This window comes from Methanosarcina sp. MTP4, assembly GCF_000970045.1.
In the GTDB taxonomy this organism is placed as follows: domain Archaea; phylum Halobacteriota; class Methanosarcinia; order Methanosarcinales; family Methanosarcinaceae; genus MTP4.
This window is the reverse complement of record NZ_CP009505.1, coordinates 2710556-2767640: the sequence shown is the minus strand read 5'-3', so window position 1 is coordinate 2767640 and position 57085 is coordinate 2710556. Positions and strand designations below refer to the sequence as shown.

Annotated in this window: 57 protein-coding genes, 1 tRNA gene and 1 pseudogene (1 of these 59 only partly in view); 33 read left to right on the top strand and 26 right to left on the bottom strand. The window is 45.2% G+C overall.

The window, feature by feature from the left end:
- Window positions 1-43 precede the first annotated feature (43 nt).
- A complete protein-coding gene (locus tag MSMTP_RS11475) occupies window positions 44-373 on the bottom strand; it encodes a multidrug efflux SMR transporter (protein WP_048179460.1) in 330 nt (109 codons plus the stop codon).
- 220 nt (window positions 374-593) lie between these two features.
- Here MSMTP_RS11475 and MSMTP_RS11470 point away from each other — a divergent pair, with 220 nt between their 5' ends.
- Window positions 594-1250 carry a cysteine hydrolase gene (locus MSMTP_RS11470; protein ID WP_048179458.1) on the top strand — a complete coding sequence of 219 codons (657 nt, stop codon included), beginning with the start codon at window positions 594-596 and terminating at the stop codon, window positions 1248-1250.
- An 85-nt stretch (window positions 1251-1335) separates the two neighbouring features.
- On the opposite strand, the gene MSMTP_RS11465 is transcribed toward MSMTP_RS11470, so the two are convergent.
- Together MSMTP_RS11465 and MSMTP_RS11460 are read right to left on the bottom strand one after the other, a co-directional pair.
- Window positions 1336-1890 carry a tetrahydromethanopterin S-methyltransferase subunit A gene (locus MSMTP_RS11465; protein WP_048179456.1) on the bottom strand — a complete coding sequence of 185 codons (555 nt, stop codon included), beginning with the start codon at window positions 1888-1890 and terminating at the stop codon, window positions 1336-1338.
- Between the two features lie 393 nt (window positions 1891-2283).
- The gene (locus MSMTP_RS11460) at window positions 2284-3174 is read right to left on the bottom strand and encodes a glycine betaine ABC transporter substrate-binding protein (RefSeq protein ID WP_048179452.1); all 891 of its coding nucleotides are present in this window, start codon (window positions 3172-3174) and stop codon (window positions 2284-2286) included.
- A gap of 1185 nt (window positions 3175-4359) precedes the next feature.
- Here MSMTP_RS11460 and eif1A (MSMTP_RS11455) point away from each other — a divergent pair.
- The 3 genes from eif1A (MSMTP_RS11455) (at window position 4360) to MSMTP_RS11445 (ending at window position 6286) form a co-directional block, all read left to right on the top strand.
- Window positions 4360-4686: a translation initiation factor eIF-1A gene (eif1A, locus tag MSMTP_RS11455; protein WP_048179450.1), complete on the top strand. Its 327-nt coding sequence runs from the start codon at window positions 4360-4362 to the stop codon at window positions 4684-4686.
- Window positions 4687-5463: 777 nt separating this feature from the next.
- Window positions 5464-5796 carry a translation initiation factor eIF-1A gene (gene eif1A, locus MSMTP_RS11450; protein ID WP_048179447.1) on the top strand — a complete coding sequence of 111 codons (333 nt, stop codon included), beginning with the start codon at window positions 5464-5466 and terminating at the stop codon, window positions 5794-5796.
- Between the two features lie 289 nt (window positions 5797-6085).
- Window positions 6086-6286 carry a CxxC-x17-CxxC domain-containing protein gene (locus MSMTP_RS11445; RefSeq protein WP_048179445.1) on the top strand — a complete coding sequence of 67 codons (201 nt, stop codon included), beginning with the start codon at window positions 6086-6088 and terminating at the stop codon, window positions 6284-6286.
- A 41-nt stretch (window positions 6287-6327) separates the two neighbouring features.
- Here MSMTP_RS11445 and MSMTP_RS11440 read toward each other — a convergent pair whose 3' ends face one another.
- Window positions 6328-6534: a hypothetical protein gene (locus MSMTP_RS11440; protein WP_156153807.1), complete on the bottom strand. Its 207-nt coding sequence runs from the start codon at window positions 6532-6534 to the stop codon at window positions 6328-6330.
- A 251-nt stretch (window positions 6535-6785) separates the two neighbouring features.
- Here MSMTP_RS11440 and eif1A (MSMTP_RS11435) point away from each other — a divergent pair, with 251 nt between their 5' ends.
- From eif1A (MSMTP_RS11435) to MSMTP_RS11415, 5 genes are all read left to right on the top strand, one after another.
- Window positions 6786-7118 carry a translation initiation factor eIF-1A gene (gene eif1A / locus MSMTP_RS11435; protein WP_048179443.1) on the top strand — a complete coding sequence of 111 codons (333 nt, stop codon included), beginning with the start codon at window positions 6786-6788 and terminating at the stop codon, window positions 7116-7118.
- Between the two features lie 240 nt (window positions 7119-7358).
- The gene (locus MSMTP_RS11430) at window positions 7359-8525 is read left to right on the top strand and encodes an AI-2E family transporter (protein ID WP_082090599.1); all 1167 of its coding nucleotides are present in this window, start codon (window positions 7359-7361) and stop codon (window positions 8523-8525) included.
- A gap of 440 nt (window positions 8526-8965) precedes the next feature.
- Complete coding sequence (locus MSMTP_RS11425; RefSeq protein ID WP_048179440.1) at window positions 8966-9130, top strand: CxxC-x17-CxxC domain-containing protein; 165 nt, start codon at window positions 8966-8968, stop codon at window positions 9128-9130.
- Window positions 9131-9439: 309 nt separating this feature from the next.
- Window positions 9440-9655 carry a type II toxin-antitoxin system HicB family antitoxin gene (locus tag MSMTP_RS11420; RefSeq protein WP_048179437.1) on the top strand — a complete coding sequence of 72 codons (216 nt, stop codon included), beginning with the start codon at window positions 9440-9442 and terminating at the stop codon, window positions 9653-9655.
- Window positions 9656-9898 carry a type II toxin-antitoxin system HicA family toxin gene (locus MSMTP_RS11415; protein WP_048179436.1) on the top strand — a complete coding sequence of 81 codons (243 nt, stop codon included), beginning with the start codon at window positions 9656-9658 and terminating at the stop codon, window positions 9896-9898.
- A gap of 382 nt (window positions 9899-10280) precedes the next feature.
- Here MSMTP_RS11415 and MSMTP_RS11410 read toward each other — a convergent pair whose 3' ends face one another.
- The 11 genes from MSMTP_RS11410 to MSMTP_RS11360 all read right to left on the bottom strand — a co-directional run bounded on the left by MSMTP_RS11410 (window position 10281) and on the right by MSMTP_RS11360 (window position 25039).
- Window positions 10281-10814, bottom strand: a complete 534-nt coding sequence (locus tag MSMTP_RS11410) for a hypothetical protein (protein ID WP_048179432.1) — start codon at window positions 10812-10814, stop codon at window positions 10281-10283.
- Window positions 10815-10915: 101 nt separating this feature from the next.
- Window positions 10916-11284 carry a hypothetical protein gene (locus MSMTP_RS11405; protein WP_052718387.1) on the bottom strand — a complete coding sequence of 123 codons (369 nt, stop codon included), beginning with the start codon at window positions 11282-11284 and terminating at the stop codon, window positions 10916-10918.
- Between the two features lie 346 nt (window positions 11285-11630).
- On the bottom strand, window positions 11631-14270 hold the full coding sequence (locus MSMTP_RS11400; protein ID WP_082090598.1) for a VWA domain-containing protein: 2640 nt from the start codon (window positions 14268-14270) through the stop codon (window positions 11631-11633).
- Window positions 14267-16177, bottom strand: a complete 1911-nt coding sequence (locus tag MSMTP_RS11395; RefSeq protein WP_048179430.1) for a BatA domain-containing protein — start codon at window positions 16175-16177, stop codon at window positions 14267-14269. The genes MSMTP_RS11400 and MSMTP_RS11395 overlap by 4 nt, the downstream gene beginning before the upstream one ends.
- A gap of 19 nt (window positions 16178-16196) precedes the next feature.
- Window positions 16197-17078 (bottom strand): DUF58 domain-containing protein, encoded by an 882-nt coding sequence (locus tag MSMTP_RS11390; protein WP_048179427.1) that lies wholly within the window; start codon window positions 17076-17078, stop codon window positions 16197-16199.
- Window positions 17079-17297: 219 nt separating this feature from the next.
- A complete protein-coding gene (locus MSMTP_RS11385; protein WP_048179425.1) occupies window positions 17298-18308 on the bottom strand; it encodes a MoxR family ATPase in 1011 nt (336 codons plus the stop codon).
- 15 nt (window positions 18309-18323) lie between these two features.
- On the bottom strand, window positions 18324-19190 hold the full coding sequence (locus tag MSMTP_RS11380; RefSeq protein ID WP_048179424.1) for a hypothetical protein: 867 nt from the start codon (window positions 19188-19190) through the stop codon (window positions 18324-18326).
- A gap of 798 nt (window positions 19191-19988) precedes the next feature.
- Window positions 19989-20630, bottom strand: a complete 642-nt coding sequence (locus tag MSMTP_RS11375; RefSeq protein WP_231583000.1) for an ABC transporter ATP-binding protein — start codon at window positions 20628-20630, stop codon at window positions 19989-19991.
- A gap of 216 nt (window positions 20631-20846) precedes the next feature.
- Window positions 20847-22052, bottom strand: a complete 1206-nt coding sequence (locus MSMTP_RS11370) for an ABC transporter permease (protein WP_048183455.1) — start codon at window positions 22050-22052, stop codon at window positions 20847-20849.
- A 101-nt stretch (window positions 22053-22153) separates the two neighbouring features.
- The gene (locus MSMTP_RS11365; protein WP_231582765.1) at window positions 22154-23368 is read right to left on the bottom strand and encodes a COG1361 S-layer family protein; all 1215 of its coding nucleotides are present in this window, start codon (window positions 23366-23368) and stop codon (window positions 22154-22156) included.
- A 294-nt stretch (window positions 23369-23662) separates the two neighbouring features.
- The gene (locus MSMTP_RS11360) at window positions 23663-25039 is read right to left on the bottom strand and encodes a sodium:alanine symporter family protein (RefSeq protein WP_156153805.1); all 1377 of its coding nucleotides are present in this window, start codon (window positions 25037-25039) and stop codon (window positions 23663-23665) included.
- 686 nt (window positions 25040-25725) lie between these two features.
- Between MSMTP_RS11360 and MSMTP_RS11355 the strand changes: the two genes are divergently transcribed.
- A complete protein-coding gene (locus MSMTP_RS11355; protein WP_048179418.1) occupies window positions 25726-26013 on the top strand; it encodes a hypothetical protein in 288 nt (95 codons plus the stop codon).
- On the opposite strand, the gene MSMTP_RS11350 is transcribed toward MSMTP_RS11355, so the two are convergent.
- On the bottom strand, window positions 26010-26405 hold the full coding sequence (locus tag MSMTP_RS11350; protein WP_048179416.1) for a hypothetical protein: 396 nt from the start codon (window positions 26403-26405) through the stop codon (window positions 26010-26012). The genes MSMTP_RS11355 and MSMTP_RS11350 overlap by 4 nt on opposite strands.
- Before the next feature lie 289 nt (window positions 26406-26694).
- Window positions 26695-28167, bottom strand: coding sequence for a sodium:alanine symporter family protein (locus tag MSMTP_RS11345; protein ID WP_082090597.1), 1473 nt, complete (start codon window positions 28165-28167; stop codon window positions 26695-26697).
- Window positions 28168-28775: 608 nt separating this feature from the next.
- On the opposite strand from MSMTP_RS11345, the gene MSMTP_RS20395 reads away from it, so the two are divergent.
- Window positions 28776-28919 (top strand): helix-turn-helix domain-containing protein, encoded by a 144-nt coding sequence (locus MSMTP_RS20395; protein ID WP_369799641.1) that lies wholly within the window; start codon window positions 28776-28778, stop codon window positions 28917-28919.
- A 5-nt stretch (window positions 28920-28924) separates the two neighbouring features.
- Complete coding sequence (locus MSMTP_RS11340) at window positions 28925-29143, top strand: winged helix-turn-helix domain-containing protein (RefSeq protein WP_197076076.1); 219 nt, start codon at window positions 28925-28927, stop codon at window positions 29141-29143.
- A gap of 169 nt (window positions 29144-29312) precedes the next feature.
- On the opposite strand, the gene MSMTP_RS11335 is transcribed toward MSMTP_RS11340, so the two are convergent.
- The 3 genes from MSMTP_RS11335 to MSMTP_RS11325 form a co-directional block, all read right to left on the bottom strand.
- Window positions 29313-30200 carry a UbiA family prenyltransferase gene (locus tag MSMTP_RS11335; RefSeq protein ID WP_048179414.1) on the bottom strand — a complete coding sequence of 296 codons (888 nt, stop codon included), beginning with the start codon at window positions 30198-30200 and terminating at the stop codon, window positions 29313-29315.
- A 55-nt stretch (window positions 30201-30255) separates the two neighbouring features.
- The gene (locus MSMTP_RS11330) at window positions 30256-30516 is read right to left on the bottom strand and encodes a hypothetical protein (protein WP_156153804.1); all 261 of its coding nucleotides are present in this window, start codon (window positions 30514-30516) and stop codon (window positions 30256-30258) included.
- Window positions 30517-30881: 365 nt separating this feature from the next.
- Entirely contained in the window at window positions 30882-31799 is a 918-nt protein-coding gene (locus tag MSMTP_RS11325; RefSeq protein WP_048179409.1) for a DMT family transporter, read from the bottom strand.
- 181 nt (window positions 31800-31980) lie between these two features.
- Here MSMTP_RS11325 and MSMTP_RS11320 point away from each other — a divergent pair, with 181 nt between their 5' ends.
- On the top strand, window positions 31981-32370 hold the full coding sequence (locus MSMTP_RS11320; RefSeq protein WP_048179406.1) for an ACT domain-containing protein: 390 nt from the start codon (window positions 31981-31983) through the stop codon (window positions 32368-32370).
- A gap of 158 nt (window positions 32371-32528) precedes the next feature.
- Window positions 32529-32741, top strand: coding sequence for a hypothetical protein (locus tag MSMTP_RS11315; RefSeq protein WP_048179403.1), 213 nt, complete (start codon window positions 32529-32531; stop codon window positions 32739-32741).
- 66 nt (window positions 32742-32807) lie between these two features.
- Here MSMTP_RS11315 and MSMTP_RS11310 read toward each other — a convergent pair whose 3' ends face one another.
- Window positions 32808-33935 (bottom strand): calcium/sodium antiporter, encoded by a 1128-nt coding sequence (locus MSMTP_RS11310; protein ID WP_048179401.1) that lies wholly within the window; start codon window positions 33933-33935, stop codon window positions 32808-32810.
- A gap of 287 nt (window positions 33936-34222) precedes the next feature.
- On the bottom strand, window positions 34223-34642 hold the full coding sequence (gene nikR, locus MSMTP_RS11305) for a nickel-responsive transcriptional regulator NikR (protein ID WP_048179398.1): 420 nt from the start codon (window positions 34640-34642) through the stop codon (window positions 34223-34225).
- Between the two features lie 596 nt (window positions 34643-35238).
- Between nikR and MSMTP_RS19315 the strand changes: the two genes are divergently transcribed.
- The 3 genes from MSMTP_RS19315 to MSMTP_RS11295 all read left to right on the top strand — a co-directional run bounded on the left by MSMTP_RS19315 (window position 35239) and on the right by MSMTP_RS11295 (window position 36890).
- A complete protein-coding gene (locus MSMTP_RS19315) occupies window positions 35239-35415 on the top strand; it encodes a hypothetical protein (RefSeq protein ID WP_156153803.1) in 177 nt (58 codons plus the stop codon).
- A 443-nt stretch (window positions 35416-35858) separates the two neighbouring features.
- Window positions 35859-36644: a peptidylprolyl isomerase gene (locus MSMTP_RS11300; protein ID WP_048179395.1), complete on the top strand. Its 786-nt coding sequence runs from the start codon at window positions 35859-35861 to the stop codon at window positions 36642-36644.
- Between the two features lie 161 nt (window positions 36645-36805).
- Window positions 36806-36890: transfer RNA gene (locus tag MSMTP_RS11295), tRNA-Ser, on the top strand.
- A gap of 397 nt (window positions 36891-37287) precedes the next feature.
- Here MSMTP_RS11295 and MSMTP_RS11290 read toward each other — a convergent pair.
- Together MSMTP_RS11290 and MSMTP_RS11285 are read right to left on the bottom strand one after the other, a co-directional pair.
- Complete coding sequence (locus MSMTP_RS11290; RefSeq protein ID WP_048179392.1) at window positions 37288-37686, bottom strand: DUF1699 family protein; 399 nt, start codon at window positions 37684-37686, stop codon at window positions 37288-37290.
- A gap of 502 nt (window positions 37687-38188) precedes the next feature.
- The gene (locus tag MSMTP_RS11285) at window positions 38189-38368 is read right to left on the bottom strand and encodes a hypothetical protein (protein WP_156153802.1); all 180 of its coding nucleotides are present in this window, start codon (window positions 38366-38368) and stop codon (window positions 38189-38191) included.
- 692 nt (window positions 38369-39060) lie between these two features.
- Between MSMTP_RS11285 and MSMTP_RS11280 the strand changes: the two genes are divergently transcribed.
- Together MSMTP_RS11280 and mch are read left to right on the top strand one after the other, a co-directional pair.
- Window positions 39061-40257 carry a peptidase U32 family protein gene (locus MSMTP_RS11280; protein WP_048183441.1) on the top strand — a complete coding sequence of 399 codons (1197 nt, stop codon included), beginning with the start codon at window positions 39061-39063 and terminating at the stop codon, window positions 40255-40257.
- Window positions 40258-40458: 201 nt separating this feature from the next.
- Window positions 40459-41424 (top strand): methenyltetrahydromethanopterin cyclohydrolase, encoded by a 966-nt coding sequence (gene mch, locus MSMTP_RS11275; protein ID WP_048179387.1) that lies wholly within the window; start codon window positions 40459-40461, stop codon window positions 41422-41424.
- Here the strand turns inward: mch and MSMTP_RS19310 are convergent.
- Complete coding sequence (locus MSMTP_RS19310) at window positions 41411-41560, bottom strand: hypothetical protein (protein WP_156153801.1); 150 nt, start codon at window positions 41558-41560, stop codon at window positions 41411-41413. The two genes, mch and MSMTP_RS19310, sit on opposite strands and share 14 nt — an antisense overlap.
- A 258-nt stretch (window positions 41561-41818) precedes the next feature.
- Here MSMTP_RS19310 and MSMTP_RS11270 point away from each other — a divergent pair, with 258 nt between their 5' ends.
- The 4 genes from MSMTP_RS11270 to MSMTP_RS11255 all read left to right on the top strand — a co-directional run bounded on the left by MSMTP_RS11270 (window position 41819) and on the right by MSMTP_RS11255 (window position 44788).
- Window positions 41819-42286: a DUF2124 domain-containing protein gene (locus tag MSMTP_RS11270; protein WP_048179384.1), complete on the top strand. Its 468-nt coding sequence runs from the start codon at window positions 41819-41821 to the stop codon at window positions 42284-42286.
- A 171-nt stretch (window positions 42287-42457) separates the two neighbouring features.
- Window positions 42458-42820 carry a carboxymuconolactone decarboxylase family protein gene (locus tag MSMTP_RS11265; RefSeq protein ID WP_048179381.1) on the top strand — a complete coding sequence of 121 codons (363 nt, stop codon included), beginning with the start codon at window positions 42458-42460 and terminating at the stop codon, window positions 42818-42820.
- A gap of 645 nt (window positions 42821-43465) precedes the next feature.
- Entirely contained in the window at window positions 43466-43981 is a 516-nt protein-coding gene (locus tag MSMTP_RS11260) for a DUF6141 family protein (protein WP_369799640.1), read from the top strand.
- A gap of 303 nt (window positions 43982-44284) precedes the next feature.
- Complete coding sequence (locus MSMTP_RS11255; protein WP_231582764.1) at window positions 44285-44788, top strand: hypothetical protein; 504 nt, start codon at window positions 44285-44287, stop codon at window positions 44786-44788.
- 466 nt (window positions 44789-45254) lie between these two features.
- On the opposite strand, the gene MSMTP_RS11250 is transcribed toward MSMTP_RS11255, so the two are convergent.
- A complete protein-coding gene (locus MSMTP_RS11250) occupies window positions 45255-46289 on the bottom strand; it encodes a class I SAM-dependent methyltransferase family protein (RefSeq protein ID WP_048179376.1) in 1035 nt (344 codons plus the stop codon).
- Window positions 46290-46576: 287 nt separating this feature from the next.
- Here MSMTP_RS11250 and MSMTP_RS11245 point away from each other — a divergent pair, with 287 nt between their 5' ends.
- The 10 genes and pseudogenes from MSMTP_RS11245 to MSMTP_RS19985 form a co-directional block, all read left to right on the top strand.
- On the top strand, window positions 46577-46921 hold the full coding sequence (locus MSMTP_RS11245) for a hypothetical protein (protein ID WP_231582763.1): 345 nt from the start codon (window positions 46577-46579) through the stop codon (window positions 46919-46921).
- A gap of 238 nt (window positions 46922-47159) precedes the next feature.
- Window positions 47160-47300: pseudogene (locus MSMTP_RS20435) on the top strand (hypothetical protein); the annotation flags it as partial.
- 239 nt (window positions 47301-47539) lie between these two features.
- A complete protein-coding gene (locus MSMTP_RS11240) occupies window positions 47540-47839 on the top strand; it encodes a hypothetical protein (protein ID WP_048179369.1) in 300 nt (99 codons plus the stop codon).
- Complete coding sequence (locus MSMTP_RS18055) at window positions 47826-51959, top strand: PQQ-binding-like beta-propeller repeat protein (protein ID WP_052718385.1); 4134 nt, start codon at window positions 47826-47828, stop codon at window positions 51957-51959. Before MSMTP_RS11240 ends, MSMTP_RS18055 begins: the two co-directional genes overlap by 14 nt.
- Window positions 51960-52292: 333 nt before the next feature.
- The gene (locus MSMTP_RS18050) at window positions 52293-52622 is read left to right on the top strand and encodes a CU044_2847 family protein (protein WP_052718384.1); all 330 of its coding nucleotides are present in this window, start codon (window positions 52293-52295) and stop codon (window positions 52620-52622) included.
- A 141-nt stretch (window positions 52623-52763) separates the two neighbouring features.
- A complete protein-coding gene (locus MSMTP_RS11225) occupies window positions 52764-54302 on the top strand; it encodes an SIR2 family protein (protein WP_048179366.1) in 1539 nt (512 codons plus the stop codon).
- A gap of 285 nt (window positions 54303-54587) precedes the next feature.
- Window positions 54588-55214, top strand: coding sequence for an endonuclease/exonuclease/phosphatase family protein (locus MSMTP_RS19995; RefSeq protein WP_231582762.1), 627 nt, complete (start codon window positions 54588-54590; stop codon window positions 55212-55214).
- A 49-nt stretch (window positions 55215-55263) separates the two neighbouring features.
- The gene (locus tag MSMTP_RS19990) at window positions 55264-55584 is read left to right on the top strand and encodes a hypothetical protein (RefSeq protein ID WP_231582761.1); all 321 of its coding nucleotides are present in this window, start codon (window positions 55264-55266) and stop codon (window positions 55582-55584) included.
- Window positions 55585-56263: 679 nt separating this feature from the next.
- Entirely contained in the window at window positions 56264-56872 is a 609-nt protein-coding gene (locus MSMTP_RS11210) for a hypothetical protein (protein ID WP_048179361.1), read from the top strand.
- A protein-coding gene (locus tag MSMTP_RS19985) for a PKD domain-containing protein (protein WP_052718383.1) crosses the window boundary here: on the top strand, window positions 56865-57085 show its 5' end (the start). Its footprint extends 2341 nt past the window's final position; only the first 221 of its 2562 coding nucleotides appear in the window; the start codon lies at window positions 56865-56867; its stop codon lies beyond the right edge, outside the window. Before MSMTP_RS11210 ends, MSMTP_RS19985 begins: the two co-directional genes overlap by 8 nt.

Below are 57085 nucleotides of genomic sequence, written 5' to 3'. Positions count from 1 at the left end.
GGACTCGATACTTTTTTACTGATTCCTGTTTACCGGTTCTTTTTCAACTTAACCTGTCGCTCAGGTTCAGCCCCACCACTCCGATTACCACAAGGAACAGAGATGCCATTTTCATTGCGTTTACCGGTTCTTTGAACCCGTAAATCCCTATTATCGTAATCAGTGCCGTTCCGAGTCCTGCCCAGATGGCGTAGGCGATGCTCACATCTAACTTTTTAAGGGCGAATGTGAAGAAAGTGAAACTGATGGCATAAAATACGAAAATAAGGATTGAAGGGAGCATTTTGGAGAAGCCTTCGGAAAGCTTCATACAGGTGGTCCCGAACACCTCGAATACTATTGCCAATAGAAGCAGGGTGTAATAGTAATTCATACCTCACATCTCTCTTTTTATATATTTTCCTTTACCTTCTTATATTCTGTTTCTTATTTTTATATGTCTCCTTCTTCTTCTTCTTCCTCTTCTTCTTCCTCTTCTTCTTCCTCTTCTTCTTTTGCACTATTATATTCTTTGATATATATCGTGATTTATATAAATCCTTTTTATCTATTACCTTCCTAATAACAAGGTGCCTTAAATCAACAAAAAGGGAGTGGGTAACATAGCTATTGAACTTGATCTTAAACGGACAGCTTTGCTCATAATCGACCCCCAGAACGACTTCTTATCCGAAGGCGGTGTTGTCTGGGACCTGGTCGGGGAAGGCGTGAAGGAAAACCATGTTGTAGAGCATCTGGTGCAGTTGAAGCAGACTGCAAAAGAAATCGGGATTCCGGTTGTTTATTCCCCGCACTACTATTCGGACGAGGAGTTCAGTTCCTGGTCGCACCTGAACCCGATCGACCGGCTTATGTTTGACCGGAAGATGTTCCGTAAGGGGACCTGGGGAGCTGAGTTTCACCCGCAGCTCCAGCCCGACGAAAATACCATCGTGCTCTCGCCCCACAAGGCGCTCAGCAACTTCTGGTCCGGGGACGTCCAGATCCAGCTCCGGCAGAGGAATATCCAGACAATCATCCTTGCCGGAATGTCCGCAAACCTCTGTGTGGAGTCCCATCTCAGGGACGCGATCGAACACGGCTTTGATGTGCTCGTGGTAAAGGACGCGACAACCGGCCCCGGGAAAGAAGCAACGCAGGCAGCTTATGTCAACTATGGGCTGATCGCAAACGAGGTCGTAACAACGGAGAAAATCATCCACAGGTTGGAACAGGCAGCAGAAAAACAGGCAGCAAAACCTATGGCATGAAGGGGTGGCCTGGGAAAACAGGAAATGCCTTTTGTGAATATTTCTACATTTCTAAAAAGCTGCAAATTTACTTTTTAATCTTTTTTTATTGTTGCCCTTTTTTTATCCTGGACATTACGTTTTGCTTTACCTCTTTTTCATACTTCTTCCAGCTGTGTTCATCAATTTCGGGCATGGAAAGCTCCGGGGCTTCGCCTCTTTCTTCTCCGCTGCAGGAATCGATTGCTTGCTGGATGACTGCAGGGTCGGTAGTTTCCACAAGGTCAATAACTTCTATTTCCCGGAGGAAGCGGGAGATAGAGGTCGCCGGGATTTCATTAAGGTAAGGGATCACTCCCTCTGACCCGACAATCTTTCGTGACCCTCCGAAAGCCGAAACCCCGTTTTCGGCAAGTGCCAGCAGGGATTGCCCGGCAAAATGGTCACTCTCCTTCCCGCAGACAAGCAGGCAGCTGATCCTGTGGTTCGAAAGCACATTGACTATCACCTTCTCAATCCCGAAGTTTTCCGTAAAACAGGTCCCACAGATGGCATAGTTTTTAAGGTTGAGGCTGCGGTAGTCCGAGGCAAGGGTTACGACTGCTACAGGAGAATTCGGGTCTCCTACTACATAATCACCGGGAGTTACGGGCCATTCCATGAAAAAGCTCCTTTTCTGAGTAATTGCTCACTTCTTAATTGTTTGTAGTACTCTCTTTAATTGTTTGTAGTACTCTCTTTAATTGTTTGTAGTACTCTCTTTAATTGTTTGTAGTACTCTTTTTGACGATGTGTAATTCTCTTTTAATGATTTGTTATACTTAATATATTAATTTCTGTTGAAATAGTTCTGTTGATAATGAAAAACTGAAAGTAAAGGGGAATTTTTAGGAAAAAATAAAGGCAACAACAATAATGAAACCAACAAAAGTAAAAAAACAACAGTAATAAAACCAACAAAAGCAAAAAAGAAACAACAGTAAAATCAACAAAAGTAAAAAAGAAAAAACAGTATAAATGTAAAAATTAGGAAAAAAAAAGAGGGGGTGGAAACTTAGTCGTTTCCGAGCCACATGTCGACCTGATCTCGATTGTTCTCGATCCACTTTGCGGCTGCATCTTCTTCCGTCATCCCCTGTTCCATGTCGTACATCACAGCTTCCATGTCTACAGGGGTCCATTCGAACCTTTCAAGGATTGCGTAGGCTTCGGGAGCATCCTCGTCTAAGCCGGGCCGGGCGATGGTCACGATATCTCCTTTATCTCCGTAAACGCCCTTTGGGTCATCAAGGTACTTGAGGTCCCAGCGCTGGAATTTCCAGTGGGGAGACCAGCCTGTTACAACAACCCATTCCTCGGAATCGATGGTGTCCATGAGAGTGGTGATCATGCTCACTTCACTGCCGGTCATTAATTCATAATCCAGGCCGTATTCTGCAATGGCTTCGTCACTGCTGATCATGATCCCGGCTCCTGGTTCGATGCCGATGATTTTTCCGTCGAACTTTTCCTTCTCGGAGTTCAACTCATCGATGGAGTCGATAGTCACGTATGCTGGCACTACGAGCCCGCACCTGGTGCCGCCTTCAAGGTTCTTTTTTACGTAGATAACGTCGTTTTCGTATTTGTCCATGTACTGTTTATGGGTGTCAGGCAGCCAGGCGTCTGTTAACAAGTCCGAAGACCCGGAGGCAACACTCTGCCAGGCAACTCCTACATCTGCCAACTTTAATTCTGTGTCATAGCCTGCTTCTTCAAGTACAAGCTTCATGACGTTTGAGCTGGATATGGATGTTCCGTAGGGGGTTGTTACAAGCACCACGGTTCCTTTTGAAGCAGCTGCGTTTTCGGGGGAATCCGTTGAATCAACACAGCCTGCGGCCAGCAGGGCAACTGCGAGAAGCAGGGCTGCAAGGGAAAAAGTAGATAATTTGTTTTTGATCACTCTATTGCACCTCCTTTGTAAAATAATGTCTCTGCATATCGAAATGTTCTTTTGGAACTTTCTCCGCACATCAAAAGCCAGCAAACAGGATGCGAAAACAGCCGAAAGCTGATAAAACACAGGGGATGAAAATCATTTTTCAGCCGGAGTTCACTGCCATGCACCGATTTCCCGCTCCGGGAACAGTCCCGACCACGGTTTATCAGATACTTCAAAACCGATATAAGATGCAGCGGAGGCGAATATTATATCCTATCGCACTTCGCTGCCTTTCCAGCATGGCATGGTCAGAAATATGAGATGGGTAACGGATTTCCTTTAAAGTTTTGAATGGAAATACATGATGAAAATCCTGGTAATATATGGGGGGTCAACTTCGAAAGGAATTTCCTTTCACGATTGTGTAAATCTGTTCTGTAAATTTCTCACCTGTAAGTGGCTCTTTTCGTCAGTTTGTTAACTTTTGACGATTACAAATTCGGGGAGTTTACTATAAATAGGTTACAGGTCCATAACCTTTATTTGTCAACAGGTAATATTTTTTAATATTTATTTAGCATTTTGTATTAACTTATGTTATTATTTTTTATTTTATTGACCTTGCTGCGTATTTTTTCCTTTTTTGCCGCCTATTTCCGGGTTAATCGCCGGCCGTCCATTCGTCTGTTCCTTTGTCTGTCCACCCTCACGGGTGCCTTTCTATCCACCCATCTGTCCATCTTATACATTCTCATTTTTGCCAGAGGCTTTGGAAGGTTCCGATTTAATGGAGAGTTTCTCAGAAAATCGGGTTTAAGCAGTTGGGTAATTGCCAGAGACCAGACCTGTTAACTGGTCCTCCTATTTCAAAATTCCGGATACTTTTATATATCATAAGCATAATATTTGATTAAAAAACAAGGGCGTATAATTGTTATTAAAAACTGCTTTTTGTTTTTATAATAAATATATTAGCTCTTCCTCCTGGTACTCTTCAGCCGCTTTTGCACAGTAGCATCTTGCTTTTTGCTTTGCTTTCGTGCGTGGAATCCGGGGTAAAAAACGATCTAACGCCTGTATAATGTAAAAAATGATAATTCGAAAGGTTCCGGAAAAGCGACAGGATGCCGATTCAGGGAAACCAGCCCGGAGGAAATTATAAGAACCAAGAGATGAGGAATTAACCTGGCTAATTACAGAAGCAATATGAGAAAGAGAAGGACAGGAAGCGCTAAACCAGTAGGAGACACTCCGGAAGTAACAAGGGTTCGCACCCCCCGCAAGGATAAAAACGAAGTCCTGGCAACGGTCGCAAGTTTACTGGGCTCGAAAAGAGTTGCTTTGCAGTGCATGGATGGAGTTGTCCGCATGGGCAGGATCCCCGGTTCCAGGAACAAAAAGATGTGGATTCGGGAAGGGGATATTGTTATTGCAACTCCCTGGGATATCCAGGACTCTAAAGCCGACGTAATCTGGAAATACACGAAACCCCAGGTCGACTGGCTCCAGAGAAAAGGGTACCTTAAAGACTAAATGAAGAACAGGATAAGATAAAGACAATTTATCCTGCAGCTCCTTTACTCCCTTTTTAATGTGCATTTTAAAATAAATTTTGATTTTTTTTCAGGCTATTTCTGTTCTGCCTTAAACCCATACCTTCAGGGCCACGGTTTTGTCAGTTTCATCGAGTCACTTTTCCCTGACTGTTTCAGGATACCTTTATATACATTGCTGGGGCTTGTATCAACAGCGAAAGTTAATAGACGTATAATCTGTTATTAAAAACTTCATTTTTGTTTGAGTGATAATTATTCATCTCTTGCTTTTTGGCGAAGTTTATTATTCGCTGACGTGAGATGAAGAAATGAGTTTTTCTGACAGGGTAATCGTTTCGGGACGACAATAGAGGTCCTCCGGAAATGCACAGTGTAACCTGTTCCGGCTATGGGTTGGATCGGGGTTCTGTTCAGGCCGAAAAAAAAATTTGCATTTCGCAGGGGCTTTTTTGTCAGGGCATGGAAAATTCCGGGAATATTCGGATTTAATTGTTGCAGGTATAACCGGATTACATCAATCCTTAATCAGTTTTGAAGTACTTTTGCTCACCTCTCTGCAAGGCAATCTTTAAGCAAAAAACTAATAATCGATTACAATCAGCTTATATTAAGCTACAACCTTATAGACATTTGCTTATATCATTTATAATAAAATAAAGAGCTTCTCCACCAATATTGTCGGAATATAACCGGTCCGAATTGAGATGAGAGGGGCAAACCACGAGGAGTTAATCTGGCTAATTATAGAAGCATAATGAGAAAGAGAAGGACAGGATCAAACACATCAACCAATTCTCCCGGCACTCCGGAAGTAACAAGGGTACGCACCCCCCGGAGAGAGAGAAACGAAGTTCTGGCAACGGTCACAACTCTGCTGGGCTCGAAAAGGGTCAGCCTGCAGTGCATGGACGGGGTTGTCCGTATGGGCAGGATTCCCGGTTCCAAGAAAAAGAGAATGTGGATTCGGGAAGGAGACGTTGTTATTGCAACTCCCTGGGATGTCCAGGACTCCAAAGCTGACGTAACCTGGAAATACACAAGACCCCAGGTCGAATGGCTCCAGAGAAAAGGTTACCTTAAAGACTGAAAAGAGTCTATTTCAGGTAAAACCGATCTTTCAGGTAAAACCGATAATTGTTTTACCTTTTCCATTACTCTTTTACATGATTAATTTGATTTTTAGACTAATTGTTTACTAAGCGGCATCTTTTGTGGGTTATATTTATATATCATAAACGTCCTGTATGAGTAATTAAAAATAAAGAGACGTATAATCATCTGTTGTTAAAAACCAATTTCGTTTTTAATCAAAGAGTTCTATACAATCTTATTTTTAAACACTATTGACTACCCGCTTGAGCGGAGGTGACAAGAAAATGGCTTTTAATGACAGAGGAAACAGTTTCAGAGGCAACAATTCCCGTGGAGGTTTCGGAGGCCCCAGGGAAATGCACAAGGCAATCTGTTCTGACTGTGGTGTTGAAACCGAAGTACCTTTCAAACCTGACCCGGAAAGACCCGTCTACTGCAGAGATTGTCTTCCCAACCACAGGAAACCCAGAGAAAACAGATACTAAGTGTTTGTTGTAACTTTGTTTACATTAACACTTATCCATTTTCATTTTTTTGTTTGTCTTTTTGTTTTTACCTTAAGCTGGCTTATACTTTTTTCTTCAGATTTCCGGATAGGGTTCTTGAAATATTTTTTATTCGTTTGTTTTGTTTGTTTGTTTGTTTGTTTGTTTGTTTGTTTGTTTGTTTGTTTGTTTGTTTGTTTGTTTGTTTGTTTGTTTGTTTGTTTGTTTGTTTGTTTGTTTGTTTGCAAGATTTTTTATCGTCCCCCGATTTTCATAAATACATTTATATAATTTGACTGCCATATAATATGTAGGAGCTAAATAGGTCTGTAATCTGTTATTCAAAACTCATTTTTGTCCTTGTTTTTGTTTTTTTGTTTAATGAGTTCTGTATAATCTTATTTTCAGAATATTTGCTATCCGCTTAGGTGGAGTCTTCCTAAATTGAATTTGAAAAATCACACAACGAGGTGTTAATCTGGCAAATTACAGAAGTAATATGAGAAAAAGAAGGTTAGGTTCAAGCAAAGTAGTAAAATCAGGAGATAGTCCGGAAGTAACAAGGGTACGTACTCCCCGAAGAGACAAAAACGAAATCCTTGCAACGGTTGCTAGTTTACTCGGCTCGAAAAGAGTCAGCCTGCAGTGTATGGATGGGATTGTCCGCATGGGCAGGATTCCCGGGTCCAGGAAAAAGAGAATGTGGATCAAGGAAGGAGATGTTGTCATAGCCAACCCCTGGGAAGTCCAGAACTCTAAAGCCGACGTAACCTGGAAATACACAAGACCCCAGGCAGAGTGGCTCGAAAGAAAAGGATACCTCAAGTGCTGATTTAAATGCATGGGTATCTTAAGTGCTAATTAAAGGCATCTGGAAAATGGTGCCTGAAGTGAAAGTGTTTAACAAGGTGTCCAGCAAAAGTGTCTAACAAAGGTATCTGAATAAAGATGCCTGAAATTCATATTTACTTTTCTGCAGGAACCTGTCTATGCTGTTTATGCTGTCTATGTTGATGTGGGCCGGGTTCTATAGACGATAACTTATTTATATATTTTATGTTATTCCTTCTTTATGAAAAATTATGACCCGGTTAAAGTTGGCTATGCCGTCATAATTATCCTGGTTTCATTGTATGCTTTATACATTACGTCCGCTTTTTTCTATGTGCTTATCCTCAGTTGCCTTTTTGCGTACATCATCCATCCTGCTTACGTTTTTTCCCTTAAGTTCGTGAAGAACAGGCAAATTTCCGCTTTAATTCCCCTTGTCATGATCTTTCTTTTTGCCACTTTCTTTACCGTCAGCACAGTAGGGGTTTTGCTGAACGAGGTCTCAAAAATTCTGGAAATTCCCAATACATTAAACGGGTTTGCAAACATAAACCTCCGGCAGATCATAGGGCTTTTCGAGCCTTTTATTTCTACTCCTCCCGGGGAATTAACAGAAAACATAGGCTCGTCCCTGAACACCCTGGTAACGGGCCATGCCCCTGAAATCCAGGGGCTCATCTTTCGGGTCTCCTCTGACTTGACCATCCTTACTGTTGAACTGGCTGTGGTCATCATCCTGACTTACTACCTGCTGGTCGAAAGCTCAAATATCGCTGCAGAGCTCCCGAACCTCTTCCCCGACAAAAAGGTAGGGCTAATTTTCCTGACCGAGCTCAACCACATTTACCACAACCTTTTCAACGTCTACTTCCTGACCTGCTTCCTGACCGGCATATTCGGAGGAATCCTCTACTGGATCCTGGGTGTCCCCTACCCCATTATCTGGGGAATCTTTACCTTTGTCCTGGCACTTCTCCCCGTGGTCGGAGCAGGGACAGTCTTCGGGCTCCTTGCCCTTTACTATGTCCTCCTGCAGGAGTTCTTTACTGCAGCTGCCCTGCTAGTCTTTGGTACCCTTTTCCTGAGCATAGTCCCGGACTTCATCATCAGACCAAGACTTGCCAAAAGCAAAGCAGCAATCCATCCCGCAATCACCCTTGTGGCCTTTGCAGCCCCCCTCTTTGTCCTGGGGCCGGTGGGGATCATCATCGGGCCACTGACTTATGGATTTTTGCTTGCGGCTTACAGGACGAGAAAAATTCTGAATAATGGAGAATCCCCTTCAGATGAAGATCCACTTGATACTGTTTTTGAGAATAAAACCGCAGGAAACGAAGCCATGGGAAGTGAAGCCATAGGAAGTGAAGCCATGGGAAGTGAAGCCATGGGTAATGAACCTGTGGCTTGATATGTCAAAGTTTGTTCGGTACAAAAACGGTTAAACACGGTTAAACACGGTATTCAGTCCGCCTTGCTTTGAAACCGTTTCCTTAAAGATTGCTTGGGCGAAGGTCGAGATTTTCGGATAGGAGGGTGGAAAGGGCGGCTTTTTCTCGATCCGGGGATATTTTGGCTGGGCTGGGGGCGATGGTCCGGGATGGTATTCTTGGTATGTCTTTTGGGGGGATGTAAGACCGGGGTTACATGCAGCTGATTCTGGTGAAGGGGGTTTCTTTATCCTCTTTTTTATGAGTAACTTTTATATAATTTGATTGTGCAATGATTGTATTGAAAATTAAGAGACGTATAAAGTCTGTTATTAAAAACCAATTTTTGTTTTTAATCTAAGGGTCTATACCATCTTGTTTTTGATCTATGACTATCCGCTAAAGCGGAGGTGAAACGAAAATGGCTTTTAATGACAGAAATTCCGGAGGTTTCCGCGGTAACCGTGGACCAAGGGAAATGACAAAAGTGACTTGCTCTGACTGCGGTGTTGAAACCGAAGTACCGTTCAAACCCACCGAAGGCAGACCAGTATACTGCAGGGATTGCCTTGCAAAGCACAGGTAATTCTAAAGATAATCTGCGTCAGGTGGTAATTCTGTAATTAAGTTTACAGTAACGCCTGATTCATCTTTTCTTTTTTTGGTTTATTCTCTTTGTTTCTTTACTTATTTTCACCAGGTGGAGCCCTGTATTTTTGAAGAGGAAGGGTGTAAATGGTGGCTTTTTCTCGATCTGAGGATTTCGCTCAAGTGGGTTATAATAACTATCTTTTTATTTTTTGCCTGGAATCTCCTCCCGCTCATCCCCTCCGCAGGTATAAATAAAATCACCGGGATATGATTTATAAGACGTTTTTTAATGAGGAAAGGTCAAATGAGAGAATTTACTGTTGTGATCGAGCAGGATGAAGATGGAATTTATGTGGCATACGTGCCTGAACTTGAGGGCTGCCATACCCAGGCGGAGACTCTGGACGAACTGAACAGGCGGATAAAAGAAGCTATTGAGCTCTACCTTGAGGTCGAATCTGAAAAAACCGGGGAAAAACTCGATTTTATCGGGATTCAGAAGGTTAAGGTTGGCATCTGAATGAGTAAGATTAGCCCTCTTCCTCACAAAAAAGTCATAAAAACACTTGAAAACCTGGGATTTGAACAGATAAGGCAGAAGGGCAGCCACCTGTTTATTAGGCATCCCGATGGCAGGACAACGATCATTCCGGTGCATCCGACTGAAAAGATTGGAAAAGGTATGATCAACAAAATCATAAAGGATGTAAAAATTACCAGGGATGAGTGGATCGAACTCATAAAGAGCCTTATCGTTTTCTAACACCCGAGTTCCGCTTCGGGATCACAGAAAATCGGTGATTTTCTGGGAGTTGCGATGTAATCGCAACAGCACGGTGTCCTTTTCGCTCACTTCGTTCGCTCAAGAGGACGATTTTAGGTGGGTTTTAATGATTGATGAGGCGGAGGCCGGGATTTTTGAAGAGGGATGTAGGTAAAGGGGCGTTATTTCTCGATTAGAGGAGTTCGTTCGTCGGATTTCCATAACTTCTTTTTTATTTTTCGTCCGGACGGCTACCCCGCTCAGCCCCCACGAACCGTTTGCTAACTCGAAGTTCTACCTTGCCCCTTTCAAAGTCTTTCATCAGCTTTCTAAAAGATTGATGAGGAGGAGGCCGGGATTTTTCTTTTGTCTCCCGGCATGTTCAGTCTCTCCTTCGAGTCGAATTTTTTCTTTTGCTGCCCGAGGTTGTGCTCTTCGAGCTGCATTCATACCTGTCGGTGTCTTTTCCTTCCCCGATCTCGTATTCAAGCTCTGTAGCAACACCCAGAGCCTGTGTTTTTGGATGAAGGACTCTAACATAATAATCAAGAATGACATCTTCCATACATTCCGAGCCATCCCGGTCGTCAAGCGAGGCATATGCAAGAAAAGTGAGGGCTGTGACTTTTTTTGAGTTCAGGTTTACCCGGTAGATGGGGTGCTGTCTATCGCTCGTGTCCTTTTCGAGCAGGCCGAGCTTCGTCAGGGAGTTGAGGATCTTTCGGACGGTGGGAGCTGAAGCCCCGGTCAGTTCTTCAAAATAGTGTGGTCGGTAGTAGCGGTGCGGATCGGCTATGATTTCTTCTATGATTCTGGTCCGGGCATTGTCCCCGAAAAGGCCCCCATATGGCTTGTCCAGGAAGGGCTCAAGGTCTTCCGGCAGTTCCGGAAGGTTTTCCCCAGTTGTATCTGTCATACATGATTATATGACGTTTTTCGTCTTAAACCCTACTTTTATTTTCTGTTACAGAAAATATTTTTTCTATTGGCTTAATATCCTGGATGTTTTCCTGGATGTTATATTTTTTTCTTATGTTTGTGGTGAGGGACTTCAAGATCGTGGAATATCATCCATCTGTCTGCCCATACCTTGTTCTTTAAAAAAACGACTTTTTCTCCGCGTGAACGGTAAATAGCAATAATTTCCGGGCTTAATGAATTGACAGTGTATTCGATGTCGAGACCTTCGCTTTCCCACTTTCTCATGCACTCGGAAAGTTTTCTTATAGCTCCTCGCTTTTTTAGCCAGGCTATGAATTCAGTCGTTTGATATGAAGGGGTCGGAGGGAAAGGCTCGGTGGATTCTGAAACAGAATCAAAATCAGAATCTGGATTGGAATCTGTATCATACTCTTTGCTTTCAACAGGTTTTGAACTATCTGGCATTTACCATTTTTCTATTACTTTTGAGTATAAATTATTTTTGAAGTTTACAATTGCACAAGGGATTTGCTATTGCACAAAAAAATAATTTCCATGCGATTAGCGGTGTAATGTGGGGCGTAGATTATGCAGACAATGTTTTTTCCTTGTTGTTGTTTTTCTGTAACTTTCTTCATTCATTCAAGGCATAATTTAAGGACAGGCCGGTCACCTTCGGTGACCGTGGACAAAAACCACGGAAGACACCATTCCGGTTATCCCGGCACAACCCAAGCCGCCCGATAAAAGTACCCTGTTTTCAACCATCCAGCAGAGTCGCTTCTACCACATGCAATCCCATAATCGCCCTTCACCTCATCCTCGTATTATACGTGTGGTACAGCGTGTACAGCAGGTAAATGAGGAAAGCCAGGGCGATGATCTGCTTTGTATAGACCACTTCTGTCCTGACGGTTTTTTCGGTGGTGGTTTTTGAGTCTTCTATGATCCGGGTATAGAGGTCCTCTTTGGTGTAAACTTTTCCGCCGTTTTCGCGGACGGCTGTTTTGAAGAGGGGGTTTTCGCCGATGTAGATGTATTCGTCGGCGTGGTTTACGGAGACTGGTCTGGAGGAGGCATTCAGGATGAAGGCGATTTCTGAGTCGGAGGCGTCGAGGGGGATTACGGAGTAGGGGGTTTCGGAGATGTTGTGGAGGCCGAAGGTTTCAGGGATGACGTAGGACTCGTACATGTTGCTCCCGATTGAGCTTATTTCCATGGGTTCTTTGTCGAAGTAGAGGTCAGGGGTGCCTTTTTTGCTGGTGGTGATCAGGATTCTGCCTGGCTGGTTCATTTTGAGGTCAGGGACTTTTAGCTGGACCGGCTGGCCGGTGTCGGTGTCTGCGACTGCCCAGTTCAGGGTCCTTGTGATAAGGAGGCTGTCGTTTTCGAGGTAGAGGCCGGGAGCCCAGGGGATTCCGCCGCCGTAGCCGTTGTCGGTGCTGATCGAGGCTACGCGGCCAAGGCCCAGTCTCCAGACCGTGAGCACGGGTTTTCCAAGCCTCGTTATTACCAGGCGGTTTGCTTCGGGCCTGGGGTTTACGTCATTGTAGCCCAGGATGTCATTTATTCCTGAAATGTCCCTGGTAATGAAATGTTTCGGGTCGTAGATGACGATAGATCCGGAAGAGTAGTCGTCTTCGGTGTCCTCGGTTTTTTCCGGGCTTTCCCCGAAGTTGAGGTTCACCCTCTGCCCGGGTTCTATCCTGTAATAATTTTCGGACAGGTGGATCCTGTTCATCAGGGTATCGGCGTAGTACCTGCCCTCGCGGTTGACCTGGAGCTCGGCTCTCGGGGAATGTATGTGGATAAAGTAAATGCCAATCCCACTGTCCTTAAGCTCCTGTGCACGCACAATTGCTTTTTCGAAACTGCCTACCCCCTCGCCGGGGGTGCCGATCCTGCCGTCGGAGACGATTATAATTTCGGCTTCCGCATCATCATCCTGTGCTTCGAGGAGGTGGCGTGCGGTTAAAAGGCCCTGTTCGAGGGCTGTGGAGTCTCCCCTGGGGGTTATTCTCCGGATCTCGGAATCAAGCCAGACCCTGTTTGACTCTCTGGACATATCCAGGAATCCGTCCGTGATATCCTCTCCTTTGCTCCCGAATTTAATTACGTCGACTCTTGCATCTTTCAGGAGCTCGCTTTCGAGAAGCACGATAGTGTTGGACAGGATGTCGTCAAGGACCTTTCCTCCTATGTTATTGCTCTCCAGGGTACTCGGGGAAACGTCGAGCATCAGGACAATATTTCTTCCGCCCCGCCAGCTGGAAGGGTTGGAGGTAACCGGGAGGAGTTCTTCGAATTTCGTGTTCCTGTACGTGTCCTCTTCCGGTAAATCATAAGCAGAGTCCCCGCCGACAACTACCATTCCGCCCCCGTTAAGGATGAATTTTCTCAGGTTCTCGGTTTCGGAATCCGAGATGGTAGACGTAGCCTGGTTGTCGATTACCACAGCGTCCATGCCGTCCAGGTAATTATATGACTTCCTTGCGTGTACCTCATAGACTTCTTTCAAGACGTAGGAAAGAGGGGAATCAGGCTCATTGGTAACGAAAAGCACCTTCGGCTTCGGGGTTACGTAGATGCTCTTCATGTAATGGTTATTTTCTTCGAAATAGTCCATACCTCCCGGCCGGTAGGTCGCGGGGTGGAGGGTTGCTTTCAGGGTATGCGGACCCAGGGTCTCGAAGGTGTGGGTGAAAGGAATACTTACTATTCTTTCGGTCTGGTTAATTTCCCGTTCCATGATTTTTACACGGTCGACCGTAATCCTCAGTTTGTAACTAATTTCTTCTTTTTCGTCTTCCTCGGTTGATTTCCTGATATGGGCTGTAAAGAAAGCTTCGGAATCCACCGGAACTTCATTTTCGCCTTCAATCTCTATACTGAGGTCTTCTTCAAGGGTTTCCGGGACCAGGGCTGCTACCGGAAAATTGTTCCTGTAGCAGTAGGAAAGGGCGTCTTCAAGTGAAGTCCCGGAGTTTCCCTGCCCATCCGAGACCACAAGTACAAAGTTATCAGCCGAAGCCTGCTGGATAATGGCGTCGCCCAAAGCGGTATTCGGGCCCGAAACCGTTGTGGCCGTCGCGGGAATGCTGTTGCCGAGTTCTTCTGTGATCTCTTCTGCGACCCCTTCCCGGAGCAGTTCCATACTGGGGCTTTCGTCCGAAATTATGGTGACCCGGGACTGGTCACTTTTTATGGAGGCTATTTCCGCAGTATAGGGCGCTGCAAGCGCTATGATCAGGAGGAAGGCAACCAGGGCGTGGATAAAGAGATGTCTCTTATAAACTTTTTTCCTGAGCCCCAGGAATACCATCAGTGCCAGGGGAAAGAGGAGGAACAGTTCTTTTTCGTAGAGGAAATCAAGTTCGTAGCTGATTCCGGCGGAATTCAGAATTCCGAAACCGTTCAGGAAATCAAGGCCGTGAGGGCCGTCAATAATCATATGATCCTCCTCCTGAACATGATCAGGTTTTCAATGACCAGGAGCAGCAGTAGGGCGTAAATCAGGTATTTCCGGGCTTTGTACGGGGATTGCGTGCGGATTTCCTGTTTCAGGTCTTCCTCTTTTTCGGGTTCAAGGTGCAGCCGGTTGCTGGTATAGGTATTTGATTCCAGGGGGTCGTAGAGGTTGGCAGCAATCGTTTTCTGGTCCAGGCTGTAAAAGCCGCACTCGTCGTAGTATGCAAAGTCACTACTAACTGTTTCTGTCGGGGTTCCGATCCTGGTTTTGTGTTCTAACGGCTGGTACCTGCCTGTTCTCACGTTAGTCTCGCTGATTTCCCCGACCCCCCATATGTACTTGAGCAGCTTTGCCCAGAATACGGGGTATGTGGGCATGGTATGGAAGTTGTTCCAGGGGTCGTTATCGGCAGCGTCACTGAAACCCACATAGGCTGTCGTCCCGTTGTATATGTTCCAGGTAGAGACCATGGGGCCTGTATCTTTGCCTGCGCCCTTAAGTTCCGCAAGCACGACAGCATCTTCTTTTGGGGTAGTAGTCAGGAATTTGCGCACGTATATTTCCTCGAAGGTGACGTCTTCAAAAATATTCTTCCCGCTTCCTGCCGCTTCGACAGTGTGGCTGCCCTCTTCTTCGAATGATTTTACGCTGACCGGAAGGACGGGGTAAAGCCCGTGCATTTCCGAACAGTTGTAAAGGCAGCCGTTCCCGATGACTACCAGTTCTTTCCCGCTTTTCGCATAGTCGGCGATTTTCCGGGCACTTTTAGAGGGCAGCGGGCCGTATTTGCAGTTTACGATAATCGTATCGTACATTGTGTAGTCCGAAGGAAGCCCGTCGAGGAGCTTATAATGCACATCAACGACCGTATTTTGCATCAGCGATACGGCTGTCAGCAGGGCTGACCTGTTGACCGCAGGGTCCTGGTCCGTCAGTACGAGGATCCGTTTCGGGGTGATTTCGGGGATGGAGATGTAAGCGCTGTTGTCGCAGGGGACAGCGTCCTTGTTCAGGATTTTCACGGTAGAGGTCCCCTGGCGGATGTTGGAGAAGGTGATTTGCTGTGTCCCGTATTTTCCCAGGGTGACCGAGTTTCTCACTTTCTGGGTGGGAAAGAGTTCGGACTTGCTTTCCAGCCGGACATCGAGTTTTGTGCTTTTATCATTGAAGTTTTTGACAGTGCAGGTATATTCATAGGTCCCGTCATTCCTGTCCGTCAGGTGCCCGGCTATGATTGCGTAGTTAGGGGTCTTTTCTCCTACCTGTTTGAATTCAAGTTCGATATTTTTGGTCCTGGCGATATTGACGTATGTTTCAGGTGCCTTCCCGTCCCAGTTTTCAAAATCGGATATGACTATTACTTTCCCATTCTCGCTCTCTTTTTCGCCTATGACCGCCAGAACCGTTTTTGGGATATCAGTCCCTGTGTTCCGGGCTTCCATGCCGGAAAGGACTTCTTTTGCATCAGCTGCGTCCAGGGATTCCGCAAGTATCATGGGAATGCTTTCTGCGGCGATAATCGTGTTTTTCCTGCCCAGGTTGTTTATCGCGATTTCCTGTGCGGCTTCGATCCGGCCGTCCGAACTCATGCTGGCAGAGGAGTCTATGATGAATATGACCTTTCTCGAGTCTCCTGCAAGGTCGTCTACCATGGGACCTGCAAGGGCGAAGGCTATGAAAATCAGGGTCAGGAGCTGAAGGAAAAATAGTGGGTCGTTTATCCTGTTGCTGAGCTTGCGCCGGGCATCGAGGACGTTCTGCCCTATCCGCTGCACGAACATAAGGGTAGGTAAGACAAACTTTTTCGGGCGGGGTTTGAGCAGGTATACTATGGTCAGGGGAATAATTCCTGCAAGCGCGGCCAGACCCGGAGAAAATTCAAAGTCCATGGGCGGGATCACCTTTTACTTATCTTTCACCTATGATTCTGAGGACAGTGTCAAAGGGCTGGTTTTTTATGTTTACCCTGAAGTAAGGGATCTGGAAGTCGTATGCGATCTTCTCAAGCCCTGCCACGTGCCTGCCGTATTCGGCAGCATATTCTTTCTTGAACTGCGGCCCCACTACGATGTTAAGTTCTTTGCCTGTCTCACTGTCAATGAATTTGGTTGCCCCGTCCAGGGTTTCGGGCAGGTCGATCTCGGTTTCCTCATAGAGCTGTACAAGGACGAGCTCGTGCCTGGAAAGCCTGCGGACAGCGTAGCGGATTGAGTCCAGGTCGTCCAGGAAATCCGAAATTATCAAAACCATTGATTTTGTCTTGATCCTCGGGTATACGGAATCTGCACAGTCTGCAAGTTTCGTTTCTCCGCTGACCGGAATTCTAGATAAGCTGTCGATGGTCCTGAGAAACTCGTTTCTTCCTTTCCGGGCCCTGGCATAGTCCACGTCGTCCGTAAAGGTCGAGATCAGGTACCTGTCGTTGTATTTCATTACGATATAGGAGACCCCTAAGGCTATCGTTGCCCCGTATTCGTACTTGGTCGGGGTAGTTCCCGGAAAGACCATGCTGCTGCTGGCATCGAGCAGGATGACCATGTTCAGGGTCTTGTCTTCCTCGTACCTGCGTATGTACAGCCTTTCCGTGCGGGCATAGAGGTTCCAGTCGATGTCCTTTAAGGAATCCCCCTGATTGTATTTCCTGTGGTCCACAAGTTCGATCCCCGTCCCTTTCATGTTTGAGATGTGGCTGCCCGAGTGAACTGCAGCTACCCTTTTTTTGAGAAGGAGCGTGTACCTGTCGAGCCGGGTAAGGAATGAAGTATCGATCTTATGTTTTTCACCATCCATGTTTCACCACCGCCTCAGGCCCTGTTTTGTCCCTGCAAGCACTATGCTTTCCAGCCACATTTTCCGTCTGTTTTCCAGCATGTTTTCCGCATATTTTTCCAGCATGTTTTACGGCCACGTTTCTCATTTAATGGCTCATTTAGGAACCCGTTTCATGACTCTTTTCAAAAATCACTTCAAACCGTTCAGACCCATTTTCATAACCCGTTTCAGGGCTACTCACTGCAAAGCTTCAGTAATTGTCCTGTCTGTCAGGATTTTTTCTATGATCTCGTCGCTGTTTACGTTGTCCCGGGCAGCGTCAAAGGACAGGATAATCCTGTGGCGGAGGACCGGGAGGACCATGAAGTCAATATCCTCTTTGTCGACATATCCCCGGTTGTCGAGAAGCGCGTTTGCCTTTGCACAGAGGATCAGGGCAATTGAGGCACGGGGTGAGGCTCCAGCTTCGATCATTTCTGGCATGTTCCTGGTCCGGTTTACGATGTCGATTGCGTATTTCTTGAGCTTGTTGGAGATAGGGATCCTCCGGGTGATTTCCTGGAGTTCGATGAAGGTCTGCCTGTCTATGCACTTTTGGACAGTCGGCCTGAAAGCTTCAGCATAACGGTTTACGATCTCGAATTCCTCGTCCGGGTTCGGGTAGGTCAGGAGGATTTTCATTAAGAACCTGTCAAGCTGGGCTTCGGGGAGTGCGTAAGTCCCTTCCATTTCAAGCGGGTTCTGGGTTGCAAGGATAAAGAAAGGTTTGTCCAGGGCATAGGTTGTGTTTGCCACCGTGACCTGTTTTTCCTGCATTGCTTCGAGCAAGGCGGACTGGGTCTTGGGAGATGCGCGGTTGATTTCGTCCGCAAGGACAATATTTGCAAAGACGGGCCCAAGTTTAAACTGGAAACGTTTGCCGCCTTTTTCGTCTTCTTCAATGATATCGGTCCCTGTGATATCCGAAGGCATAAGGTCAGGCGTACATTGGATCCTGCTGAACCTCATGTTCATGATCTGGGAGATGGTGGATATGGTCAGGGTTTTTCCCAGCCCCGGGTTGCTTTCGACCAGGACATGGCCTTCGCACAACATGGCTATGAGGATCTGCCGGATCATTTCTTTCTGCCCGACGATAGCGTTTCCAACTTCTCTGAAGATGGTTTCGAAAATCTCCTGAGCCCTTTCGTAAGTGGGTTTTAAGTCAAGTTCCGAGTTATCCAGCTGGATTTCCTGTTCATATCTCATGGTGAAACTCCGTTCTCAAGACGAAAGGTCTTCAAAGTATTGCTTTATCATAGGCTCGTATTCTTCCGGCAGGTTTTCCGTGTATGTCTGGCTGTACCTGAAAGTCTCGTTAAATCTTTCCGTGTTTTCCCCAAACTCATTTTGGGTATCCGCATCGGTCCGGCTAGTAAACCCGAGCCCCAGGCTCGGATTGATTTCCATCTCAACCTGTTCCCCGTTTTTTATGATGAGAGCTTCTGCTTTAAATTCAGTATCAGGGCTAACTTCTCTTTCGGCTTCTTCGTCAAATGTGGTTTCGGGTATTTTCGGGATGTTTCCCATAATGTCGTCCATCAACTCGCTGGGGGATACATCAAAGCTGAAACCCTGGTGGATACAGAAAATGATCGCTCCGCAGGCCAGCAGGAATATTATGAATGACCTGAGCATCTCTTTGCGCGGGGATATTTTTTTAATCTTGATGTCAGTCAGCTGCTTATGCACGTCCTCAAGCAGTTTCTTTGTAACTATGTTGATATTCTGCCTGTTATCGTATGCCGTGCTCAGTCTTGTGCTGAGTTCGGGAAAACTCCTTTCAAGCCTGCTGATCAGCCCGATTCTATTATTTTTATTCAACAGCTCAAAGCCCATATGGGCTGCAGGAGTCAGTATCATTGCCTCAATAGCCATTAAAAGGATGTTGAACTGGTAAGGGTCGATGTATCCCTGGGTTCTTATGAATGTCTTTAGTTCCGGAGAATAGTTGGTAATTTTGTACCCGTCAAACAAAATCACTAGCAGGAACAACAGGGCAAATATTTCTGCCGCCTGTAAAAAGCCGAGAATCCAGCAAGACCGCTTCAGGTACTTTTTGTATTTTTCCAGCAGGGACACAACAAGCATAATAATCTCAAACCAGAGTTGTAATTTAGTAATTATATTGTGGATGTTACTAAAAAAACTTTGCGAACAATTTCATTATTGATCGGATATATTTCCAGATGAAAACTCATTAATAAATTATATTGAGCTGGTAATTCTTTAAAAAGATATTAATTTTTGATATAATATTTTCGAGGAACTTAAAACTTTTTTTGTGTCTTATTTTCCTGTAAAGTTATTTCAAAGAGGATATTAACCCTTTTATTTGAATGGAACAAATTAAATTTTTGTTCATTTAAAGGGAGAAATATCCAGCTTAGAAACATATTTGTTAAAGTATGTCAGGATGTATATATTAATTTTTGAATATAAAATAATACCCGGCATCTAAGCTTATATTATATAATGTGTTTTTACCCTGCATTCCTAAAATGAATCTTTTTAATAGCTTATTTTTCAAAAAAGTGGTTCTGAAAATAAAATCATTAAAAAATTTGTATTGATACTCTCCCCTGATTCTTATCACTTCAATATTTGTAGTTACGGCATCGGCAAAACACTGGACGAGTGCCCGTATTCATCTTCATCCGGTGGAATCTCCGGCTTCATCGGTCACATAAAAAAACATATTCACTTCATCATCACCTGAAACTCATGTAAAAAAGTAGGGGAGCTTCACATAAATATTTTGAACATGATGCGGAGCCTCAGGTCAACTTTACTTAGAAAGAAATCACAGGAATAAAATGCAGATAATGTGCTTCAACCCAACATTACCTCTGAAGAAAGTTCATTTTCACTTTTGTCACATTACCTTTTTTACATATTCTCGTCCACAACTACCCCGTCCTTCAGCCTGATCACCCTGTCAGTATACGCAGCATGCCATTCCTCATGCGTGACCATTACGATCGTCTGCCCGAATTCCGTATTGAACTTCTTGAACAGGTCGAGGACTTCCTTTGAGGTCTCGGAATCCAGGTTTGCGCAGGGCTCGTCGGCGAAAAGGATGATTGGGGAATGGGCAAGCGCCCGGGCAATTGAGACTCGCTGCTGCTGTCCGCCGCTCATTTTGGAGGGGAGCTGGGCCAGGCGGTCCCCCAGGCCGACTGCGGTCAGGATTTCGGCTGCAGCGGACTCGTATTCTTCTTTGCTTTTGCCCTGCATCATGAGGGAGAGGTAGACGTTTTCGGCGGCATTGAGTTCGGGGAGGAGGGCATAGTCCTGGAAGACATAGCCCAGGTTGTGGAGGCGAAATTTTCCTTTTTCTTTCTCGGAAAGGGTAGAGGTATCGGTGTCGTCTATTACGACTTTACCGGAGTTTGGGGTATCCAGGATTCCGAGCTGGTTCAGGAGGGTGGTCTTGCCCGAGCCGCTCGGGCCCATGATGGCGACGAATTCTCCGCGTTGGATCCTTATGGAAACTCCCTGGAGAGCCCGGACTTCCACTTCTCCCATCATGAAGATCCTGTAGATGTTTTTGCCTTCGATGATGACTTCATTTTCGTTTTCACTTTTATTTTCATTTCCGGTTTCAATTTCGGTTTTTTTCCTGGTCTCGGGTCCGTTTTCAGGCTCAATCTCGTTTTGTCCGGTTTCAATTCGATTTCCCATTTTCTGCGCCTCCTTTTCCTTTTCCTTTTCCTTTTCCTTTTTCCCTTTTCCTTTTCCCCCTTTTCACTTCTCCCAGATCAGTTCAAGGAGGTCTTTGTTTGCAAGCTTGTACGCAGGGATCACGGAGGCTCCGATGGAGGCGAGGAAGAGGAGGACTGCCCTGTTTATGGCTTCGAATTCGTCGAGTTCCAGGCTGACTGCGCCAAGGGGGACTTCAAGGGGATGGGTTACGGTGTAGGGTACGATCCCGAAGCGCATCAGGAGGTAGCCCAGGGTTACGCCTGCGCCGGCGTAGAGCATGGCCTGGAGGACGAAGGAGGCTATGATGACGTTCTGCTCGATCCCGATGGCTTTCTGGACGCCGATCTGGCGCTTCTTGTTTACGATGTTTACGTAGATGACCACGAAGATGATTACAAAGGCTATCAGGAGGCCGATTGCGTTCATTATGTTCCGGACCATCATAAGAGTGCTTTCGATCAGGCGGAGGATTCCGGCAAACTCGTGCCAGGTTCGGATGTTTTCTTTGATCCCCAGGGAAAGAAGGGCTCTCTGAGTCTCGAACTCGTCGTTGCCTTCCGCGGTCCTGACTGCAATCTCGTGGGCAAGGTCCCCGTCCTGCACGTCGAGCATCTCTTCCATATCGTCCCTGCTGATGTAGGCTCCTGTATCTGCCATGAAGAAGAGAGTGCTGTAGATGCCCTTGACCCTGAACTCCCGGGTCTTGCCGCTGATGGTAAGTTCCACGGTGTCCCCTACTTCCACGCCTCCCAGGGATCGGGACTCCATGAGAGCCCCGTAGCCGCCTGAGACTTCTCTTCCCAGGACAATCTCCCCGCGGTCGGGCCTGCTCAGGAACTCGCCGCTTACCATTGCGCTTTCGATTGCCGTTACAAAGGTCTCTTCGTCCGGTTCCACGCCGTATACCGTGCCTCCGACTTCTTTTTCCTTGTAACGGATCGAACCTGACTTTTTCAGGCGGGCGGAACTGCCCACAACTTCGGGAAGGCTCTCGATCTTCTTTTGCAGCGCACCAACGTCTTTAATGTACTTTTCCTCTTCCTCGGGCTCGATTACCACGTTCCCGGTCTGGAAGTCCACCATAAGTTCGTTGAACTTGACCGTAACCCCTGCAAGGATGCTGGAAAAGAGCACCAGCTGCACGAAGATCAGGGTCAGCACGAAGACCGTGAAGATTGTGATCCCTTTGTTTCCCCGCACAATCGTGCGGGCGGCCAGGAAAGAGGCGACCTTTGCTTTTTCGAGCATATCGGACATCCCGCTCTGTTTATCCTTTGTTTATTGCTCTGTTCATCGCTTTTTTCATTATGTTGTAGCTGAGATCAGATCTCTTATCTCAGGCTTTTTCCTCAGAGCTTGCCTTTCTTCTTCATGAAAAAGACCACCACTGCAAGCACGACCAGCACTCCGATTAGAAGCGGGACCTTGCTGTTCGAATCGTTAATCACGTTTACCGTCAGGTCTTCGCTGAGCTGGTGCTGCCCGAAGTCGTCCACGTACTCTACAAGCAGGGTCACTTCCTGCTCCCCTGTTTTCCCCGGGATGAAGGTGAAGACTGCCGGGGCGTCGTCGTCCTTGTCGAGCCTGCCCAGGAAAGCGCTGCTGCTGCCGCTGGCATCGAGCCCTTCAAGTTTTGCCTTTACGAAGAGGGCTTCGCCTTCCCCCACGTTTTCCAGCCTGACGATCATGGAGACTTTCTGGCCTTTCACCGGGATTTCTGGATCGAATTTCAGGCTTGCAATGTTAATTCTCGCCTGGTTCAGGACGTTGATCCCTATTTCCTGGCTCTTGTCGATCTGCAGGGTCTCGGCTTCGTTCGAAGCTGTAATCCGCAGGGGGAGCTTGTAGGGCTGAACTTCGGCATTGCTCCCGAGGAGCAGTTTGAAAGAAAGGTTTTCCGAACTTCCGGCTTCCAGCTTTTCCAGGAAACGGACGTTATCTTCCAGGGAAACGATTGGGGAGGATCCGTTCATGTCCAGCATGACCCGCACGTTTTTTGCATCCCCGTTCCCGGCGTTTTTCACCGTTGTCCGGATGTAGAATTCCTGGTTCGGGACAAGGGAAACCGTGGATGGTTTTTCGCTTCCCACCATGCCCGCAGGTATGATCTGCGTGCCCACGAGCACAAGGTCCGGGTTTCCTTCAACCCTTATTGGGATCCTTTTTGAAAAGCTGGCTCCGTTTCCGTCTTCAATGGTAAACTCGAGCTGGTAGGCGCCCGAAGTAGCTCTCGAATCAACCCGGAAATGGAAGTTCAGTTCCACTTTGGAGCGCTGCCGGATCTGGTCGATTGCGAAGAACTTTTCGGTATTCGTCCCGGAACCGTAGGCTTTTGAGGTGCTGTACTTGAAAATAAAAGGGTCAATCTCCTCAATTCCGATTTTCACGTTCTCGGCCGGATCGTTCCCCGTATTTTCTAAGTTGATCCTGATCAGCAGGTCTTCCCCCGGTCTTGCCGGGTTTGGGGTGATTTCCGCAACTTCAACCTCCAGCCGTGTGTCTCCCGATATGACGGTTGCAGAAGCAGGGGCTGCTATGAGTGCCAGGATTATGGTTATCATCATTACAGCAGCCGTAAAACGGAAGGAGGTTGCAGGGACTTTATTTGAGCCTGGTTTTGTTTTTTTAGTTCTCGGTTTTAAAGCCCTCAAGGGTTTCTCCGGATTGGTGGACTTCATAGTTAACAATTAGCAAGAATGCTTATAACCGTTGCACTTTATTTGCAACCTGCATCAGGTTGTATTCATCAGTTCTCCATTCGGGGTGTTTTTACTGGTCAGGTCGAATTTCAATTGCTTGTTTTCATTTTCTTGCGTTGGACTGCCTGTTTTCATTTTCTTGCATTCGACTGCTTGTTTTCAGCTCTCCGATTTCAGGTTCTCGAAATACTTTCCGGTCTCGGCAACAATAACCTTTCTTAGCGCCAGCAGGGCAATCAGGTTCGGGAAAGCCATGAGTCCGTTTACGATATCTGCCAGGACCCAGATCATTTCCAGGGTAAGGAAGGCACCGGAGGCAACAATCAGAATGTAAAGTATTTTGTAAGGAAGAATCCCTTTTACCCCGAAGAGGAATTCCGTGCAGCGTTCCCCGTAATAGTTCCAGCCGATGATGGTGGTAAAGGCAAAAAAGATCAGGCCCACGGTTACGATATAGCTCCCGATATCCGTAAGCACGGTGGAAAAGGCGTAGCTGGTCATGTAAGCCCCTGCCAGGTCCCCGGTCCAGGAATCCGTCATAATGAGCACGGTCCCGGTCATGACACAGACGACAATGGTGTCGAAAAAGGTCCCGGTCATGGAGATCAGCCCCTGTTTTGCCGGCTCCTTTACTCTTGCGGCTGCGGCTGCAATGGGCGTGCTTCCGAGCCCGGCTTCGTTTGAGAAGATCCCCCTGGCAATTCCCATCTGGATGGCAAGCATCATGCTTGCTCCCAGGAACCCTCCCTTAGCCGCGGTCTCGGTAAAAGCGGAACTGATGACCAGGGAAAAAACCGCAGGAACCTTATCCAGATTCACCCCGATAATTATCAGGCAGCCGAGCACATACGCAGTTGCCATAAACGGCACCATGAGCTGGGCAACGGCCGCAATTCTCCTGATCCCCCCGAGCGTGACAAATGCCACAAGCAGGCTCAGCACAACCGCTGTCAGGGCTTCCGGAATGTCAAAAGCAATCCGCGCCGAGTCCACAATGGCGTTTACCTGTGGAAATGTCCCGATTCCGAAGAGCGCCACACTGAGCCCGAAAAAGGCAAAGAGCGGGGCAAGCACTCTTCCATACCACTTTCCTGCAAGCCCATTTTTAATGTAGTACATCGGTCCCCCGGACATCTGCCCGTTAGCGTCCACGGTCCGGTACCTGACCGCCAGGAGTGCCTCGGAATACATGGTAGCCATCCCGAAAAAAGCCGCAAGAAACATCCAGAAAAGTGCCCCCGGCCCTCCAGTCTTGACCGCCGTTGCCACCCCCACGATGTTTCCTGTCCCTATGGTTGCCGAAAGCGCCGTACTGAGTGCCGCAAAGCTTGAGACGTCCCCCAGGACTCCTGCCTCGAACTTCCTCGAATTCAACACATATTTGAGAGCAAGCGGCAGCTTGAAGATCTGGATCAGCCCCAGGCGCAGAGTCAGGAAAATCCCGGTCCCCACCAGCAAAATCAGGAGAGGCGGTCCCCAGACAAAGCCATCTATCCTCGTCAGAGCCTCAAGTACGTTCACACCCAGCAGTTCCATCGAATTCCTGACCCCCTAAGCTAAAGAAAAGATTCCCCACTCATTATTTGTGTAAGGTTTATATTAAACGTTGATGCCGGAGGGGAAGTGCAATCCGCTGGATAGAAATTCTGTCTGAAGCTGAACCCTGGATTTCCCGGATTTTTTCCATGCGTTCGGATGCAATTGGGAACAGGGTTCCCGTTTAGCAGCCAGTCCCCGTGCCCACCCCCGTTCACGGAGTGAATGGCTTTTCCCTGAAAGTTGAATGAATGAAGGATTATTATTCACCCTTCACCCGTCCTACGACTCTCAGGATTATAGTCGGGTAACGCCCAGTACCCTGATTCCAAACTCAACCTTTACATTTTTCGAACTCTTCTGGCCGGTTATCAGGATATACTTTTTAGTCATCGAGGTATATCCCCCAGTCATTGAGATATACTTTTTAGTTGTTTGAATACACTTTTTAGTCATTGAGATATATTTTTTAGTTATTGGGGTACACTTTTTAGTTATTTAAGTGCCCTTTCTAGTTCTTGAAATGCAATTCGCAGCTGTGGTCTTACTTTATATTTAATTCACTGGCTGTCTATGAAAATGATTGTGATTTTGAATCGGCGCTTGAGCTATCGGGCAAGAATTCCATGAGAAGTTTGAAAGCATTCAGGAGCACTGCGGTTTTTTCTGATTGAGTAGCTTGAAAAATGATGCTGAAAGTGAGGATTTCTCTTTTTCTTTATCATGAAAAACCGCTGGATATTCCAATTTCGTTGCTTCTTTTCCTTTTTTACAGGGGCAGGCCGTTCGCCTTCGGCGAACGTGGGTTGGGCATGGAATCTGGAAATCGGCGTTTGTCCGGGGTTCTGGATTTTCCGGATTTCCAGGTTGCTTGGGCTTATGCAGGAACCCGAGGTAGCAAGGTTAACCTAAAAGGAGGTTTTGGCCATGCAGTCTGCTTTGATGATGCCGTTTGTCCAGGTCCGGAAGTTTAAACGTTCTTGTTTTTCTCGTTCTTCTTGCTCTTCTCGCTTTTCCCGCTTTTCTTGCCTTTCTCGCTTTTCTTGCTTTTCGTTTTTTCCTTGAGTAAGGGAGAAACCTGTGCCATATATTCCCTGTGTATCCTGACCTGTTCGTCGTAGTTTTGCCTTTCCTTTTCCAGTGACTCTTTTAATATTCTGGATTCCTCTTTCAAACTCTCGATATACTCGGCCTCTTTCCAGCCCATGCTCTCGCTTTCGCCTTCCCCGTTTTTGCGAGAATCAATAAACTGCCTGACTGCCGCCCTGGTCGCAGCTGTAACGGTATTGTATCCATATTCTCCGGCGGTTTCCTGTAATTCTGCGTACAGCTCGCTGTCGATCCGGATTGATTTTAGCACTGCCATAGCTATAGATTTTTTTTCATTCTCTTAGTACTTTTCGTCCGGCTTCTTCAGATTTTAGTTTTAGAGAGAAAGTTTTAGGCCTGACAAAGGCAACTGAAAATTTGGTGTGTCAGTAAATATGAAAATATGCACACTAAAACTGAAAAATAAATTAAATATAATTGAAAAATGAATGAAAAACTGAAAAAACGCACATTAAAACTGAAATATGAATGAAAAATGAACGAAAAAAGGAAGAAAAAGAAACAATCCCCTGAAGGACTGTTTCTGAACAGGTAATGCTGCAACCTTAATCTTCTTCTTCGGCTGCTGCCCCGGCTTCGGGAGCAGGGGTGCCTGCGGGTGCGGGTGCCCCAACGCCTGCCGGCTTTGCTTCAAGGGACTTGAAGTACTTGTTTGTCTCCGCAACCACGACTCCGCTCAGGGCGAGGAGAGCGATGAGGTTCGGGAAAGCCATGAGCCCGTTGAAGATGTCGGCGATGATCCAGACGGCTTCAATGGAGAGGAACCCGCCGGCTGCTACCAGGAAGACGTATACGGCTTTGTAGGGGAGGATGCCTTTTACGCCGGCAAGGTATTCCATACAGCGTTCTCCGTAGTAGTTCCAGCCGAGGATGGTCGTGAAGGCGAAGAAGATGAGGCCTATTGTCACGATGTAGGAGCCAAAGCTCGCAAGGGTTCCCGAAAAGGCGGCGTTGGTCATGTGGGCGGCTTCGCTTGCTCCGTTTGTCCAGGACCCGGAGAGGATGAGGGTCAGCCCGGTCATGGTACAGATGATGATCGTGTCGAAGAAGGTCCCGGTCATGGAGATCAGGCCCTGCTTTGCAGGCTCTTTTACCTTGGCTGCGGCTGCGGCGATAGGGGCACTTCCCAGGCCTGATTCGTTCGAGAAAATTCCTCTTGCAACTCCCATCTGGATTGCAAGCATGACTCCTGCGCCGAGGAAACCTCCTGAGGCGGCGGTCGGGGTAAAGGCGCTTTTGAGGATCAGGGCGATTGCCGAGGGCAGGTTTCCTATGTTGAGGCCGATAACCGTGAGGCAGCCGAGCACGTAGGCAACTGCCATGAAGGGGACAAGCAACTGGGCAACCCGGGAGATGCTCTTGATCCCGCCGATGGTTACCAGGGCGACCAGCAGGGCCAGGATGACTGCGGTATCGATTTTCGGGACACCGAAGGTTGCTTCCACGGAACTTACGATTGCGTTTACCTGGGTAAAGGTACCCACCCCGAGACTGGCTGCGCAAATCCCGAAGAAAGCAAAGAGCTTGGCAAGGATTCCGCTGTAGCTCTTGTGCGCAAGCCCGTTCTTGATGTAGTACATGGGCCCGCCGGACATCTGCCCGTTTTCGTCAACGGTCCTGTACTTGACAGCAAGGAGAGCTTCGGAATACTTGGTTGCCATCCCGAAGAAGGCTGCAAGCCACATCCAGAAAAGAGCTCCAGGCCCTCCTCTTGCGATTGCTGTAGCAACTCCGACAATGTTTCCAGTCCCTATCGTTGCCGAAAGGGCAGTACAGAGGGCCGCAAAGCTTGATACGTCTCCCTGGGCGGTGGTATCGATTTTTCGGGAACGTGCCACATCTTTCAGGGCAAGGGGCAGTTTGGTTACCTGGATGAGTTTCAGACGCAGGGTCAGGTATGCTCCGGTTCCTACCAGCAGGAGCAGGAGAGGGGGTCCCCAGACAAGCCCGTCGATACTGTTCAAGAGGGATAGTATTTCTGGTGAGTTGAATAACTCGAATATTGAATTTACTACCATTGGGATCAAACCTTCAAAATAAAATAATGGGGATTCAGGGAAGGAGCAGCCTGCAAAGTTTGCATTCAGGCACCTTTGGGGGAACTACTTTCAGGCACCTTGGGGAATTATTTTCAGGAACCTTGGGTAACTACTTTCAGGGAGCCTGCAACCTGCAGGTTCCAATAAGAAAATGGTGAAAGTCCTCTGCCGACTGCAGCTTTATTTTTATTATCTCATTTAAATATCATTAATTAAAAATTATGATATTTAAGAACATTGATTTTCTTCCTTAAAAAATAATAATTTAAAACAGTTATTAATCCAAAAAAAACCTCTAAGAGCTTTAAATCCCTTTTAAGATTGTTTATGTACTTTGAAATAAATTGAGGTTAATGCGTAAATTATAATTATCTTCCCTATTTTTATTATAAAATTCACTAAATTTATTGCTATAAAATTTATACCTTTTTACTATAAACTTTGTATTTTTTAGACACCTGTTTGAAATGTACCTGTTTTTCCGAAAAAAATCCTGAAAAGAGTAGTTTGTATCTCCCGTTTTTGGGAAATATTCTATCTTTTGCAGGCGAGAGGACTTCTTCCTCGACAGTTCCGGCTTGCAGGAAATGGCAGGTGGAAGGAGAAAGCCGTCCACTTCACAATGTATTTTTATTCTAACGCAAAGAATATTAACTGTTAAGATGTATATTAATATGATGTTGAAAGCCTATAAATTTAGGTTGTATCCTACAGCCGAACTTAAAGGGTGAAAGACATGGTTGAGTACATGAATCTCAAAATCGGGGAAGCTGCAGGAGCGCTTTACCACAGGCTGGTGGAAGGGGACTGCAGCCTGAACCAGATAAAGAACCATCTCAGTGAGGAAGGTTTTGACTCACAGTTAGCTTTGATGGCCGTAGGCTGGCTTGCCAGAGAAGACAAAATAAGCGTTGACAAAACAACAAACAAGTGGTCGATTCAGCTGAAGGAGTAAATTATCAGTTCAGCTGAAGGAGTAAATTATCAGTTCAAATGAAGGAATAAGTTATCAGTTCAGCTGAAGGAGTAATTGAAGCTTATCAGGGTTCATTCATTTGAAGGAAGAATAAGCAAACTTCAAGCTAGTCGCAACTTTAAACTAGCCGCAGCTTCTTGTTCTCTATTTAGATCAAAACTCCTGTCAGGTAGGTTAGAGACCCTAACTGCATGATCGTAAGGGTCTTTTTTCTCAGGTCGAGGATTTTTTTTGCGGACTGGTCCCTGAGAAGTGCCCGGCAGAGAAAGAGGTAGGAAAGCACCGGGATCAGGATCAGAGCCAGGAAGAACCAGTCCCTGTAAAGCCTGGGGTCCATGTTGACAAAAAAGGGAAGGGGGTCAAGGAGTATGATTCCCGCATACAGAGTTACCGAAAGTTTTGCGGCAGAGCTTTTGGATCTACAGACAGCTAGCGTTCTGATCCCGAAACGGAGGTCTCCCGGGACGTCGGCAATATCGATCATGATCTCGAAGGCCAGTGCGACGATAAAGGTGATTACTGCAAAAAACAGGATGATGGGTTCAATTTCTGGGTCTGAGAGAAGGGATCCGAAAATGATCCCGAAAGAGAATCCGTAGGCTGCAATGATATTTTTCACCAGGAAATATTTCTTCAGGGAATGGCTGTAGAGGAAAAAGAAAGGGATGCTCATGAGAACAAAACCCGCAGCTTTGGAAGCCAGGGTCAAAGAGAGCAGGGCGGAAGCCAGCAGGAACCCCATTCCTATCCCGAATGCCGTTTTCCCGGCCAGTTCTTCCCTGACCAGAGGCCTTTCATACCTTTTATTAGCCTTGTCGATTCTGAAGTCGTAGTAATCGTTGACTGCAAAAACGCCCATTGCCAGACATACGATTACGAAAAATCCCCTGAAGTATTCCGGCTGCCAGCCAGTCAGGTCCCCGGAAAGAACGCCCGAGAGCAGGACTGAAAACCCTGCAAAGAGGGTATTTTCAAACCTCACAAGGTTCAGAAAGGTTCCGAGCCCGGGAGCCAGGGAATTATTTTTTTCTGGCATTCAGCTCCTTTTAATTTAGTTCCTGTTAATTCAGCTCCTTTTAATTTAGCTCCTCTTAGTTCAGCTCCTGCAAATTCAGTTCTTTTAAATTTATTTCCTGTATTTTCCGGCTTACCAGGGCCTTCAACTCTTCCAGGTCTTCAGTGTGGTTGATTTCCCCGGCGCTGATGAAGAGTTCCAGTTCGTCCCCTTTTTTCAGGAAAGCACAGGGAAATTCCGCCTTTTTATCCGGGTAATGCTCCGCAAATTCGTCCTTGTGCAGGAATTTTACGGGGATGTCCCGGCTTTCAACAAATTTTTTCCAGTCATTTTTCATGCCCCCCATCCCGTATGTGATGGCACAGAGTTTGCAGGGATAGGTGGCAGGGGCTACGATCTTGTGGACATAATCCCCAACAGCCTGAAAAACTCCTCTGTCAGCATTGTAAACGAAAATAAGTTTAATTTCTTCCAGTAAGAACTCCCCTTCTCCGGCGTGTTTGAACTTTTATAGCTTTTGAAGCTACCACAGCCTCACAAAAGTTTAAACAATTATATAATAATTCCACAGTATAATTCCATGCAGCGCTGATATACTTTTGGAAACAGTATTTCTGAGCAACTTTACTTTTTCAGGGAAAGGGTATTGGAAATCAGCCATAAATTATGTGAAAAGTTATGTGAAGAATTGTGCGAAGAAAATCATGAAATTCCCTTTCTGACCCTGGATTTCCCGGAAAGGCCGCGAATATTTTCAAGGCTAACAAGCAGGCCTGCCGCAAGGATCAGCATGCAGCCCAGGCAGGTGTTCAGGCAGAAAGGCACTCCCAGGAGGGTATAGTCAAAAAAAATCCCTGAAACGGGCTCTATCAGAGCAAGGATGCTCCCTACCTGTGCCTCTATTCCGGAAAGGCCTTCGGTATACAGGATTTCTCCCAGGCCTCCGGAAATCAGCCCGAATGTGAGCAGCACCCCAAGATTCCCTTTCACGGTCGCTCCGGAAGTCCCTGCGGCAAAGGGTGCCGTTAGCAGGACAATTATCACAAGGGGCCAGAAGGCAAGGGCCATTTCCGAGTATTCGTCTTTCAGGTAGCGGATGTTGAGAATCACGGCAGCATACGAAATTCCGGAGATGACTCCTAAAAGGATCCCCAGGCGGTAATTCTCGTCCCATTCGAGCCAGGGAATGCCGATTTCCGGCTTTACAACCATGATTACCCCGGAAATTGCCAGGAAAAGGGCCAGGTAGCTCCTGGAACTTATTTTTTCTTTCAGGAGCAGGGGGGAGAGCAGGGTTACATAGACCGGGGCGGTGTAATGCAGGAGCACGGCAACTGAGAGGCAGGTGAGCTTGATTGCTGCGAAATAGCAAAAGAAGGTCAGGCCCGTAAAAATACCCTGAAGCAAGAGAAATTTCCTTTTTTCTTTCAGCCTGAGCTCAGAAAGCCTCCCCTTCCACAGAAGGTAAAGCAGAATCGTTACGGCCCCTATCAGCATCTCATAAAAAAGGATGGAGCCTGTGCCCATTCCATCAATGTATTCCAGGAATATTCCTGCCATCCCGTAGATCAGGCAGGCAAGGGCTACTTCAATTTGGGCTTTACCGGCTCCGGGGGTCATAGAAACTTTGGTTAGGAAGTCAGGGCATAAATATATTACTTATATTTTGAATGTGGATTTTAGTAGAATTCGAAAGTTGAACCATACAAAAGTTGAATCATACAAAAGTTGAACCATACAAAAGTTGAACCATACAAAAGTTGAACCATACAAAAGTTGAACCATACAAATCTGGAGGATCATGAAAAAAGCCGTACTTACAATGAGCGTCCTTGATGGAAATTTCGGGGTTTGCAGGCTTGCCGTTGCTTCGAAAATTCCTGAATGGGCCCTTGAAAGTGATTTTTATTCGATAACTAAAACGTCCGATGAACTCTCTATTGTCTGCCCGGAAGCCGCTGTTCCGGGGAATGTCATATGCGATCGGGGCTGGAAAGGACTGAAGGTGGCTGGACCTCTCGATTTCGGGCTGACAGGGATCCTTGCCGGCATCAGTGCCGTCCTGGCCGGAAAGGAGGTCAGCATCTTTGCGGTTTCAACGTATGACACGGACTATATCCTGGTCAGGAAAAAATATCTGGAAACTGCGGTTGAAGCCCTTGAAGGGGCAGGATACATTATTTTGAGCTAATTCCAGGGCAGAACCCGGTTTGGAGTGCGGGGTTCAATGTGTTGGGTCCAATGTGCTATTTCTTGATACGGACCTCAGGGTTTGCCTGCTTGTCAGTGTCGTTATAATCGGGAAATGTTTAGCAAAGTATATAATATCCGGCAGGCAATTCTGAGAACATGGATGACATGATGGAAAAGCTGGTAAATATGTCGTTTTATCCCGTCCTTCTGGTGGGATTAGTGCTCATTTCCGCTCTTTTTGTTCTTATGTTCAGGTTTGCGGAAGCTGAAAATCTTGGCCTAGTGCTGTCGATGGCCCTGTTGATTTCGTTTGTTTCCGTCCTTATTGTAAGATTCATTGTCTATAAAAGGAAGTACGGTGGCTTCTAAGTTCCTTCCCGGATGCATTTCCCCCCTGGTATCTTCCAGGTGTATTCCTGTTTGAGCCGGGTTTCTTTAGCTTATGTGGAAGACCAGGAACATGAATCCTGCGTAAATCAGAATCAGGAAAAGGCCCTCAAACCTTTTGATCTCCCAGCCTGTCCAGATGAAAAGGAGAAGCATGAGGCTTATAAGGAGCATAAAAGGGGTTATGAAATAGACGACCATTTCCGTTATTGGAAGAGGGTAGGCAAGCCCTGCGCAGCCAAGGATCAGAAAGATGTTTGTTATGTTGGAGCCAATGGCATTTCCCAGGGCAATATTTGCAAAACCGCTCCTGGCAGCCGAGACCGTGACCATCAGTTCCGGAAGCGAAGTGCCAACTGCAACCAGGCTCATGCCAATAAGGGTTTCGGGAATTTCCAGGAGCCGGGCAAAGAAGATTGACTGGTCAACAAAATACCTGGCTCCAATAATAATGGCAGCTCCACTTGCAAGCAGCTTAATGAAATCTCTATAAAGGCTTCCATTCCCACAGGTTTTTATTTCAATTTCGGGCTCAATTTCAAGTTCCTGTCCTTTATTTTCAATTTTTGCCCCGGGCCTGGGTTTGGCTTTTTCTTCCTTTTTACAGGTTCTGTTTATCTCTATGCGCCCTTTTATCCCGGTTTCTATTTTTGCTTTCAGGTCAAAGAGATATTCAAATTTGAAAAAATAGTTAAGGAAATCCTTGAAATATATCTCTTCCTCATGTTTCTGCACCTTGTCAAGCAGAAAAAAAACGTAAGCGACATAGAGCAGGAGAAAAATCGAGGCTTCAAGCCTTGAGATCCGGAAATCAAGGGCAAAAATGTAGAACACGGCGGAGGCAAAGAACATAATGTAGCCATCCCTTTTCAGCATCAACTCCTCGGTTTTGACCCTGGAAAGGAGTGCTGCGGTGCCTACGATGAGCCCTACGTTGGCAATGTTTGAGCCTACAACGTTTCCGATCACTATTCCGCTTGCTCCCTGGAAAGATGCGGCAAGGGAGGAGGCAAGTTCGGGCACTGAAGTCCCCACTGAAACGAGGGTTAGCCCTATGACGAACTCCGAAACCCCAAGCTTCTTAGCGATAGAGGAAGAGGCCATTACAAATAGATCGGAACCCTTGACAAGGAGGCCGAGTCCGGCTACCAGAAGGATTACGTTGACTGCGGGCACAGGAAAATAAGTGAATCCGGGTTTATTTAAAAGTATCTTCTTTACAGCAAATATTTTACTGGAGCTATTTTACAGCAAACATTTTACTGGAGCTATTTTACAGCAAACATTTTCAGGAACCATTTTCAGTAATCATTTTCAGGAACCATTTTCAGTAATCATTTTCAGGAACCATTTTCAGTAATTATTTTCAAAACCTATTAATTCAGCAACTATTCTCCTTTCAGCCGATACCCCGTAGCTTGCCGCGGGGTGCGCCAGTGAAACTTTGATTTTTTTCAAGCGGTTTATTTCTCTGCTTCAGGAACGGTTGTGAGTTTAGAGTATTTTACTCCTTTCTGACTCAGAATATTTTCAGTAAGTTCCACTATCTTTTTGCCTTCTCCTTCCATTATGATAACTTCAAAACATGAGTTTGCATCAATGTGGAAACGCACGGTTGAATTTATCAGACCGGTGTACTCGTGCTGGATTTTTGCCAGGGAATTGGAAACCCCCTTCTTTGAGCAGTCATATACGATGGAAATCGTTGCAGCCCTTTTTCCCTGGATTTCTTTCATCCATTCATAGTGCTGGTTGTAAGTCCGGATAGCGTCCCTTATGCCTTCCGAGCGGGAAGAATATCCCCTATCCATTATTATCTTGTCAAAATTATCAAGAAGTTCTCCGGGAAGAGATATCCCTATCCTCATAAGCTGCTTTTCCATAATCCCTACTCCTTAAAGTAATAGAATACCCCTTTCAAGGTACCCTTCTTTTGAGCCCTATTTTTCCTGTTCTGGAATTTTCTGCCCTGAAATTCGGGTGAATGAAAACCCTTAACAAATTTCATTTCAGAACTGAGGCACGGCAGGAAATATAATAGGCCTCCAATTTCCCTCCTAAATATAGTGGTCTGAAGTTATATTTAACATTTTTTTACATCTTAAGTAATATTTTTTATTATTTTAAACCTGATTATTCATAATATATTATATTTTTTAGCAGGGTTCTTTCGGCAGTTTTCCCTCAATGTAAGAAATAAATCATCTCTTTGAGGCTGTGATTCCTTATTTTGGGTTAAACTGGACTTTGCAATTTATACGAATAAATTGGGTGAACTAAAGCTAAAATCATTCTGTTCCCCGGTTATGGTCGTTTGATCTTCAGGTTATGTTAGTCTGGTCCTTCGGCAAAGCTAATAACGGACAAATGCATTAACAGTGTGAAAATCAAGCCATAGCGGAAGTGATCAGGTCACGAAAATCCTGTCATAAGGTTAAAGGCACAGGAAAATAGAATGAGGAAATAGCAGGGTCCGGGCATGTTAACCATCGAAAATCATCTGGAAGTTGAAAACGGGCAGCTCACTCTCGGCGGGATTTCCTCGCCGGGGCGCTATCTTGCGGCTGACTCAACCTTGCTCCTGACAAATGTCAATGCCGTGAAGCCCGCTGCAAAAAAGTTCGTGGGCGCCTCCTGGCTTCGGAAGTTCCGGTGAACAAAGGTTAGGTGGATCTTATCAGGAGACGAGAGGATTATTCCGACCTTCTTGCAAACAAGGTAATTCCCTCCATGATTCTATAAAGCAGGACATGCGCCTGCAGACGGGCAAGGTCCTGCCAGGTGCCTCTACGACTTCCGTCCGGGGTCTACGGAATCCACACAGGATTTTGACGGGATATGCAGGGGATTTGCACTTAATTTGCATGGAACCTGAACAGGATCTACATGGAATTTGCCGGGATTTTGACAGTGTCTAAAATTTTATAACTGAAATAAGGTTTGATAAGCCTCCCGCGAATTCCCAAAAAGCTTATTAAAGGCAGAGTGCTATAGCGTGCGACACGTTTACTTTGAAATTACAGAAATCGGGCTAGTTTCCCGGGATTTTCCTATTTATCATATTTGATGAAAGAGTTTCAATTAAAGAGTTGAAAAATCATGGCAATCGAGAAAGGCAATTTCATAAAATTAAGCTACACAGGAAAGTTTGAAGACGGCAGGGTTTTTGACACAACCGACGAAGAACTTGCAAAGGCGGAAGAAATTTTCAACCCCCGCGGCCTTTACGGCGGAGACGTTGTAATTGTCGGGGCAGGGCACACCATTGAGGGCCTGGACGAAGACCTTGAAGGAAAGGAAGTCGGGTACTCCGGCAGCGTTGATATTCCTCCGGAAAAGGCTTTTGGACCAAGCAACCCCAAGCTCATTGAGACCCTCTCCATCACAAAGTTCGAAGACAGGAAAGCCTATCCTGGCATGAGCGTCGAGATTGACGACAGAAGAGGTGTGGTCACAAGGGTAATCGGGCGCAGGGCTACCGTGGACTTCAACAGTCCCCTGGCAGGCCAGACCGTGACCTACGAGTACACCATTGAGGCAACTCTCGAAGAAGATGTCGAAAAGGTCCAGGGCCTGCTTGCCCTCTACACCGGCCTCCGGGACATGGAAGTCGAAATCGAAGGCGAAATCGCAAAAATCTCCATCCCCACCGGCCTTACCTTCAACCAGCGCTGGCTCATGGCAAAGAACAGGGTGGCAACCGAACTCTTCCAGTACCTGGGCCTTAAGGAAATCCAGCTCATCGAAAAGCTCTCTGCTGAACCCCAGATCTCCGAAGAAGCCATTGCTGAAGCCATAGCCGCAGCAGGGGCCGATTCCGAAGCAGAAGCTCCTGAAGCTGAAGCCGAAGCTGAAGCCGAAGAGCCTGAAGAAGCAGAAAACTAATCTCTGACCTGAACCGTAAAGAATGGGTTAGGAGGCGAAGAGCCTTTCTCTTCGCAAATTTTATATATAATAATCGGATTCTCAGTACATGCTCCCCGGTATTCAATACATCAATGCATCAATGGTGTTTCCGGGAAGTCTTTGAGAATCCCTTCCTTAATGCTGAGATAGCCAAGCGGACTACGGCGCCGGTCTTGAAAACCGGTAGTGCCTCGCACTGCGGGAGTTCGAATCTCCCTCTCAGCGTACTTTCTTAAGTTCAAAGCTCAAAAAATATTTTTTTTATATGACCGTCGTTCATCCCTCATATTTTTTAAGGGGGCCTGGCAAGCTTTTCTTCCGTAATCGTATTTATTCCATATTTTATGAGATTTAGATTTTTAATAATATCCATTGGAACAATTTTTAGAAAGTCCATATAAATTTTTATACAGTGTGGTCCTATGAAGATATGCAAGTTTAGAAAAACTTGGAAAAACAGAAAAACAATAGTACAGTGTGATCCATCCCCTCCCGATTGAGAGGAAACCCTTATCCTCTCAATCCTACATTTTCTATAACCTTTCTGAGTTTTTCTGAAAAACTTTACAAAACTTTACGAAAATTTGTGAATAAAGTTGTGCCGTTCCCTGGTAGACTCAGGCTATGCATCCTTGGAAAAAATATAGAGAACCATTTCCGGGGTCAGTTTGTTTTGCTTTACAACCTTTTCTATCTTCTCGGTGGGTGAGCCTTCCAGTTTTAATCTCCTTATCTCTTCAATAACTGAAGAAGGGATTTCGTAGTATTCGTGAATGTCTTTCCTGTGGCCCCATACATCCCCTTCCATAAGCTGGATTCTCAGCATTTCCAGGAACATTTCGATTGACCTTGAAACCGTCCGACGATAAGAGTTCGGAAGCTGAATCACCTCAATTTTCGGGCAGGCCTCAACCAGCGCAAAGATGTCTATGTTCGAGGGGCGAAACGCCAGGTGAACTACTCTTTCATTAGGATTAAGCGTAAAAATCTCTTCTTTGGAACTAACTACACGTATTTTCATCTAATTCCCCACTTGTAACTTTTTTTCCCATTGTTACAGTTCATTTACTTATAATAAATATTTTTCCCCTAAATATTTCTTATAAAATTCAAAAATAAGAATTCTCCCGAATCCCCGGTGTACAAGCTTTAAAAGCTCTCCTCTCAAAACAGTTTTTTAAGTCCTGGGCATAAAGAGGTCGCCGCAATAGATCAATCCGTTGGATATGTACCCTGCGGAGATCATCCGAGTATAGAATGCAGCCAGGCATAGTCCACATATGTTGAAGCAATGTGTAATTAATAAAAAACAAGAATTAAAGAGAACCAGCTTCATTATTCGGGTTGTGGACAGGAATAGTATTTATGAAACTGGCCCATCTATATATATAAATTACAACTAAATAAAGTTATGCAGTGCCCAGCCAGGCCGGGTAGTCCCCTGAAGAGTCAGAAACATCAACTTATCGAGGTAGATTACCTATGGTTTTATCCGAAATTTCCTGGAGTCTTTTATTTTATCTTTAATACCGTATCTCCTTGCTTTTCGCTTTCCTTGCTTTGCATTTCTTTTGCTCGCCCTGGTTACTTTTCAGGTCCATATAGCATTCTTCACAAAGAACCTGTCCGTTTTCCTGCATACTTTCGTTTTCAGGCACCATGGACCCGCAAACCTGGCATTTGACCGTCTTGTTTGTTTCCATGTTTATATTTTTCTCCATGGTATCACTTTATGTAGAATTTATTTATATAACTCTCATGACGCAAAATTAGTAAACATTTATGATACGAAATCAGAAGATTTTGAGGGATTACCCTGTTCCTCGTGTTTCCTTCAAATGAGAATGCTTTAATTCTTTATATACCCGCAGTTACTACAAAATTAACGTTTTTTTGGGTACTAACTCAAAAAAGAAAAAAAAGAATAAATTTGGTAGTTAATGTAATTTTGGAAAAAATAAATTGGCATTTTCCCCATTTTATGTTTTATTTACCCCTTGTAAGTTTTATTTGCCATTTTTATGTTTTATTTACCCGTTTTAAGTTTTATTTTCCCATTTTATGTTTTTATTCTTCTCCCATCTCTCTCCTGAATTCGAGGTAATCTATTTCAACCTCTTCCAGTTCGTGCTCCATATTTTGTATCCCCCATTTTCTTTTGCTTATCATATGTCCCTATGTTTCCTTGTATATTCATTAAACGTTTTTTTAAGGAAATGACTCCACTTTGGAAAAAGTTGTTACTTTATTTATAGTTTTCCGTTAACCGGCATCTATTCACATTTGATGCGGAGAGTTAACATTCATTACCATTATTTGCCAAATCGTAGCACTTATACAAAGATATTTTTAAATGAAAGGTGTGGCATTTCACATTCCTATGCAGAGAAAGCTTGTGATTAATAATTCAGGACCCGAACTCATTATGGGAGTCAGGAACCTTGCAGGGCTTGAGGCATGTGCCCGGTATGCAGACGCCGTTTATTTTTCAACGGACCGGCTGAGCCTGCGGGCGCGGGCAAGGGAGATCACCCTGGAGAACCTGGGAGCCTTCACTGAAGAAGTCCGGGCAAGGGGGCTTCGGGCTTACCTGGCAGTAAACTCCACCGTAAATGAGGAAAGAATAGGGGAAGCTTCGGAGGTGGTCGAAGCAGCATCCGATGCGGGAGTTGATGCAATTATTGCCTGGGACCCTGCGGTAATCCTCAGGGCAGGAAAAGCGGGGCTTCCGGTCCACATTTCAACCCAGGCTAATGTCACAAACCATGAGACTGCGGAGTTTTACAGGGGCCTTGGGGCAAAGCGGATCGTGCTCTCAAGGGAACTTTCCCTGGAAGAGATCCGGAAGGTCCGGGAGAATTCGGAAGTGGAAATCGAGGCTTTTGTCCACGGCGCCATGTGCATGGCGGTCTCGGGCAGGTGCCACCTTTCGGCTTACATCCTGGGCAAATCCGGGAACTGTGGGGAGTGCACCCAGCCCTGCCGCTGGGAATGGGAACTGCACGGGGAAAACGGGATCGTAGCAGAAAGCCGGGGAAAGTACCTCCTCAGCGCAAAAGACCTCTGCATGATAGGGCACGTCCCGGAATTGGTCGAGGCAGGCATCTCGGCTTTCAAGGTCGAGGGACGGCTCCGGGACCCCGGCTATCTTGAAACGGTTTCCCGCTGCTACAGGGAAGCTATTGCTGCGTACGAAAAGGGCGACTATACCCCTGAAAAGGTTGAAGCCTGGACCCGGGAACTCGCTTCGGTCTACAACAGGGGCTTTTCCACGGGCTTTTACTTCGGGGTCCCCGGGCTGGAAGGCTTTTCCCCTGAAAAAGGCATGAACGCCTCGGAGAATAAGCGCAGGGCAGCGGGAATCGTTACGAACTATTACCCTAAAGCCGGGGCTGCGGCTGTCAGGCTCCTCGAGGAAGGGCTTGCTGTGGGGGATGAAATCCTTATAGAGGGGAGCACAACCTATCTCAGGCAGCAGGTCCGGTCCGTGAAAAAAGAAGGCCTGCTTCTGGACAGGGCTGAAAAGGGGGATGAAGTGGGGCTTTCCGTGGAAGGGAAGGTCCGGGAAAACGACCGAATATATATTATGTGAAAAAAATAATACAACAGTATCTATATATTGGATTCTCCCTTATCACGGTAGCAAATCGCAGGGATAATTCAAAATATCTAACTCGGTTTAGCAATCCATTGCCCGGATGCTTTGTCCTTCCCCGGGCGAACCAACCTTTGATGGATTCAAAATAATATTCTAGGTTTCCGGTTACAGGCCGGAAAATGTAAAGGTGATAATTTGATAAGCGTCAACGAAATGGGATCATACGTCATCGAAGAGATGCTCGACTGGGTCGAAGACATAAAAGCGGAAGTTGTCAAGCTCGAAAACGGCGCCACAATCATTGACTGTGGGGTCAACGCGGAAGGCGGGTATGAGGCAGGCATGTACCTGTCAAGGCTCTGCCTTGCCGACCTTGCCGACCTCAGGTACAGCACCTTCGACCTGAACGGGATCAAGTGGCCTGCCATCCAGGTAGCAAGCGACAACCCTGTCATTGCCTGCATGGCTTCCCAGTACGCAGGCTGGAGAATTTCCGTAGGCGACTACTTCGCAATGGGTTCCGGGCCTGCCCGGGCACTCGGCTTGAAGCCAAAAGAGCTCTACGAGGAAATCGGGTACGAAGATGATTTCGAAGCTGCGGTTCTGGTCCTGGAATCCGACAAACTTCCTGATGAGAAGGTCGTGGAGTACATCGCCAAGCACTGCAGCGTAGACCCCGAAAACGTAATGATCGCCGTTGCCCCCACCGCTTCCATCGCAGGCTCGGTCCAGATCTCTGCCCGTGTGGTAGAAACCGGGATCCACAAGCTCGAATCCATCGGCTTTGACATCAACTGCATTAAGAGTGGGTATGGAACCGCCCCAATCGCCCCGATCGTCGGAAACGATGTACAGTGCATGGGTTCAACCAACGACTGTGTGATCTACTGCGGTGAGACCAACTACACCGTAGAATTCGATGGTGAACTTTCAGAACTCGAGGACTTTGTAAGGAAAGCCCCCTCCACAACCTCCGGTGATTTCGGAAAGCCCTTCTATAAGACCTTCAAGGAAGCAGGCTTCGACTTCTTCAAGGTTGACGCAGGCATGTTTGCCCCTGCCAGGCTTACCGTAAACGATCTCAACAGCACAAAGACCGTTTCCTGCGGCGGGCTTTATCCCGACATCCTGCTCGAGTCCTTCGGGATCAAGCAGCTCTAAGGGCAACTGCCCTTTTTCCTAACTTTTTTCCTTTTTTGTTTTTCTTTTCTGGTCTCTTCGTTTCCTCTTTTTTCCTTTTTTTTGTTTTGCCTGATCTATTTTCTCCTCTTCGTCCCCACTTTTTTTTCTTGCTCATTTCTTTCTCCTTTTTTCTCGAATCAGTCCGGGAAAACGCCGTTAACAGTACTTATTTAAAGACGTTCCCCCAATCCAACTTAGAATTCATAAAAAGTATGCAGATCATTCGTACAATTTCGCGAGTTTTCAGAATTTAAAAAACGGGCGTTTGAATACAAAAACGCACTTCTTAGCTGTACGAATTTTCAAATGCATAAAGTACGAATTTTCAAGTGTATTGCTTATCTTAATGGTTTATTTTAAAGAGGTGTAAAAAATGCAGGTGATAAATACAGGTCAGGGCGTAGGCGGGATCCTGAATGGGTTCAGGGCTCTTGTTGAAGATTCGGAAAAGATAACGTTCGTCGGGACCCCTGGGTTCTGCACCCCCTTTGCCGAACTCATCGGATTCGTGGTCCGGAACAAACAGCTGGCTTTTATCCCGAACCTGGACTTTGAAAGCGCAAAAACACTTTTAATGACCAAGCAGGGCATGCAGTTAGGAGACTCCACTGACCCCTCAGCCGATACCGTGGTCCTCCTTGGCGGGCTTGCCATGCCGAAGATCGGGGTTGAGGCGGAAAAGGCAAACGAGCTGGTCGGGAGAATCCTCAACGGAAAGGAAAACGGGAAGGTCATAGGTGTCTGCTTCCAGTCGATGTTCTCGCAGCAGAAATGGGAAGAAGTAATTGCCTTTGACTACATTATCAACGCTGACCTGGATATTAAGGTCATGGAAGTCTGAAGGATAATGTGAAAAAGAAGCAATCCATGAAAAGAAACAATCTGAAAATATTAAAAGGAATTTCAAATTTTTCCCGCTTAATAATCAGCTTTTCTGATCCCTGGAAGGGAATAGGTATATAATTTACGATAAATATTATATCCTATTCAAACGAATTACAGGTTGATAATTATGGGGAAGAATATCGAAGAAATCAAGACGCTTAAGGGTTTCATGCCCAGAGCCATCAAGTACGCCAGAGACATGAACGAGGACTTTGCCGAAGGTCTCGCAGGTTTTTACAAAGCCATCTGGGCTGATAGGGAAGGCGGACTTTCCCTGAAGAACAAGCACATCCTGGTCTTCACGGTCGCCTGCTCAAACAACAACACGGAGAGTGCGGTCAAGATCCTTTCGAGGCTCAAGAAATTTGAAGCAACAAAAGCCGAAATCATGGATGCCATGATGATGGCAGCCTGGACAGGTGGAATCCAGAACTTTACGGATTTCAGTGCCGTTGTGCTCAAGGAGATGGAAAGGCTGGGTTTTGAATAACCTTCTTTTCTTAATCACTCCTTTTTCCCGTTCCAATTGCTTTTTTTCAGCCTTTTTGGTCTTTTTCAACCTTTTAACATTTTTCTGAATTTTTCTTACGGGAGTATTTACGTGTGACAGCCAGAAAGTTCCAATGTTCAGCGTGGGGATGATCGGCTCCCAGATCCATGAAAAACCTGCAGCAGCGGTACGGCAGGGCATGTTGTTACAAAGAAGAACATAATCCGGAGAAAACGAGGTTAACATTCCTTTTTTCCCCTTGAAATTCCCTGTTTCAATTAGTAAATAAGTCCTTTTAATAATCCTTTATTTCTTTTAGAGTTTATTATACTTTGAATAAATCATTCCGTATTTTATTCTGGCATATGACTATTTTAAAATCATTTAATACATTTTTTTTGATTTAAGGATTTTTTAGTTTTTTATTATTTATTTTAAGAATATTTCTGACTTTTTAATTGAATTTTAGCCAGGAAAAGCCTTTTTTGATTTTAAATAATAATTGATAAGTCTTTCTTTTAAGATTCCAGTGAATTTCCTGAATATCACCCCATTTTTAGATTCTGCCTTTTTATTTAATTAGCGTTTTTTCCGGAATGCTTATGAACGCATATAATGTTCCCTTTCTCATAGAAAAAATAAACAATTTTAAGAGGGATTTCTACGGAGCAGCAGAAAACAGGTGTAATCTTTCGCGAGGTCCAGAACCTGCACAACAATATCTTCTGGATTTTTGTCCTTTATCCTGCCTTTCTCCTCTGGTATATCCAGGTTCAGCGCTATGTCTTAGTAAAACCTTCCGGTGTCCAGAACGTCCCCGACCTTTACCTTAACATTCTCTGGTTTGTCTTCGGGGTGTTTTTTCCCTTTATGTTATACTACACAAAGCACATTACAGAAGTCAGGATGGATGGAATATACATCCGTTTTGTTCCCCTTAACTTCTCCTTTAAAAAAATCCCCTATTATATCGTGGAGGAATGTAAAATCCAGGCTTATGAGTCCTTCAAAGGAGGAGAAGCCGATAAATCAAAAACTCCTCAGCAGAAGGTCAGTCCGGTCGTAATTCTGAAGCTGATTTCCGGGGAAAAAATGCTGATCAGTTCCAGAAAACCCGATGAACTCTGCAGGGCAATCCAGCAGGCTGCGGCTCAGTACTGAAAAAGATGCAGTACTGAAAAATGGTCATTGTAATTTTTCCGGGTTAATGAGAAGAACAGGGGATGTGCCCGGGTATGCGAAGGCTGATAAACAGAATTATATCTTTCCCCGCTCAATATTGAAAAGGGGCATTTGGCTTTATTTAATAAATAGCCCGGAAGAAGGGGGTAAAAAATAACCGGGGAAAATAATTTTTCAGCGCAGGGTACGGAAGCCCTTTATAGGGAGCATGCGGGAAAACTGGTAATTGAGCTTGAACTCCATAAACTGCTGGAGCTTTACGATCCCTTTGATCCTGCTCCGTTGCACGAAAGGGAGCTTGATGCCGGTGCAGATGAATACATTTACAATGCAGTGGAGGAATTCCCTCTGAAAAAACCCCTTGAAATAATGATCTATTTTCCTCCTTCCGAAATCAGCGAGGAAGTCCAGCTTGCAATTAAAAAAGCGATCAAAAACCACTTTGCTTACAAAAAGACTCTCAATGAAATTGATCTGAAAAGGCTTCTCAAGCGGGGGAGAAGAAACCTGTTCATTGCCCTCTTCTTCCTTTTCCTCTGTCTGGTTTTAATCCGGTTGCTTTCCGCTTTTGAAGAAAGCCTGTTAAATACCCTGGTTTCCGAGGGTCTCCTTATCATAGGCTGGGTTGCCATGTGGGAGCCAGTGCATATTTTCCTCTACGGCTGGTGGCCGATTGTGCACAGGCGAAGAATTTACGATAAAATAATCGACATGAACGTGTATGTCAGGACAGGTTCCCCGGTAGGACCCAGGGGCATAAGGTACAGGTTCAGCCCTGGAGAGTAAGCCCGGGATAGGTGAGTTCTCTTTCCCGTTAAGATATCCAATTCTCACCCAAATATGAGAATCCAATATGAACTGTCAGGTCGTCCTAATTTATTCGGTTTATATCATTGAATAAAAAATAACTTTTTGGTCTAAGTTTTTGATTATGGTCCCAAACAACCGGAACTTGTCGTCTCACGTCGTTCTTGTTTCCGGAAGCCGAAGGATTCCGGCCTTTCCAGAATAAAAATGAAGAAAATTAAAAGTAGCCTGAAAAAATGGCAATATTAGAAATAAAACAAAAGTAAATACAATCTGTAAATAATCTATCCAATGTCTTTTTTATTCGGTTATTTTGTTTCTTTTTGGCGAGGGCCGCCAGGCAAGCTGGCGGAGGCACCCTTTAATATCTAATTTATGAAAAACGGTTTAACGGGTCCAAATGAAATATTTCCCTTCCAAGCAATGAATGAGCACCAAAATTCACTTAAGCTTCATATATCCTGGCATCCACGACCACATGCAGCACTCCTGGAGAGTATTTTTTTATCCTCCTGAGCCCCAGTATCTCCACTTTTTTCCCCAGGGTTTCGGTGGCTTCCCTGATCCTCGCTTCAGGCCTTTCTTCCGCAAGCTTTTCGGGTACTGTTTCGTGGTAATGCAAAATCCCCCCGCTTTTCTTGAGAGCATTTATTGCCGGGAGCAGGTAGTGGTGTGTTGTTCTCACATAGCCCATGAGAACCCTGTCGGCTTCTCCCCCGGGAGCGACCTCGGCGCAGTCCCCCCTGAGGGGAAAGATGATGTCTTCGACGTGGTTCAACCTTATGTTTTCTTTAAGGTAGGAAAAGGACTCGGGGTTTATTTCAATCGAGTAGATTTTTTCCGGCCGCGTATGGACTGCCATGGGAATTGAAAAGTAGCCTATTCCCGCAAACATGTCCACTACAACTTCTCCCTGCCCGAGTTTGCTCATCCGCTTTCTCTCGTCCAGGTTGCCTTTGGAGTACATCACTTTCGTTACGTCCTGCTTGAAGAGGCAGCCGTGTTCCTTGTGGATGGTTTCCGTGGAGGTTCCGAGGAGAAGTTCCCTTTTCGGCTGGCGGAACTGCCCTTCGATTCCCATGTCCCTGACTACGCTTTTGCATTTCGGGTACATGGTAAGGAGGGCTTTTGCAATAGGATTTTTTTTGCCTTCAAGGATTTCGGGGATGCTGACGATGATAATGTCTCCGAGGACATGCCAGCTGGAGGGGACATGTTCAAGCTCTGTTTCGCTTAAGGTGTCTGCGAGGTATTCTTTCAGGGATGCAGGCTTTTTCAGGAATTCGGGGTTTTTCTGGTTGATGATGGAAAAGTCCCTAATCCTGTCGCCTGCGGCTTCCGTTATCGGGATTTCCAGGAAAGTTCCTTCTTCTGTCCGGACTTTCCGGATTTTTCGGGTTTGGTCGAGAAGCCCTGAGGCTAAAACCTTCAGGCGGGTTTCTTCTCCCTTTTCGACCGGAACACGGATGGCTCTGTACATAGGAATGAATAGGATATCAGGCATCTGATTAATGTTTTTTGTTAGCATATTATTCTTCAAATTATTTACATAAGAATACATATATAATTGTGAATCTATATCTCTCCTATATTTCCATAAAACTTCTGGCTGGAGGACTATTCGGGAGCGAGCGATGGGGCGATGACAACTTCCGCAGTCAGTGGGAACTCTAGATTTCAGGTTGAGTTTCTTTATTTTTTGCTTTTTTCTTATTCTATTCACCGGGGGGGTTTGGTCAAATAATCATATGCGAATGTGGTGAACTGGTGGGAAGGGAAACATTTAAAGATTATATTAAAACTTCGGCAAATCCTTCCACCAGAACTATCGGTCACGGGACTTGTGGGGTTATCTTCAACTTTGTTGATGAAAAAAAGCCAAAGAAATATTCTTCCAGAAAAGAGCTGAAAATTCTGGCGGCGAGGTTTGCGGAAAAAAATCTGCCTCCTGAAAATGTAGCTAAGTTTCTGCTTGAGGTGGATCGGCTCAAGTCGAGGGGCAACCTCCCGGATTCTGAAATCCTAATAAAGGCTTACCGGGAAGTTCTGGAAATAAATGCCGGAAGCCTGGCTAATAAGGATGTAGGGGTTTCTGATGTGAGATCAAAATAAAAGCTGAAGGCAGATTCTCCGAGGCCCGTGGATGAGTTCATGGGGCTCTATGTCTCGGAAAATGAAATAAACATCCTCCAGAGAAGTTAGGAATTCGGGAGCAGAACGAATATCTCATCCGGAGCCGGATTAGAGGAAATTGGGGCAATAGGTAAAAAATTAAGGAAAAAAAGAAAGAAAGCCTGATAACTGGCAGGGAACTGAGGCTCCATACTCTCACAACTTAAGGGTATACTTTTCCTTCACATTTCCCCTGGTTAAAAATCATCTTATCGCTCTTGAAGGGTCTGAAATAGGTAAAGAGCCAGGAGAGATAAGATCTCTTATATCCAGCCGTATCAGGGTTGATGAAAAGATAATAAATTTTTTACTGGGATAGGACTCATGTATTTGAACCGAAAAACGGTAGGATTTAATGTTTACTGTACTCTATTTTTACTTCGAGTGTGTATAGTCCGAAGGGAGAAAGTGATGCCTTAAGGTCAATGTGTACCTGAATTTCAGAGAATTTATGATCTGAATTTGAAATTAATGTTGCTCATTATCCAATTGGGGAAATGGTTTGAATTTTAAGACAGCCTCTAAATATTCCATTAAATATTGAACGGAGAAAATGTGGTGATAGAGTTGAAAGAACATTTGTTCAGGTGGAACGAATACCTCATGCAACACAAACCAACGTCATCAGACTTCACCCCTACTCATGAAAAACCTTTGGTATGTCACCTCCATGGCTGCTATGAAATACCAGCGTCACTGGTTCTAACAGAGGATGTTTCTGAGGCCCAAAAAGAAAAAGCTCAGAAATATCCGGATCGCTATTTTGCGGATCTTTATATCCAGGTATACTGGCAAGATTGCCGCGAATTTGCCGCAGAATTGAGAACGCGATGGGAGGCTTTCAATGGTGGTACCTGAATTCCAGGCTTACGTGGGCCCTCGACCTTTTGAACAGGAAGATAAACCCATTTTTTTCGGAAGAGACCGTGAAGCTCGCGATCTCCTTTCCCTGGTCATTGCACATAATCTGGTCCTCGTCTATGCCCAGTCGGGTGCAGGTAAGACTTCACTTATCAATGCAGGGCTTATTCCTCTCCTTGAGGAAAACCAGTTTGAAGTTTTCCCGGTGGCGCGAGTTAAAGGCACAATTTTTGAAAATATAGGAACTGACGAGATTTCGAACATATATGTCTTTAATACTCTCACAAGCTGGGCTGAAGGTGCGTATGATGTTGAGCTCCTGGCTAAAATGAAATTTGTTGATTTTTTAAATGGACAGGGGCGTATGCAGGATAAAGATGGTATGCCTTTACCCCGCGTAATCATCTTCGATCAGTTCGAGGAAATCTTCTCTTCATATCAGGGCAGGTGGAAAGATAGGGAGGTTTTCTTTGATCAGGTAAGTGCTGCTTTGAAAGCAGATCCCCTTCTAAGGGTTGTTTTTGTCATGCGGGAGGATTTCATAGCTCGGCTAGACCCTTATGCATATCTTCTGCCCGAAAGGTTGCGGACGCGTTTTCGCATGGAGCGTCTGCGCAGTGAGGCTGCCCAGCTGGCAATCAAAGAGCCTTTGAAAGACACTGGCCGCTTTTTTGCAGAAGGCGTGGCAGAAAAGCTTGTCGATGATTTGCTGAAGATTCGAGTTGAGACAATCCCGGGGGAGACCGCTGAGGTCACAGGAGAATACATAGAGGCCGTGCAACTTCAGGTAGTATGCCAGAACCTCTGGCGGGAGTTACCGCCGGATGAAAGGGAAATAACGTTTCAGCACCTGAAAACCTATGGCAATGTAAAACAGGAACTTTACAGATTTTACGAAGAGGCTATAAGGGCAGCTGCAGCGAAGGCAGGCATTGACGAGGAGGGGCTACGCACATTATGCGGTGAAGTGCTGATAACGGCGATGGAGACTCGAGGGATGGTGTACCGCGCTCCGGAGTCCACTTTAGGTGTTCCCAATACAGCCATTGATGTGCTTGAAAGCATGCACCTTATCAGAGCAGAGTGGCGGGCAGGTGCGCGCTGGTATGAACTGACACACGACAGGTTTATCGAACCTATACTATCTTCTAACAAGGTTTTTAATGATGAACTGGCAGAGAAAAAAAGGGAAGAGAAGGAACGAGCAGAGAAAGAGCGGCTGGAGAGAGAATGGGCTGAAAAAGAACGGGTGGCAGAGAAAAAGCGGGCTGAAAAAGAAAGGATACTGCGCCGCAAAATTAAAAGAATTGGAGTCTATTCCCTTATTTTTCTTCTTCTAGCTGGATTTGCAGCCTTTCAATGGATTAACTCCGAAGAACAGGCAAAAATAGCTAATGAAGAGAAACAGCATGCTGAAGAACAGACAAAAATAGCCGAGATGCAGAAACAGCGTGCTGAAGAACAGACAATAATAGCTAATGAGGAGAAACAGCGTGCTGATGAACAGACAATAATAGCTAATGAGGAGAAACAGCATGCTGAAGAACAGGCAAAAATAGCTGAAGAACAAGCAAAAATAGCTGAGGAGGAGAAACAGCTTGCTGAAGAACAGAGAAAAAAAGCCAGTAGTGCGAAACGGCGTGCTAAAGAAAAGGAGAGAGAAGCTTTTGCTTTAAGTTTAAATACACCAGCCATTAAGTTCCTAAAATTTTATGATACTCGAGATATAGGTATTCTTATTGCTATCGAATCATTTCGAATTAGTAGAACATCGGAGGCTGAACAGTTAATACGTTACGGGCTATCATTCATACCTCATAAAGTTGTTGTTCTGAACCATAATGGTTCGATAAATAATGTTGTCTTCAGTCCTGATGGAAGATATATCGCAACTGCGAGTGCTGACAACACATCACGCGTATGGGATGCAGCTACAGGTACAATTTCTGTTCTGAACCATAATGGTTCGATAAATAATGTTGTCTTCAGTCCAGATGAAAGATATATCGCAACTGCGAGTGCTGACAACACATCACGCGTATGGGATGCAGCTACAGGTAAATCAGTTTCTGTTCTGAACCATACTAGTTCGGTGAATAATGTCGTATTAAGTCCTGATGGAAAATACGTAGCTACAATAAATTCGGACTTGAAAGCAAGTTTATGGAACGCATTCACAGGTGAAGGAACTGATGTTCCGAACCATTATAATTATGTTTATAATGCTGTATTCAGTCCTGATGGAAAATACGTCATGTGGGCTACAGTGAGTTTGGACCCAATGGGTCTGGACCCGAAGAGTTTGGACTGGAAAGCAAGTTTATGGGACGCATCTACAGGGGAAGAAACTGCTGTTCTGAATCATACTGATCTGGTGTATAATGCTGTCTTCAGTCCTGATGGAAAATACGTAGCTACAATGAGTTGCCCAATGAGCTTGGAAGCAATGAATTTGGACACAACGAATTTGGACTACACAAGTTTGAACTGCACAGCACGTTTGTGGAACGCATCTACAGGGGAAGAAATTGCTGTTCTGTACCATAATGGTTCGATAAATAATGCTGTATTCAGTCCTGATGGAAAATATATTGCAACGGTGAGTAATGGCTACACAGCAAAGGTATGGGATGTATCTACAGGCAATGAAAATTTCACTCTGAACCATAATGGTTGGGTAAATGATGTTGTCTTCAGTCCTGATGGAAAATATATTGCTACGGCGAGTGCAGATAACACAGCACGCGTATGGAATGTATCTACAGGTGAAGAAATTCTTCCTCCTTTGGAACACAATGGTTGGGTAAATGATGTTGTTTTCAGTCCTGATGGAAATTATATTGCTACGGCGAGTGATGACTCCACAGCACGCATATGGGATGCAGATACAGGTAAAGTAATTTATATTCTATATCATAATGATTTGGTAAATAATGTTGTTTTCAGTCCTGATGGAAAATATGTCGCTACGGCAAGTGCTGACAATACATCACGCATTGTATCTACAGACACTTCTACTCTCAACCATAATGATTGGGTAAATGATGTTGTCTTCAGTCCTGATGGAAAATATGTCGCTACGGCGAGTGCTGACAACACATCACGCATATGGAATGTATCTACAGGTAAATCAGTTCTTGTTCTCGACCATTATGGTTGTGTAAATGATGTTAATTTTAGTTCTGATGGAAAATATGTCGCTACGGCAAGTGCTGACAACACAGCATGTGTATGGAACGTATCTACAGGTGAAGAAATTTCTGTTCTGAACCATACTAGTCCAGTGTATAAAACGGTATTCAGTCCTGACGGAAGATATATCGCAACGGCAAGTGAGGATAATACTGCTGGTGTATGGGATGCAGCTACAGGTAAACTAGTTTCTGTTCTGGACAATAGCCTTGGGGTGTATGATATTGTCTTCAGTCCTGATGGAAAATATGTTGCTACAGCGAGTTGGGGATATGTTGACAATACAGCACGCGTATGGAATGCATCTACAGGTAAAGAAACTGCTGTTCTGAATAATCATAATAGTTGTGTAAATAATGTTGTCTTCAGTCCTTGTGGAAAATACATCGCTACAGCTAGTGATGACTCCACAGCACGCATATGGAACGCATCTACAGGTGAAGAAACTGCTGTTCTGAACCACACTAGTCCGGTGTATAAAGCTGTATTCAGTCCTGATGGAAAATATGTCGCTACAGCGAGTCGTAACTATACAGCATGCTTATGGAATGCAGATACAGGTAAAGAAATTTGTGACCCTCTGGAACATTATGGTTCGGTAATTGATGTTGTCTTCAGTCCTGATGGAAAATGTGTCGCTACAGCGAGTCTTGACTATACAGCATGCGTATGGAATGTATCTACAGGTGAACAAATTTCTGTTCTGGAACATAATTGTAATATAGTAAATGATGTTGTCTTCAGTCCTGATGGAAAATATATCGCAACGACAAATGATTACACCGCAAGATTGTGGAGAATATGTGATACAGAGGAGCTTATAAACGAATCCAGCAGTCGTTTAACTCGGAACATACCGGAAGATATATGGTGTAAGTGTATGGGTGATGAGTCTTATCGCGAGACATTTCCAAATTTGCCATAATAAAAACTAACAGGGACAAAAATTCTCGGGCTCTTCGCTGTTTCGAGTGGGTAGCTTTCATTAATCCCCTAAATGTTAAAGTACATCTCTAAAATTTACAAACATTTGCTATTGAAAAATAACATTCAGGCTTGATGTTTCTCTTTTAGTCCTTGTTACTTTCTAACTAAGCAATTATTTTCAATCCATTCAAAACAACTATTCTTTTTATCTGTAATTCTGACGTCTTTTTCTTATCAATTCAATAACCATTCTCTCTATATTAATAAGTATATTTTAATTATTCAATAAAAATGCCACTTATGTAATAAACATTCCAAGTTTTGATTTTCTATGACACGCCTTGTAAAATTTACTCTGGAAGACGGCAGCACTGTATTAATAGAAGCAGAAGAGACTGAAGAGGAAGGGGAAACGGTTCGTGTTTCACGTCCATCTGCACCTCATGAGATTGTGGATATCACAAATCAGACATTTGAAGAATCGCTTGGTATTATTGTAAAGCCGGTTGCAAATACTATACTTGATAGGCTAAAAGACCTCAGTAAGAAACCGGAAGAAGTTCGAGTTTCTTTTGGCATTTCAATGGATTTAAAAGCCGGTATGTTTATAGCAGCGGGTACGGGTGCTAACTTTAATGTGACTTTGACCTGGAAGAGTTGAAAAAGGGAAGAATTGAAAACGTTTCCATTCCGTGCCCTGATTTTTAATCTGCTTCTAAAATAATGGACCGGTTCAACGAGTGGGGAGAATAAAAACTGGAAAAATTGAGAAGAAAATTTAACTTTGTGGAGGGTGTTAGTAATGCCAAAGATGCTGGGAGAGAAGGATTGGGACCTTCTTCTTCGGAGAATCAAGAATGGGAAGTGTACTCCTTTTCTTGGATCTGGGACATGTTCTGAAAATATTTCTGTTAGTTCCCAGATTGCAAATGAATGGGCAGAAGAGTACGACTACCCAATGGAAGACTCGGATGACTTGACACGGGTGGCTCAGTTTGTGGCTGTGACTGAAGAAGACGAGATGTTTCCAAGGGATGAAATTTGTAATGAAATCACTAAACTGTCAGAAGAAGTCACACCAACATACTTCGAAACTCCTGATGAAATTCACGGAGTGCTGGCCGATCTCCCACTGCCAGTTTATATTACCACAACTTACGATGACCTTATGGTGCGGGCTCTTAAAAGCCGTAACAAAGAACCAATCCAGGAAATATGTCGGTGGAATGAATACCTCGTGCAACGCAAACCGACGTCATCAGACTTCGACCCCACTCCTGAAAAACCTTTAGTATTTCATCTTCACGGCTACTATAAAAAACCAGAGTCGCTGGTTTTAACAGAGGACGACTATCTGGACTTCCTTGTTGCCATTTCAATGGAACAAAACCTGCTTCCTCCGCGTATTCAGGAGGCATTTACAGGCACATCTCTTCTTCTTCTAGGCTACAAGATAACTGATTGGGATTTCCGTGTTCTTTCCCGGATTCTTGCCGGATACTTAGGAAGAAGTATTGGTAGAAAGCACATATCCGTGCAGCTTGTGCCAGGGAATGTTCCTGATACTCAAAGAGAAAATGTTCAGAAATATCTGGATCGTTATTTTGAAAATCTTCGTATCCAGGTATACTGGCACGATTGCCACGAATTTGCCGCAGAATTGAAAACAAGATGGGAGGCTTTCAATCGTGCTACCATAAAAAAAGAGGCCGATACGGCAAATATTGACCGGCTTAAAAAGGAGTATAAGCGACCAGGTCAGGCAAAAGAAGAAGCCGATAAGGTTTCGATACTCTTCTTAGCAGCCGATCCCACTGATGCATCTCGCCTGCGGCTTGGTGAAGAATTTCGTGAGATCAAAGAAAAACTGAAATTGGCCAGACTTCGGGATAACTTTATGTTAGAATTGCCACAGTTGTCGGTTCGCCCATCAGATATATCCCAGGCTTTGCTCGATGCACGGCCTCAAATAGTCCATTTTTCCGGTCATGGCACACCTACCGGTGCGTTGTGCTTTGAGGATCTGGCAGGGAAAACCCACCCAATCGAGCCTGATGCGTTGGCTGCATTGTTTGAACAATTTAGCGGTCAGGTGAATTGTGTAATATTGAACGCTTGTTACGCAGAGATTCAGGCAAAAGCCATCGCTAAACACATCAAATATGTCATTGGCATGAACCAGGCAATCGGCGATGAAGCTGCTATCGCCTTCGCTATTGGTTTTTACCAGGCATTAGGAGGAGGGCGTAGCATTGAAGATGCATATAGATTTGGGTGTGTACAAATCCAACTACATGGTATTCCAGGGCATCTAACGCCGGTTTTAATCTATCAACGATAAAGTTTATGTCACGGCTAGAAAAGTAAGTGAAAAATTCAAGGAAAAAATGAAAATTGTCTTTGATGAGTATTTGAGGAAATGGAATTATAGAGCAATTCCATAAGTGAAAGCTTGAAGTTGTATTTCAATTATTCCTAAAACATTCGATATTCGATGATGAATTTCAAAATTCTTTTTATAGCACCCCGCAGGTCATAATTGAAACCTCTTTTTGATTACTACAGGTTATTTGTTTTCCCATTCCCTGTGATCTAAAATTATTGTAAAGCTTCAGGAGGTACTATCTTGAGTAAACTACGCATAGCAACCTTTAACCTGGAAAACCTTGACGATAAGCCCGTCCAGAAGCCGACACTGGAAGAACGCATTTCCGTAATTCGCACGCAACTGCTCCGGCTCAATGCCGACATCCTCTGCCTTCAGGAGGTCAACGGGCAGGAAGAGGCAGGGCACCCTCGCCGACTGCTGGCTCTGGACTCCCTTCTCCGGGATACCCCATATGCAGGTTTCCACAGGGTATCTACTATGACCGGAGATGGGGCAGAGGTCTGTGATGAACGCAATCTTGTAATCTTAAGCCGCTATGAGATTCAGGAGCACCACCAGTACAGGCACTATTATGCTCCTGCCCCGCATTACAGGATAGTAACAGCGGAGACGACCGGAGGGGAAGAACAAAAAGCCAAAAAAGTAAGCTGGGAGAGGCCGATCCTTCATGCCCGGGTCAGCTTTGGGGACCGGACACTTGACGTCATCAACCTCCATTTAAAGTCAAGGTTACCCACGGACATAGAGGGCCAGAAGCTGGACCGGTTCACCTGGAAGACTGCCTCCGGCTGGGCCGAGGGCTTCTTCCTTTCTTCCGTGAAAAGAGTCGGGCAGGCCCTGGAAACCCGGATGCTGATTGATTAGCTATTCGATGAAGACGAAGCCGCCTGGATCGTAGTTTGCGGGGACTTCAATGCGGACTTCGATGAGGTGCCTGTGGAAGCCCCGGGGGCAGGTAGAAAATACTGGCAACGGTGGGCTGGCAAAGCGTGTCATGCTGCCATGTGAAATGAGCATCTCCGAATCCGCCCGTTTTTCGCTTTACCACCGGGGAAGGGGGAGGATGCTTGACCACCTGCTGGTGTCGAGAAGCATGCTGGCGCACTATAAGGGTTCTGAGGTGCATAATGAGCTGCTGCACGACGAATCGATCGCTTTTGCGACAGAAAAGAAGTTTCCGGAATCTGACCATGCGCCGGTGATTGCGGAATTCGAACTGTCTGATTTCGGTTAATTAAGCTCCCCGGAAGATTTTGCATATCTTGTTTGGATGATCCTTTGCCTGAGAGTCTGGAACCGGATTGAGGGATGAAGTTTGTCAATAGGAATCTTGTCAATAAGAAGTTTGTCAATGGTTTTTTAATCCCGATTATATTTTTTCTCAGGCTTCAGTGTTTTTTTGAAACCTTGACTCCGTATCAAATAAGGAATACCATTTTCGAATGGCCTGTCTTCTGCTTTTCTTTTTACCTTTTACATTTCAAAATTATATTCGTAATCTATTTTTCATTTTCTGTAATTTATTCAGTTACCTTGCTCCGAATTTATTTTTCTGCTACACTAAATACTGGTTATTTTCATATTGCCAATATAAAAATTCATAAAAATCATTCGTTTCGTGTTTTGTATGGGACGTGATGGAATCCTATTCATATCCCTCTAATCCAGAGGCCATTATTGACCATATAGAGTGTCTTGAGATCGAATTGAATGAGGTTAAGGAAGAAGTGAGGTGTCTAAAGGCTAGTTACTGATGGTTTGCGGGGGGTAGTCACTGAAAACCACAAGCATAAGAATCTCAACATTTACAAACACTGGATTGTGCTCGGTTTTCAATATTAATTAATAACTCATTCAAAAGGTCCAATTCCTTCCTATAATAAATTATAATTTCATAATGTGGGGGTTATACTTTGACGGAGATAGAGGCTTCTTTGGATAATTATTGCCGCAGTTACGAAACGGTGGTTAAGGACATCCTCGAAGGCATGGATGAGGGTTTCAACGAGGGGCTCAGGGAAGGGATAAAGAAGGGATTCGTAGCCGGTGTCAGTGAGTCCAGGACTGCGGGATTCGATAATCTCGATGTGAAATGCCTGGAGAGGATTCTGGAAAATGCCTGCGAGATCGCTTCAGACGAGGCTGTCTGCATCGCGATTAAGCAGACCGTCAGTAACGAATACAGGGCGAAGATTGGCCCTTCTTTTAAGCAGAAAATGGAGAAGGCATGTAATAAGGCAGTCGAGGAAATAAGGGATGCTGATATCGAGCTGGATAAAAGGTCTGCCTCTGAGTTAAAAGGCTGTGTCGACGCTTCGGCTAAAACGATTAAAGTGTGTGTTGGGGATGCCTGTGGAAGTATGAGAAAAAATTTCCCTACCGACGTGGTATTTAGAAGCTTTTTCGACTGCCTGCAGGATGAGTTCAACAAGGACCTGAATAAGAATCTAAAAGTGTGTGAGGAAAGGATCTGCAAAGAGATTGATTGTAAACTCGATAACAAAAGGGTTGATCATGAGTGACATTAAACCGGATGTAAAGGTTAGTGTAAAAGTTTTCACCCAGACTGCTGTCAGCAATGTAGTCAGGGAGTCAACCAAGAAACTGATGAAAAGCCTAACAGAAAGCCAGAAAAAGATATTCGAAGCCAAGATTAAAAATATGTCAGATGATCAGCTGGAACAATATTTTGAGAACGATCCTTACTTTAAAAATGCACTGGAAAATACTATAAA

Excerpts from the sequence above, each read along its gene's own strand:
- MSMTP_RS11385 (WP_048179425.1), bottom strand. The coding sequence starts at position 18,308 with ATGAGATATGAACAGGAAATCCAGCTGGATAACTCGGAACTTGACTTA.
- MSMTP_RS11415 (WP_048179436.1), top strand. The coding sequence starts at position 9,656 with ATGAGTAAGATTAGCCCTCTTCCTCACAAAAAAGTCATAAAAACACTT.
- MSMTP_RS20395 (WP_369799641.1), top strand. The coding sequence starts at position 28,776 with ATGGCAGGTGGAAGGAGAAAGCCGTCCACTTCACAATGTATTTTTATT.
- MSMTP_RS11425 (WP_048179440.1), top strand. The coding sequence starts at position 8,966 with ATGGCTTTTAATGACAGAAATTCCGGAGGTTTCCGCGGTAACCGTGGA.
- MSMTP_RS11370 (WP_048183455.1), bottom strand. The coding sequence starts at position 22,052 with ATGCTCGAAAAAGCAAAGGTCGCCTCTTTCCTGGCCGCCCGCACGATT.
- nikR (WP_048179398.1), bottom strand. The coding sequence starts at position 34,642 with ATGGAAAAGCAGCTTATGAGGATAGGGATATCTCTTCCCGGAGAACTT.
- MSMTP_RS11250 (WP_048179376.1), bottom strand. The coding sequence starts at position 46,289 with ATGTACAGAGCCATCCGTGTTCCGGTCGAAAAGGGAGAAGAAACCCGC.
- MSMTP_RS11420 (WP_048179437.1), top strand. The coding sequence starts at position 9,440 with ATGAGAGAATTTACTGTTGTGATCGAGCAGGATGAAGATGGAATTTAT.
- MSMTP_RS11475 (WP_048179460.1), bottom strand. The coding sequence starts at position 373 with ATGAATTACTATTACACCCTGCTTCTATTGGCAATAGTATTCGAGGTG.
- MSMTP_RS19990 (WP_231582761.1), top strand. The coding sequence starts at position 55,264 with ATGCGGACTTCGATGAGGTGCCTGTGGAAGCCCCGGGGGCAGGTAGAA.
- MSMTP_RS11345 (WP_082090597.1), bottom strand. The coding sequence starts at position 28,167 with ATGGTAGTAAATTCAATATTCGAGTTATTCAACTCACCAGAAATACTA.
- MSMTP_RS11380 (WP_048179424.1), bottom strand. The coding sequence starts at position 19,190 with ATGCTTGTTGTGTCCCTGCTGGAAAAATACAAAAAGTACCTGAAGCGG.
- MSMTP_RS11325 (WP_048179409.1), bottom strand. The coding sequence starts at position 31,799 with ATGACCCCCGGAGCCGGTAAAGCCCAAATTGAAGTAGCCCTTGCCTGC.
- MSMTP_RS11290 (WP_048179392.1), bottom strand. The coding sequence starts at position 37,686 with ATGAAAATACGTGTAGTTAGTTCCAAAGAAGAGATTTTTACGCTTAAT.
- MSMTP_RS11350 (WP_048179416.1), bottom strand. The coding sequence starts at position 26,405 with ATGGCAGTGCTAAAATCAATCCGGATCGACAGCGAGCTGTACGCAGAA.
- MSMTP_RS11355 (WP_048179418.1), top strand. The coding sequence starts at position 25,726 with ATGATGCTGAAAGTGAGGATTTCTCTTTTTCTTTATCATGAAAAACCG.
- MSMTP_RS11375 (WP_231583000.1), bottom strand. The coding sequence starts at position 20,630 with ATGATGGGAGAAGTGGAAGTCCGGGCTCTCCAGGGAGTTTCCATAAGG.
- eif1A (WP_048179450.1), top strand. The coding sequence starts at position 4,360 with ATGAGAAAGAGAAGGACAGGAAGCGCTAAACCAGTAGGAGACACTCCG.
- MSMTP_RS11320 (WP_048179406.1), top strand. The coding sequence starts at position 31,981 with ATGAAAAAAGCCGTACTTACAATGAGCGTCCTTGATGGAAATTTCGGG.
- MSMTP_RS11360 (WP_156153805.1), bottom strand. The coding sequence starts at position 25,039 with ATGGAACTGCTGGGTGTGAACGTACTTGAGGCTCTGACGAGGATAGAT.
- MSMTP_RS11430 (WP_082090599.1), top strand. The coding sequence starts at position 7,359 with ATGAAAAATTATGACCCGGTTAAAGTTGGCTATGCCGTCATAATTATC.
- MSMTP_RS11445 (WP_048179445.1), top strand. The coding sequence starts at position 6,086 with ATGGCTTTTAATGACAGAGGAAACAGTTTCAGAGGCAACAATTCCCGT.
- MSMTP_RS11330 (WP_156153804.1), bottom strand. The coding sequence starts at position 30,516 with ATGAAAAATGACTGGAAAAAATTTGTTGAAAGCCGGGACATCCCCGTA.
- MSMTP_RS11225 (WP_048179366.1), top strand. The coding sequence starts at position 52,764 with ATGCCAAAGATGCTGGGAGAGAAGGATTGGGACCTTCTTCTTCGGAGA.
- eif1A (WP_048179443.1), top strand. The coding sequence starts at position 6,786 with ATGAGAAAAAGAAGGTTAGGTTCAAGCAAAGTAGTAAAATCAGGAGAT.
- MSMTP_RS11405 (WP_052718387.1), bottom strand. The coding sequence starts at position 11,284 with ATGCCAGATAGTTCAAAACCTGTTGAAAGCAAAGAGTATGATACAGAT.
- MSMTP_RS18050 (WP_052718384.1), top strand. The coding sequence starts at position 52,293 with ATGACACGCCTTGTAAAATTTACTCTGGAAGACGGCAGCACTGTATTA.
- MSMTP_RS19315 (WP_156153803.1), top strand. The coding sequence starts at position 35,239 with ATGTTAACCATCGAAAATCATCTGGAAGTTGAAAACGGGCAGCTCACT.
- MSMTP_RS11270 (WP_048179384.1), top strand. The coding sequence starts at position 41,819 with ATGCAGGTGATAAATACAGGTCAGGGCGTAGGCGGGATCCTGAATGGG.
- MSMTP_RS19310 (WP_156153801.1), bottom strand. The coding sequence starts at position 41,560 with ATGAGCAAGAAAAAAAAGTGGGGACGAAGAGGAGAAAATAGATCAGGC.
- MSMTP_RS11315 (WP_048179403.1), top strand. The coding sequence starts at position 32,529 with ATGGATGACATGATGGAAAAGCTGGTAAATATGTCGTTTTATCCCGTC.
- MSMTP_RS11340 (WP_197076076.1), top strand. The coding sequence starts at position 28,925 with ATGGTTGAGTACATGAATCTCAAAATCGGGGAAGCTGCAGGAGCGCTT.
- MSMTP_RS11335 (WP_048179414.1), bottom strand. The coding sequence starts at position 30,200 with ATGCCAGAAAAAAATAATTCCCTGGCTCCCGGGCTCGGAACCTTTCTG.
- MSMTP_RS11300 (WP_048179395.1), top strand. The coding sequence starts at position 35,859 with ATGGCAATCGAGAAAGGCAATTTCATAAAATTAAGCTACACAGGAAAG.
- MSMTP_RS11390 (WP_048179427.1), bottom strand. The coding sequence starts at position 17,078 with ATGGATGGTGAAAAACATAAGATCGATACTTCATTCCTTACCCGGCTC.
- MSMTP_RS11265 (WP_048179381.1), top strand. The coding sequence starts at position 42,458 with ATGGGGAAGAATATCGAAGAAATCAAGACGCTTAAGGGTTTCATGCCC.
- MSMTP_RS11365 (WP_231582765.1), bottom strand. The coding sequence starts at position 23,368 with ATGATGATAACCATAATCCTGGCACTCATAGCAGCCCCTGCTTCTGCA.
- MSMTP_RS11395 (WP_048179430.1), bottom strand. The coding sequence starts at position 16,177 with ATGGACTTTGAATTTTCTCCGGGTCTGGCCGCGCTTGCAGGAATTATT.
- MSMTP_RS11410 (WP_048179432.1), bottom strand. The coding sequence starts at position 10,814 with ATGACAGATACAACTGGGGAAAACCTTCCGGAACTGCCGGAAGACCTT.
- MSMTP_RS18055 (WP_052718385.1), top strand. The coding sequence starts at position 47,826 with ATGGTGGTACCTGAATTCCAGGCTTACGTGGGCCCTCGACCTTTTGAA.
- MSMTP_RS11465 (WP_048179456.1), bottom strand. The coding sequence starts at position 1,890 with ATGGAATGGCCCGTAACTCCCGGTGATTATGTAGTAGGAGACCCGAAT.
- eif1A (WP_048179447.1), top strand. The coding sequence starts at position 5,464 with ATGAGAAAGAGAAGGACAGGATCAAACACATCAACCAATTCTCCCGGC.
- MSMTP_RS11400 (WP_082090598.1), bottom strand. The coding sequence starts at position 14,270 with ATGATTATTGACGGCCCTCACGGCCTTGATTTCCTGAACGGTTTCGGA.
- MSMTP_RS11285 (WP_156153802.1), bottom strand. The coding sequence starts at position 38,368 with ATGGAAACAAACAAGACGGTCAAATGCCAGGTTTGCGGGTCCATGGTG.